Source organism: Bermanella marisrubri (genome assembly GCF_012295615.1).
In the GTDB taxonomy this organism is placed as follows: Bacteria; Pseudomonadota; Gammaproteobacteria; order Pseudomonadales; family Oceanobacteraceae; genus Bermanella; species Bermanella marisrubri.
This window is the reverse complement of sequence record NZ_CP051183.1, coordinates 1,551,029-1,608,699: the sequence shown is the minus strand read 5'-3', so window position 1 is coordinate 1,608,699 and position 57,671 is coordinate 1,551,029. Positions and strand designations below refer to the sequence as shown.

Sequence of the window (57,671 nt, the reverse complement as noted above, 5' to 3'; positions counted from 1 at the left end):
AAAGCAGTGGCTACCCCAAACAATTGAACATCCATGGCCAAACCCTGTGGACCCATGCCAATGTATTTGGACGAGACAAGCTGGATTTGGGCGCAGAATTCTTCCTGCAGCATTTCAAATCAATTCAGTCTCAATGCCAAAAAGCACAACCTAAAGTCGCTGATTTATGCGCAGGATCTGGCATCCTAGGGCTTAAATTTAAAGAACTCGCGCCAGACTCTGAACTGCATTTTTACGATGAGTCCGCTATGGCCATCGAAAGCTGCCAACTCAGCTGGCAAGCAAACCAAACGGACAGCAATGTAGCGTTTCATTGGCAAGATGGCCTAGAGAATGCTGAACCTGTGTTCGATTTAATTCTTTGCAACCCGCCCTTCCACGAAAACAACACGGTCAGCGATCACATTGCTCGCCGCTTATTTAAGCAAGCCAAGCAAGCACTTGCAGAACAAGGACAGCTGTATATCGTCGCCAATCGACACCTGCCTTATCAGAGCGTCTTACAGCGCATGTTCAAACACGTAAACCAAGTGGCACAAAACAAAAAATTTGTAATATTGCATGCCCATGACTGATTACCGTATCCCCACCGATACAGCTCATACCGAGATTGAGGTGAAAAAAAGCCGCTTCATCGCCTACATAGGCCACACACCAGGCGTGGAAGAAGCGAAAGCGTTTATTCAATCGCTAAAAGAACAGTATCCAGATGCGCGCCATCATTGCTATGGATTCATTGCTGGCGCCCCCAGCGATAGTAACCAATATGGGTTTAGTGACGACAATGAACCCAGTGGCACCGCAGGCATGCCCATCTTCACCCACCTCGAACACGCCAATGTGGGTGAAACCACTATTGTCGTTGTGCGTTATTTTGGTGGAACAAAGCTGGGGACCGGTGGGCTCGCAAAAGCCTATGGCGATGCTGCCAAAGCCATCATGGAACAATGCGAATTAAAAACGAAAATTTTAATGCGCAACGCTCGTATCCAAACGCCCTTCGCGCAAGAGGCCGATGTTCGACGAGGCATTGAAAATGCTGACGGGATTATCCTCAATGCCCAATATAGCGACGAGGTAGTATTAGAGGTAGAAGTGCCTTTGCTGGCTGAGCCTGTACTGCCCTTTCAAGCTCAATGGTTAGAAGAAGACTCAACAACGTAGCGCGCGATGTGCTTGTAGCCGTCTTGCATCATATCTTTAAACACGAGATTAACTTCATAACAGGTTTGAGAGCGACGACAGATGCTATGAACATCAGCCTTCGTCTCTAACTGGACAGACTCAGAACCAAAATTCAAATTGAGGTTAAGCATAACCGAGCGGTATTTGGTTTGTTGCTCACGATCCACACCATAATTGAAAGTATCAATCTGTTTAGGCGTACAGTGCAAGGTTACACCGCGGGGGCTAAGAGACGCTCCGTCGAGACCGTTAAGCTCGATTCCATCATCTGTGTATACATCTGTCTTAAAAGAACTCTCAGATGGTGATGCTGTCAGTGCTGCTTTCATATATCAGATTAAATATTAATCAAATTATCAATATGTATAGTAATAAACCATCCATGCCAGATTTCAATGCTAAATCACAATTATTATCAATTTTGTAACAGAGTTGGCATACAATTTACGCAGGCATACAGAGAAGCGAAGCGATTCTTGCCTGATTTACACAATCAGCCTCATGCACCATTGATTGTTGCAATCAACCTTCTTGCACCACCATGATAGCGACACTCCGCAAGATAGATCCCCTGCCAAGTACCTAGCGCCAACTGACCATTACTAATGGGGATAGAAATTGAGTGACCTAGTAAACTACTTTTGATGTGCGCCGGCATGTCATCTGGCCCTTCTAAGGTGTGATCAAAATACTCCAACCCTTCCGGCACCAGCCTTTGCATAAAAACCTCAAAATCCGACCGAACAGTAGGATCCGCGTTTTCATTAATTAAAAGACCCGCTGAAGTGTGCTGGATAAAGAGATGGAGAACGCCCACCCTCAAAGACGCGATTTCGGGCAGCTGCTCAACGATCTCTCGGGTGACGAGATGCATGCCCTGGGGTTTGGGTTGTAATTGAATGGTTGTTTGATGCCACATGGTATTCAACAAGATTTAAAATTTAGAACTAATTAAACACCAGAATAGATTGTGAAAAAAGCCGAGGATACTATCCCCCTTCCTAAGAGCTATTCGCTATTTTTGGAGAGTGGCTCGCCTTCTTTTTCTGCTTCTTCAGCTTCGATTTTTCGTTTTACATCAACAAATGCAAACATCATCAAAGCCGCTAAAAAGAGCCTTAAATACTCTTCATTTATCAGAGCGCTAATTGTAACGGATACGGCACCTATAGGTAGGAGGATTAGAAGTGCTTTTAACATGGGTAAAGTCCATTTATTTTGTGTATACCATTTATGGTTTACAGCTTAGAGTTATTCATGGTGAATAAAATTAGACTTGTAAAGCCTCAAAACCAAGGAGATTTTTAAGCTTTGTAATCTATCAAACACCAAAAAATATTAATCTAAGTACTTACCAAAGCGCTCTCTAAACCTTCTTTGCCTGTTTTCTTTCATTTCCTGAAACACTGCATCATTTTCAGCCGAGTCAGGCAGGGTATGATCAGTTTGAACGTACTCTAGGTGCTCTGATTTTTCAATCCCACGAACCGACTTCACTTTTGTATCATAGAGCTTAAGGTTAGTTAGGTTAGGAAAATTTTCAAAGCCAGTGAGCTTTTTGATATTTGTTTTGGATAAGTCTAACTCTTTCAAACTTGGCAAAACCCCTGTTTCATAATATTCGAGGGGCTGATCAGCCAAATACAACTCTTTGAGCTTTGGAAGATTCTTTAGATTGACTATACGCTTTGTGTTATTTCGCGTTAGTACAAGTCTAGTTAACTCTGGTAAATCGTGGATCTTATCTATATTACGAATATTAGTTCCAGCAATCGAAAGCGACTCTAATGCTCTCAAATGCGATATTTGAGGGATTGATTTTAAAGGGCTATTTCCTAGTCTTAATTCCTTAAGGTTTGTAAGATTAGGCCCTATATCTAATGATTCGATATTAGTATCCCACAGCATTAAAGAGTTAAGGTTTTTCATATTATTTATAGCGGAAGCATCTTTGAGGTTATCCGACCTTATCTTGATTTCTTCCATTTTTTTAGCGTCCTTCAACGGATCTAAGGTACTTCCGAGCATACCAATCTTAAGTATCTTAAGGTTTTTTGCTGACTCAAGAAATGAAATATCAGGTATAACACATGTTTCACAGTAGAACTCCTCCAATGATGGCAGGTTCTTAACTCCTCCTACAATTTTAACCTCACTCTGACTATTTCCTGATCCTCTGAAGAACTTCAAATTAGATAAATTATTAATACCATTGAAGTCGATTAACTTATCATTTACAGCAACACGTAGATACATTAACTCATTCAAACTAGATATATCTGGGATTTTCTCAAGACTTGAAAAACGAATTATTAGCATACGTAATTTTTTAAATTTTAGTATCTGCTCAAAATCCGGGTATTTAACATAATCGTATTCAAGCCTGACTACATGACCATCTGGGTTAGTTGAGACATACAAAGCAGGCTGGCCGCTCGATACATCATCATAAAAATACCGAGTTCCTGTCAAAAAATACTCATCAAACTCATGAATCTGTCTTTCACTACCACCGCTACTAACAAGGCTCTCATCAATACCCGCACCTTGAATCAAGGCGTCCATTGCCGCTTGTTCACTTGGGTGAACCTTTAGGCGTTCAGCATAAGCTGAGGTCAGAGCCAAACTCAGACTAAAAAATACCAATACTAAACGAGTGATCATATACCTATATCCATTAATTGCTCGAATTATTCCTAAAGTGCTCGTGATCCCAAATAACATGCCGAGTTTAAGTATAATGTACCGATAATCCACCGGAACTACTGGGAGTTCACTTCACCATGGCACTCAGGTGTTTAATTGCTCCCATAAGGCCAAAATTTGTTTTTTTTTGATACAGGTATATTATCAAGACAGGAAGGCGATTACTCATTTTCGGAGCAATGGGAAGCTAGATTACCGAGAAAGCTCATATGAACTTCCCGCGCCAGTGAATTCTCTCTACAAACAATCGTACTTTTTATATTCTTCTTCGGTAATAGGCTCAGACTGTTTTAATTTCATGTCTATTTCTTTGATAGGAATGTAGCGATAAAAATAACGGTCATTCGACCGTTTATATTCAAGCTGGCTTGGATCGATGATTATTTTCCCGAGGCGATCAAGGTTTTGCCAACCATCAAGCTTGGTTATGTTTGTTCGATCCAGGCCTAATTCACGCAATATAGGCAAATGATCTAGGTTCTCTAGCTTTTTAACCGGGTTAGAATTGAGCCAGAGTTTTTCTAAACACTGGTTATGCTCTAAGCCTTCAATCTTTTCGATATGGTTTCGAGAGACATCCAATGTGTTGAGCTTTTTCAGCTTATTTAAACCAGCAAGCTTTTTAATATTATGATTGTTAAAATAGAGGGTTTTGAGCTCAGGATTCCCTTGCAGCCCTGCGATCTCTTCCAACTTTCCACTATAGAGCTTCAGTTCCTCAAGATTTGGGGCTTCATGCAAGCCCTCAAGGCTTGTAATAGGTGCATGATAGGTTGTGATACTTTTAAGCTTTGGCATATCCTTTAGAAATGCAAAATCTTTTACAGCGAAGGCAGTCACTTCTAACTCTTCAAGATTCTTAAGCTTATTTAAAGGTGACAAATCCTTGAGTTTTTTATTATTATTCCAAAACTCAAATCGCTTAAGTTTGGATAAGTGAGCAATACCAGATATGTCCGTCGTATAGCCTGAAGAAAGCTTAAGCTTTTCTAACCCATGATCTTTTGGAAGGCTATCAAGGGTTTTTAGATTATGACCGTTGAATCCGCCACCGACACTGATGCTCATCTCTTTTAAGTTAGGCATATTTTCTAGGCCTTTGAAACTCCCGATATCCGCTGATGTGAGCTCGACTTTGTACAATGATTCAAGACCAGACGCCTTTTCAAAATCAGCTACCGAAAGGTCAAACACATTCAAATATGCCAGTTTTTTAAGGTTACTCAACTCTGATACCGTAGTAACCGTACCGTCACCATGATACACATTGAGGCTTCGTAATTCAGGAAGGTTACTTAAACGTATATCCGATACTTTATTTTTAAAAAGATGAACCGCAATCAGATGCTTAAAACCATTCAATAGCTCTGTTTGACTAAAACTTGATTTTATCACATCAAGAGCTACAACATTGCCCTTATCATCAGTAATATAACTATTACCTAGGTGTGCAAGCCCAGCATCCTGAAAACTATCATCTCCGTCAATGATTCCATTTTCTTCTTTATCCCAATAAATAAGGCCATTATCATCGACAATATATTGATCTCTATCCAAGTAATGCCGAAATTCTTCTACAGGTAACTGTGCATTTTCAGCCACTTTTTTCAGCACTTCGTAGTCATGTTGATTAATAGGCGCCTGATCTTTACCAATGATGAAATCTAGCGACCAGCTTGGCACTGAAAACAAAACCAATAAATGTAAAAACAGTATTCGCATTAAAATCATTTTATAAACATTTATCCTAAGTTAAATAATTATTTGGGAATTTTTCAAAGCTACGTTGTTCAAATTCTTCCCAATCAACACCCAGAGGAGAATCGGGTTGTCTATAATACATATGATCAAAAATAAGCTTTTTATCGTTATATGAATCATTCATCTAAAATATAACCAATACCGATAATAAAAGCCCTTTCGTAAACGCAACACTGTAGTTCGATTAAGTTGGCAAGTAAGCACTCAGATAAAACCAGGATCAAGGTAGGGATATAGAAAAATGATACACACTCAAGCTTGTTTAAACTAGAGTGTGCGCCACCTATCAACTATTCGCTTAGGACGTCTAATTAAATTCGTCTACGACTTCTTGCTGACTGGCTAAAACAGCATGCTCAGACATTGGTAAGAAACGATTGGTATTGTCCTTCAGCCAGCTTTCAACAAAGTCCTTACGCTTACCAGTCCAAAACTGTGGGCTTTCTCGATTCATCAACTGCCAAGGCACCATAGGTGAAATCGGCTCCAATGGATCATAAGCCTCTGTATCCGAAAACGCTTGATTGTTCTCCGCGATGACTTTATTAACTTCAATTATCTTATCAGCTTTCTCAATAGCTTCTTCAAAGTCCCGTCTATGCGCTATGGGCTTATACCAGTGTGCCTCTGGATCTTCGAATCCCGTTGGATATGGAAGGCTGTACTGGCCTGTCACATCAGTATCATTGAATCCTGAATTACCTTTAGTTGTTAGTTTTACGCCAAGATCCCAACCGCGAGCCCTTAACTGAAGTGAAGGGTTTGTTATAACAGAAAACGGACGAATACCTTCATGCATAAACCCTGTGGCTGTTTGATAATCCAATTTAACCGTAGCTGCATATACATATTTACTACTACTAGGCAACCAACTTTCAATTAAATCCTCCAACAGGTTATCATCTGCATCAAACCCCGAAAGAAGCTTAAGTCTTCTCAAAGAATCTTTATCAGTGTTCGTATCATCTTGGTCTCGTGTCAACAAGCGTTGAATTCTCTGAATTTTCTCTGGAAGCTTTTCAGACTCATCATCCCAAACCAATCTAACGTCACTTTCTGACTCTTTAATTTCGCCGATGTACTTGAGACTGGTATTGAATGATGGCCCATCTATCCAGTTTAAACTACCCGCTACCTTATGCAGGCGAATACTCGCAGGAACTGACCGCCAATTAAGGTTTTGATTTTCGTAGTTATCTTTCTCGATATCATCGCAAACGACGATAATGGCTAGTTCTACAGGTCGATTCCATCTGAAATTATCAAGCTGAGCAACATTTTTTCGAGGAAAGCCGTTTCGATCTTTTTTTAGAGAAATCCCCTTACTCCATAGCCTGTGTGGGAATATATACCGTCCGCCTTCAACACCCATGGCCCTCATAAGACAAAAACTTTTAGCCCCTTTGAATAGAGTTGGATATGTTTGTGCTTCTTTACCAATCGCTAAAAACTCACTGTTAATCAAGTGCTTTTCAGGCACCTCCTGTGAAAACCCCTTGGCATTCGTGAGTGTATGGATTCTCTGACCATTTAAGGTAAGGGTAAATTCATCTAACCCACCATCAAAGGTGACTAATTTTTTAGTATTAGCTTGATTTGCGACAACGACTTGGAAGCCGTAATCCATTTCCCAAGTCTTATCCCAGTTCCATAAGCCTTCGATCTCATCGCCACTGGTATTCAGCCAACTACTAAATGCACCGGCCATAGGTTTTGTGCCAAATATTTGGTTGGTACCAAACATATAAAACGGAATGATAATGGCGCCATAAGCATCTTTAATATCTATACCGTGCTTTTCTAATAAGTCCTTATCCTGACCTATCAAGTCATCCTCTGATAGCTTTTTAACATAAGCTTTTGTCGCAGGGCCTTCCATATTCCATCCGTCCAATCGAATAGGTGATACCTGAATTGGAAGAAAACAAATAGAACGATCATTTGAATCGATCATTTCCTTTATTGATTCATTATTTTTTGTGTCTAAAATGACGGTAATACGGACCTGATCGAAAGGGGTAAGCTCACTGCGCTCGGTCATTTTGGACCAACCGCCCTTACCTTTTGCCCCAATACTTCGATGACATATATTCATGTCTAAATAGATACTGCTATCCAGCTCTTTAAACGTGGGCTTTAACGTACTAGCGAGACTGGAGAAGTCTTGCGATGCGGTATAATGAATCGGCATGTACTTTTGAAACTTGGCGGTAATGGTATGGTCTCTATAACCGCTGACGACATTTTTAGTGTTCTGCCAAATATAGTTAGCACCTAAAATAGGGTTAGCAGCAAGTCCTTGAAGGACTTGTTTTTTTAATTTCCTTGCATCTTCAGAAATTAGAAATACAGGGAAAAGTAAATCTGATGGATTGAATGATGTAGCCAAATGCTGCCTCAATTCAGCGATTTTTCTATCAATCTCGTTTGCATCAGGTTTTTCAGGAAGGTTGTCTACTTGTCCAGTTTCAACCAATTGTATCCACTGCTCATCAAGTGCAACAGGGAAAATTGGTCCCATTTCCAGCTCCCAGCCATCACTCAATAAATAGCGATCAATGTAGTCCTCAACACGGTAATGAGCTAGGTTTGATTGAAAATCAAAAGCCTCTCGATCATCGGCATAATCAATAAAATCGCCTCCAGAACGAATCCGATCTAACCAATCACCGTTTTCAATAGCGCAACGCATTAACAAGCGTTGTAAACCAGATAAGGCCTCTGCCCTTAGTCTAAATTGTTCATTCAGAACATCATCCGCATTGCGGCCATCTTTGTGCTCTTGACCAGCAACTAATAATGTCTGGTTAGCGGCTGAAAGAAGCCCTTGCTGGTCTAGTTTATTCAACTCACCCAGAGAGTGCTCACCAAAAATGAGCTTGTCGGCATATTGACCCGCATCCATAAGAAGGCCACCCACATACCACAGAAGCGCTGCCGCAGCATGTAGTGGATGCACTGTCGGAGCACCCATCACCAAATCAATAGCAGCGATAGCTGCTTTTTTCGCTGCTGCATCCTGTTGTGAGAAATTAAGAGTATAAATAGAGCGTGCCCTTTCAAGCACATCGAGGCCCTCACGAGAAGGAAAATAGGATTTGTCTAGATTTAGACTTATTTGCGCTACAACGCGTCGATTTTTCTGACGCCCCGCTTCAGTACTATTATCATAGGCAGGGTCTGTCATGCCACGGCCTTCTACAAAAACACGCTCACTATCTTTGTCGCTGAAGCCTAAGGCTTTTCTAACAGACTCGGCTCTGCGTAAAGATAAACCTAAATTGTATTCAGCAGTACCTATGGAACAAGTATGCCCTATTAGCGTGAGTTTTGTAGAGGACGGTAACGAATTAAATAATTCTTTAAAATCTTCGAAACTATTATCGGGCTTAAACTGACTCCTATCGAATGCAAACGTTACAAACAGGTTATAGACATCACCATCAGGTTTCTTTTCAACATAAACATGCTGGTTTTTAAACTCTATGATTTTTTCTTTCGCTTTCTGCTTTTCGCTATCACTAACTTCTGTGCGGACCACCATTTGGACTTGTTTAGCATAGTCCAACATTAGCGACTTATAGCGAGCGCTACTTTTCTCCTCATCCTCATAGACATCAACAATCTCTTTGATTGAATTTACTAGAGACAGTGCATCAATTGGAGTACCTACTATGTCATCCGCCTTCTTAAAATAGCCATTTGTCTTTTTGAGAATACTCTTAAAATTATCATCAATTTTAACAACATTGCTCAAGTCAATAGATTCATGAGCGCCAGCAATTTTTGCTGATACATTTCTCACTGCATCCAGTGCTTTTGTATTTTGTATACTGCTAGTAATCCCTTTAATATAAGCAGGGACATTAGGGATACTCGACTTATCCTTAGGAATGTCTTTGACAAGCTTCGCTATTCCCCCAGCGGAGTCATAAACATTAAAAGCAAGACTAATTGAATCTTGTAAGCTAACGTTTCCCGTCTTGATACTAGAAAGGATCTGTGTTTGGCTCGCCAACAAAGCACCAACATTTTTTGCAGCCAAAATCCCATGTTCTGCACCAAGAATACCCGCCGCCGTTTTTGTCCCTGATAAAGTACCATGCAAGCCATGAATATAGCTTGAAAAACCTTGATTATTCTCTTTTATATTTTGAGCGACTTCGGCTGGGTCCTCGCTGCTGTTAATCTTATCTATGATGTGCTTATAGGATGCAGGAAACTGTTTGATCATCGCTTCCTCTAGGCTAATAGCATCACCATTTAAAATTTCAAATTCGCCTGCTATATTGGTAATAGGAAAACGTAGACGTTCCACCAAGCTATATTGATTATTCTGTATCCCAAGCCCTACGCCATATTGTTCATCAAGAGAAACCTCTATACGATATACTTGATCTTCTTGGTCTAGGTCTTCACTAAACTCATTCAATGGATCATAAAATAGAGCAGCACATACACTCATGTTGGTATCTTTAAGCTTTTCTACCAGTCCATATCGAGTATCTGATGTAACACTATGGGGGCTGGATGAAAATACTGGCTTACCCTGACGGTTGAATACTCTAACTGTTGAATTTTCATATTTCTCACTTGAAAATATGATGGCTAAGACCCGAGTCTGAGGCACAACAATGGCATCAATTGTTTCAATACCGCTATTAGCAAGCTCTGTCAGCCATTGATTGTATGCTCTATCATCATTACTCTTCGGATCCTCAATAACTTTCTCTAAGTGTTTTTCAACGCTAAGCACCCTTCTATCATCATCAATGGATAGCCCAGAACCACTCATACCAGCAATCTGATCTATATTTTTTCGAACTTCGTCAATCCAGTTCTCGTAGCCTTTAGCCACAAGGTTGTACATAATTAACTGCTGAGGCGGAAAATAAACAGTGGTCTGCTTGGGAATAGCAGTTAATTCATTGCCAAGCGTAAAGGGGGTAATATCTTGGACGGCTTGATTATTGGTTTTGCCACTTTCAAAGTTAGAAATTGCACCAAATTGATTGGTTAAAAATAATTGACTAGCGCCCTTTACTTGATTGACGTTAATAGGGTTTCCTGTTTCATCTAGCTCGGTATAACTTGCCAATACCCATTCGTCACTTTTCAAGGCTAAAAACGTATTGGCAATAGGTCTAGCGGAATTTTCTACGATGCCACCGTTTTGGTCCTGTTTAACTCCGAGCAAATAAACATTTTTAACTTTACGTATATCTTTTTCTTGCTGCCCCATTTTAACCTCCCTGTATTAACTCTAAACTTACTCACTCTCCGGTAGGGAGTAACCTGATTCTAAAAATGGTCTAGTATTATATAAAGCCGTATTTCCTATATCCCCGTCACCGGGAAGTGTATAAGCGCGATATTTATCATCTTTATGGCTTGCAACTCGAACACCGCCACTGATAATGATGCCATCTGCCGAAATACCTTGAAGCGATGTACGAACCATGCCTTTTGGGTACTGATACGCCACTGTATCCGGCTCATAAACCGGTGTCGCATAGATTTCAAAGGGTTCGCCCTCTTTAATCCAATGCTTTCCATCTAAGGTTAAAACACCATGTGTATTTGGTATTTCTTTAAGCACTTTGCCTGTATCAAAATCGTAAAATGTGGCAACGCCATCCTGAATATCGACCATTTGATTATCATTATCATAAGCAAACGCGCGGTGGATATAGTTCTTTCCAAAACGATCGGCGATGTACTTTGTTTCTTGTGATTCCATATCGTACTGAACAAGGCTGCCAGTGCCTGAAAAGGTAAGATAGCGGCCTCCTTTGAACCACATAAAATTGGGTGGCCCTCCACGCCTATCCATGACAATCACTTCTTTGGTTTTTAAATCTAATAATCGTCTTTCATAATAAATACCATGGGCCATGGCATAGGCAACGTAACGGTTATCAGGCGAGCGTACAAAAGGAACTACTCCTCGATAGAAAGACTGCTCAAGGTGAGAAGGCATTAGCTCTTCTGGCGTCGCCACAAGACGCAAATCCGTTCCATCGGGTTTGATACTCCATAAACTGAGATTCGAAATGTTGTCTTCCAGATGTGGTTCAACCCATGTGAATTGAATACGGGGAGTACTCATAATCTCAGGATCATCCCATTTTTCTTTTTTTATATTATCTGGGTCGTAGTGAACCAAGTACTCACGATAGGTATTGCCTTCACCAATTAGTTTTGGAGGCACGACTCTGTCGCAGGCTGATAAGAAAGCAGCGAATAGTAATAGACAAAACCACTTAACGAGTTTTAACGACAAACGATTAACCATTTACTTTCAATCCAAAAATACTCTGATATACGATTTCATCATCACTGCATTATCTATGCACTTATTCACTCTCGGGCAGGGAGTAACCTGATTCTAAAAATGGTCTAGTATTATATAAAGCCGTGTTAGCAATATAACCATCACCCGGCAGCCTAAATACCATTATTTTGTCGTGCTTATGTGTAACGACTCGAACACCACCGCTAACAATGATTCCGTCTGCTGATATGGCTTGCAGAGATGACCTCACCATCCCCGTGGGGTATTCATACGCCACCTTATCGGGTTCTAAAACTGATGTCGCATATGTATCAAAACCCTTGCCTTCTTTAATCCAATGCTTTCCATCTAAGGTTAAAACACCATGTGTATTTGGTATTTCTTTAAGCACTTTGCCTGTATCAAAATCGTAAAATGTGGCAACGCCATCCTGAATATCGACCATTTGATTACCATTATCATAAGCAAACGCGCGGTGGATATAGTTCTTTCCAAAACGATCGGCGATGTACTTTGTTTCTTGTGATTCCATATCGTACTGAACAAGGCTGCCAGTGCCTGAAAAGGTAAGATAGCGGCCTCCTTTGAACCACATAAAATTGGGTGGCCCTCCACGCCTATCCATGACAATCACTTCTTTGGTTTTTAAATCCAATAATCGTCTTTCATAATAAATACCATGGGCCATAGCATAGGCAACGTAACGGTTATCAGGTGAGCGCACAAAAGGAACTTCTCCTCGATAGCGAGATTGTTCAAGGTGTGCAGGCATTAGCTCTTCTGGCGTGGCCACAAGACGCAAATCCGTTCCATCGGGTTTGATACTCCATAAACTGAGATTCGAAATGTTGTCTTCCAGATGTGGTTCAACCCATGTGAATTGAATACGGGGAGTACTCATAATCTCAGGGTCGTCCCATTGTTCTTTTTTTATATTATCTGGGTCATAGTGAACTAAGTACTTGCGATAAGTTTCTGCCTCCATCGTTAAGGTTGGAGGCACAACTCGATCACAAGCAGATACAATTGTCGTTAAAACAAATATTACGACAAACCTAATCATAAACCTTTAACCCCAACTTGACTCCAACCAGCTATCCCAATCGTTAGAAATGGTTTCACTTGCTGTTTTATCTTCATTTTCTATTTTATTTCCAACTGACCATTCCTTGGGTTTAACGTCTTTTGTTATATCCTTATATGATGAACCACTAAATATAGTGATTGGACTTGCATGCTTGTTTTGATGCTGTTTGATCAATGTAAACTTACCCTTTTCTGGCAAGCCTTGGAATTCGATTATATTCGTTAAACCGTCCTTTACTAAGACCTGTTTCCTGTCTTTAGCGAGATAAACAACTTGAGTCCAATCACTATCATCATGTAAAAGTATATATACATCCGAAGCAGATATTTCATTTTCGTTAGAATACCAAGCTTCTAACTTTAAATTGAGTGGTACCGGTACTTCATATTTAAAATGATGAAGAATGGAGCCGTCGGTATCGGTCTCTTGTCCGGTTTCGGACAGGGCTGAGATTAAGCCTTCGGATTCGGATTGGCTTACGTTGCCGTTGATTTTTAAGTCGTCTACTACGGGTTGTAGTGCACTTGGGATGACATAGACTTTGAAGGCATCGCCTTTTTCTGTGATGAAGCGTTTACTGAATGGATTATGGATGACATCATTTAGTTGTTTACACGCGCGTTTGCTTTGGGTGGTGTTTTCAACAAAGATGGTGACGTTGTGCTTGTCAGGTAATGGGCGGCCGTTTTGCCCTTTTAAGTCCAATAGAATTCGGTGCTTTTCACGTTCGGGCGGTTGGTTATCGTTGTTTTGCTGATTACCTTGTGATGGTGCTTGTCGATGAACGCCCATGGGCTTGGGTTTTTCGACGCGATCTATCACGGTGCGAAGTGTATTGCGCAGCATGTCATTCACATGACTGCGTAATGTCCATTCTACCTCTTGCCCACCTTCTTTGAGTTCCAGTGTTCTTAGAATCGGCGATTGGGTTTGACGATTCACTAGAAACGCATTGCCGTTCTCTAAACTACGTTGAATGGTGTTGTAACCGTTATGAACTTTATGAGTACCGAACTTAGGCAATGAATGACGGTGAGCATTGCGGATGAATTCTAACGTGAACTTGCTACCATGAACGCGCTCGATGGTACGAAGCGCATCACGGGGCGTTTCTAGATATTTGAGATCTCCCCAGGTTAATTCGTGGGAGTATTTAAGCTCGAGCATATTCGTCCTTGAATCAATACCAAATGAAGCTATTCATTAATTTTAAGGGGTTTGAATCTCTTTAACGAGAAGTGCAAATACCGGAACGATGGATAGATCTGCGGCATTACTATAGGTAGTATTATTAACATCATACTCACAATAACCATGTTCAGTGGTACCGAATACATGCCCTAAACACAAAGCGAGCATTCCTGATTTATTGTCATGACCTTCGAACCATCCTCCTTTTACACCAGGTTCAAACAAAGCAACTTTACCATCTGAGATTCTAATGCCCATAACCAGCGATAATGTATTTCCTGGATCACCATCAACATCAGCATAACTGGAGGATATCAAATAACCATCTTTGAGCTCTGACGAACCATCTGTTAGCTTTACATCCTGCTTCAAACAACTATTAGAACCGTTAGAAGATAACTCGCATTTTTTATTTAACCAGTACGCAATTAACCTATCGGTAAATGCTCCACTAAGATCTGGGTCTGAGCCTAATTCTGAATCCCTAGTATTCTTATCAAATTCAACCAGGCGAATAAGTTCTTTAATGGTTGGCAGACGAAAGCCTGTATCACTCAAGGTTAACTCAGGATTCCAGTCGATTTGCGGTTGCATTTTACCATCTGCAAGAGCTGGCGCCCAAACCAAGCCATAGCGATGACAATAGGGATCTTCGATTACAAAACCGTTACCATCGTATTCATAACCAGCATCGCAGCGAGGAATCGCACTTTCATTACCTCCAATAACAATATCCAAATGACTCCTATCCAAAGGATCACCTGAGTTGTCGTTTTCGAAATCCATAGCCGTTGGCCAAGCATATGCATAAATCGAAAAAACAACACAAAATAAAGCTAATACAACTCTGCAGGTATGGCTCATGGATTCACCTCACCAACTTTACTCTGACTATAACCTCCTAATACTAGGTAAAAGTGAGTCTTACGCTCAGAAAGATCCTGACCGTCATATTCTTTTACACGTATGTCATCGTCTACAACAAACTCTGGTACACCGTCTTGATTATAGTCACCTACGGTAACGATATTCCCCCCTAGACCGGAGAGCCACAAATGTTCAATGTACTCGACATCTTTAGGGTCATTATCAATTTTTAAAGTAATATCACTCCAATCCTTTCGACCATCAAATCGGTAAACTCGAGAGAGAAAGTCCTCCAAATCTGAATCTTCTTTTCGATAAGCTGATGCTAATAGCTCATCCATACCATCACCGTTTGTATCCGGTAGAACCGCCATGGCATATCCTAGTAATGCCCTATGATCCGTCTTAATCATTCCGCCTTGATCTGTTAATAATTCTGAGGCGATGACTTGATTTGGCCACGCTTGACGGCCGCCATATACAATATAAATACGATCATTATCGGTAATCCCGTAGCCACTCATCATCAGATCTTTATGGCCATTGCCATTAATATCCCCTACCGCAAGATTTTTTCCTAGCCCGGGGTTTTCGTCACTCTCAGAGGATACTGGAACAATACTGAGGCCATCGTTAATATCCATATTGTTTAAGTCAATGGCTTGTGTCCAGTTTTGCCGCCCCCAAATGACTGACACCATGCCGCGTTTGCCATTGCTTAATAACTCAGGTCTAGCAATGGCAATATCATCGTAGCCATCATCATTAAAGTCACTTATCCCCACGACTCGAGCATTGCGATCTTTCAACGAAAGAGGGGTGTTATGGATAAAGGCAGATTGCGTTGTATCTAAACTATCTGGATCAATACTAATAGGGTTACTGTTTGAGGGTGGTTGTAAATGCTCTCCGCCAAAGATAACAATGGAACGACCCTCATCTCCACCTGGTGTTAGATCATACTGTAACTCGCCCATGATGAAATCTGGATAGGTATCGCCATTCACATCACCCAGGGATGCAACTACATTTCCCAAACCACCGAATTGTTCTTCACCATAATAGGTAATGGCGTAATCCTGCTTAATTTCATTAATGGTCATATCTGTTTTAGGGAAGCTCTCGCGCCCAAATATAAGATACACTTCGCCTGCTGACATCTCTTCCCCATAGTCTTTGAAACTACTCCCTACAAAAAAGTCATCAAACCCGTCTTTATTGACATCCCCTACACCAGTAACATCAATCCCTAAGCCATTTCCAAAATTTGGCTCACCGGGCATAGAGTGTATAAATAGGTATTCAAGATCGGTAGAGTCCAGATTGCCCATATCAATGGTATTGGGCCAGCCTTGCTCTCTGCCGAATAAAAGTATCACCAAACCGCCATAATAAATATCGCCGTCCTGATAGGCTGCGAACCCAATTAACAGATCATCTAGATCATCACCATTCACATCCCCTGCTGACGATACGCGTGCGCCAAAGAAATCACCAAAGCGATCACTTTCTGGGCCCGGTGCGATAAAACGAATGGCTTTACCAGTCTCCCATAGGCGGGTTAGTTGATAAGCGTTTTGTGAGGTATTATTGAGGTGCAGGTCAGCATTATCGCCTACACCGTCTTCGTCGACATCGGCCCATTCTTCAGAGTTTAACGGGAAAGGATCATCGATATCGGCAACACCATCGCCATCGTCATCAGTATCCGCATTATTGCCGATGCCATCATTATCTGTGTCTAATGTTTCTGAGGGGTCATTTTTGAAAGCGTCGCAAGCATCGCCTGCCGTATCATTGTCAGCGTTTTCTTGCTCTGGATTTGCTATGGCTGGGCAATTGTCTCCATTGTCGCCAATGCCATCACCGTCAGTATCGATCGTTTCAGAACTATCACGAGGGAAGAGATCGCTATCATTTGCTACACCATCTCCGTCTATATCACTATCACACACATCACCTTGACCATTACCATCTAAGTCGGCTTGATCGGGGTTTGCGATATTCAAACAGTTATCGGTTTGATCGGGAATGCCATCAGCATCAATATCTGGCGCCTTAGTATCGGAACCACAAGCGGTTAATAACGAAAAAAATAACGCATTAAGAATCAATTTATATTTCATAACTTATCCTTACTAGGCTTTATTGTGGCCTATGCACGAGAACTTTAAAATTCAACTCTGTTGCTGACTCACATCGCGTTACGCCCGTGAAAAAATCAACTGTCCAAAAGCCACTCACATTATCAACTTGACAAGCATCACTTGACCAATATGCGGATTTAAACACCCTGGTAAATTCACTGGTCTTGCCATCGCTATATACTTTTCTAATCACTTCGTCGCTCTGATAAGCAGTTGACTTTCGCATTGTCTGGCGTGGTATACCTTCTTTTAGCGTTAGGTGATGCATCGACATAACAGAATATAATTCTTGTACGGACGGCACAGCCCACTCAGCCTTATCAATACCGCAATATTGGTCCGTCACAAGTCCAAGAGGGTCTGACGCGTAATCATATTTAATCGCATCATTTTCCGAATATTGAGTTTTCATCCAAATACGGCCTGTATTATTGTCTTGAAAGCATAGCTCTGGATTTTCTTCTGGCTCACCATAGACAATATCGACAGCACCAAAATAGGAATCTCGCTTCATTCTTGCTAGTGCAGGATCACCGTTGGCGTCGATACCGGTGTAAGACAGTTTTGGATAGGTCTCTGTTGCTCTAGCATCTTGTCTTTTTCGATAATCATTGCTTGGCCCCATATTTCCCGGATAGCAACTAACAACGTCTCGGGTCCCATCCAGACAGCTTTTTAATCCAGTATCTGTTATCAATGGGTAATCGGTGTTAGCGATAGCCATTTGTTGATCCGTTATTGATATACCACGTTCATCGCCTGCACTTAATTCGTACTGAATGTGCTTGGTAGGTTGCGTTTCATTAAACGCGTTTGCAATAAATAGAGTTTTTACGGCACATCCACTAGCATCAAAATCGCTTGGAGCTATCGATATTGGTTTACTTAGCTGACCGGCTGAAGGACATGTAATGTTCGGTACAGAGTAATCAATCGAACATTCTGCGTTTTTATAAGAGTTGTCGTAACCGGCTTTATCAATCAAAGGAACTGATAAAGAAAAAGCACTACTACCATCCAATTCATCCTGTCTACTATCCAAGTCAGCGGCATCATTTTTCACTTCTAGGGTATAATTAATAATACTTTCTAATGCATGGTCCGAAGAGGGCATGCAAAAGTTAGCTGTAATATCTTTACTTGATGAATTTGGCATATCCCAAACGCCTTGTACTTCAACATTGATGTCATCATCATCATTTATAGCGAAGTTATAAATCTCTTTATTGTTATCAAATACCACAAATTCGCTGAAAGATATCGTACCTGAATCACTTAAAGATAAAGTAACCTCATGGTTTTCATCTAGCTCTATTATTGAATCATCCTTAACTGAAAAACCGACTTGTGACCCAGAATAACTACCTTGCCCATCTATATTAGCGGGAATAGTTACATTGCCATCAACATCTTCAAAATCTTCACTAGATGCGAATGCAATGACAACGGGCAACACCACTTCTCCAGTTAAAACGTCGCCTTGGTCATAGTTCCATTCCAGATTTACGGCGTTCGCCTCGTTTAAGATATCTGAGCCATCTTGAGATAGAGATGTGGAAAGCGTAATAAAATCGTTATTTATAACTTCAACATATTCCACAAGGTCGTTCGAATTTTCAATATAGCCTGCGGAATCTGAGGCAGCGCCAAATGATACTCTTGTATTTTGACTCTCTTCGATGACGTTATTATCTTTTGCGGTCAGGCTTAATACATAGTCCTCTTGCTGAGGTCGTAAATTAAAAGAGCCATCTGGTTCTTCAAACATATCACTGCCCAATTGATAATCAATTGTTACGCTTGGTCCATTGCTGGCTGGCATTTTATCGACTGAGAACTCAATTCTAATTGACTCACCTTCCCTCAAAGATTCTGCATTAGTATCCGACAAAGTAAGAGTGGCCGTATCATCGTTTTCTATCGTGTACGCTTCGTTTATTGATGAATTGGCAGAACTGCCATTCAAATTAACTAGGTTTGAAGATTCTGAAAACTGAATATCAACGCGCTCTGGAAACTCAATATCATTATCTTCTTCTATCTCCAACGGGTACCACTTATAAGAACCTAGATCATAGCTATTACTCACAAGAATACCGGAAATATCTAACCTATTACTTAAATCAAAGTCATCTGCCTGAGCACATGTATGCCTACTGGGGTCACATACAGAGGTAGCTGACAATAAAAGCGAACCAGCGTTTGATGCAATCTTGGTTGGACCAGCAAACGTCACCTCAACAGGGAAGCGCCTAATATGTGTGTCAGCAAGATCACTTGTAGGCTCTTTCCCTTGGCGCTGCCCACCGAATAGAATATTCAATACATCGTTTACCTGAATCGTGCTGCTTACATTACACGACTGATCAAAGGCACACGATACTTGTTTTATGTAGCTAGAGTTATCGGCAAACGTTAAGCTTAGTGTTTCTTCCGGCTCTACGTAGCCATCACCAAGCACATTGATAGAAAAGTCAAATCCATATTTATTTTGAGCAATCAAGCCACCTAAAACTTTTAAATCTAAGGTATTTTTACCCGCTAAAACACTAGAGCCTGATACTTGATAATCTTGTGGACTGACCGTAACTAAGCTACCGTCTATGTTCGACACTTCATTTTGGTTAATCACTGAATTATTATCTGGACCAGTATTAACGACATCAAGCAGTATTTTCCCACTAGTTACATCGCTGGCTATCTGTTCTGACCAGCTTACTGAATACTCCTTGCAACTACCCTCACCTATAATTCCAGAACAACTAGATGAGCTCATTTTTTCAACAATCGATAAAGTGAGTTCATCATCATTTTGAATAATGGCTGAGACTGTTTGCGTCTGGGATGGAAGCTCGTTCTCAGTAAAATCGACAAGATAGCTAGATCCAGTTACTAACGTGTGACTAGAATCCTTACTCACAACTATATTTAGAGTCTCATCTTCTTCTACCAATGCATCTTTGACATAAGTTATTTTTATAGAATGGCTTTCGGCAGGTGTATATTCTCCTTGGCTTTGATCGTGAACCAGCAGGTAATCACCGGTCGTATTATCGTAATCATTAGTTTCCGCACAATTGACAGTATTAGGACTTGTACATCCCCCTATATTAACAGCCAGTTGAATATCTGGAACTTCGGGCGCAACAACCTTTGACAACTCATACGAGAACGGTTTTGCCACACCCTGCTCTGGTAGCGTGCCTTCAAATAATTCGGTTGCAGTAAACTCGATCGACAGAAAATCATCATTTTTGAATGTGAAAGACTCACTTGTAATACCCGTCAAACTCACGCTTGAGGATATTGAATCTACTGCTTTACGAAATGAGATGGTTGCGTCTTCATCTACTTCTACCACGTCGTCATCAACAAACTCAAAAATAAGAACCTTATCTGTGACTGTACCAGATGTAACTACCGCCAGTTCTTCATTATTCGACGAAAAGGACAGCAATGATGTGTTATCACAAGTGGTTTCATTCTTAGCAGCAAGGCAAACTGATACATCTCCATAATCAGTATCAGAATTAGATTGTTTTACTGACGCACTACCGCCGAAATCAACCACAACGCCGATATTAATATTGCTGGCTATATCCTTGTCTACCCCCTTTCGAAAACTGTAAATTTGCTTACAGTCACGCTCAATATCACGTTGATCCGATGGGACAGTTTCATCTTCAAAACACTCATTAAGCTCTCTAATGATTTCTATTTCTGGACCGTCATTATCAATAATATTTAATGAGATTTGTCGGGTGAAAAGTAGCTCATCTTGAGCATTCTTTTTGATATATTTAGCGCTGTCCTGTCTATTAGCATCTAGTGAAATATTGAAGAAAGCAGCCTCCATCAGTTCGAAAACGCTATCATTCTCTATGGCTAAGTCTTGCACTATACCTCTATAAAATCCATCATCAGACTCTTGTACGGCAAAGTGCGTGTGTGTAAACGTTGCGTTTATTGTACTGTTTTCAAAATCACCATCTGCTGCGCACGCTGAAATGCCTGAAGCTGTGTCGTCGCAAGCGCTAGCGTCAAGGGTGAGGTCCAAACCGATTAAATCCCTAGCATTTTCAGCTATTGGTTTATCCCATTTCACTTCAATGAAGTTATTTGATTGAGTACCTTCAACGTCTATGCCGTCTTCTGGAAAAGTACTTCCTGCTTCAATTTCGTCACTGTCCAATGCGGCGATTTCAAAGGTTAGAAAGTCATCATTTTTAATAGTCCCGATTGCTTGAGCACTAGTAAACGGCTCATCATTACTATCAAGGATTTCGCCATTTGCATTTGCAAATGCGTACTTAAATCTGGGCTCTCCTTGGATTCCCGCTATATCAACAGTAAAAGCGCAATCTTCATCAGGCTCGACCAAGTCATCGCTTGCCATCCCTACTGATATTTCGGTTGTTAGTCCATCTGCACTTACGCTCGAAGCGAAACCATCATTAGGCTCATTTATATCAAGCCTTGAGCATGCGTGAACACCATAATCTGGTGTTAGATTAAAATCAGCTACAACTGGGTGACTTCCAATTATTTTTACGTTAGCGGTACCAGCATCTTCATCAACTGAAAAACCCTGAACTTCAAACTTGGCACCATCTTTATTGGGTATAGCCAACGCTAGGGTTTCACTGGCAGAGGAGGCCTCTGATTGGGGCGAGCCCTCAGGTGTGATTTTGATATTAAAGCGCTCAATACATTCAATATCAGTATCATCATGAATCTTGATCGAGAAACTTGCCTTGTCTGTATCTTGCAAAATAGTGATGGATTCTACGTTCTCTTTTTCGCCAACGATAAGCGTGAAGTCTTCATTACTTGCATTTGCTAGAGTGTTTGGACCGATCAAGTCGAGTGGCTGGCAAGCCGTTTCTTCGGTTTCGTTAATAACTGAAGTAACTTCTTCAATTTCATATACTAAATCGTTATAAGCGAGAACCGCGCCGACCAATGTTAGTTCAAAATCATAGACTTGATCTTCGACAAGGAAGCCGTCAGTACCATAGGTGGTGTTCGGCTGCTCTGAAACTATAAATATCCCTTCCTTGTCTTTAGACACATCAATAGACTTGATTTGGACTTTGGGTCGATCAATATCTAACACACGTATATCTATAGGGCTGATACCTTGTTCATAAAATCGAATTACAAGATCTTTATCACCGTCATACAAACCGTCGGCATATAATTTAAAAGATATATAATCCTTATTTTTGGTACTACTAAAAGAAATCGAGCCCCTTTTGCTTTCGAAATCGGCCCCACCTGCAAAACCGACAGAAGCGACCTCATAGCCCAATTCGTAATCACCAGAAATATCTTCAGACAAAGACACTTCGAAAGAATGCTCTACTAAACCTTCCTCTGAAGTTGGTTCTGTCAACACTAGAGCTTCGTTAAAATCTTTAAGACTCACTATTTCATTTGTGTCTGGTCGCTTTATAAGAAGCTCTTCTTGGTCATCATTCACAATGCTGACAAGTACATCTGTAAACACAACGCCTTGATCGTTCTCGACCGATAGAGACATTTGTTCAAGGCTTTCTCTTAACTTATCTTGCTGAATAAAGATATCGAAGCTGATAGTCTCATCACCAACATTAAGTTCTTTCCATGTTTGCATCTTGCACTCTGTTGTCTCTGACGGTTTTGTATCTGGCTCTTCCATACAAACATCAATACCGCCAACTACTTGATTGACGTAATTAACCGTCGACTGCGAGCTGCTTTCGAGATACTCGGACTTAGATTTTAACCGCAATGAGATATTTTGAGTTTGATGTATCTCTGAATTATTTTCGATCTTAAAATTCAAGCGGTGACGCTTCCATGTATCAAGATTTTCCTCTTGATTCGGGCCTTCCTGGATCGACAATGCACTCGCATCATCGCTACTTTCAATATCAAATCCATTCCTTGACGGTGTTTCATCCGATCTGATAGTTCCTTCGACGAATACGCCCTCTCCCAGTACGTTTATATCGTCAACATCTGTCAATCGTAAAAGGACTAATTCGTTTTCTTCAATAATATTTTCTGACAGTACTTCAACCTCGACAGTTTTCTTGATATCACCACGACTAAAGACAATCGTGTCAGTTGCCAAGCGATAATCTACTTCTGGCATGGCAATATACTTATAAGCAAGTAAATCAGCTTGTGATAGTTGATCAACACTCACCGTAGAAAGAAAAAGTGAATAGTCATCTACTACTGAATCTTCTAGGGTAAAATCAAATACAAGGCGCGTCGTACCAACGTCGGACTCGGACACCTCTGGTTTGTTGACTGTCACCCTAGGTATATCATCGTTCAATATTTGGATTCTTTTTTCTTCGATAATCTCATTGTTTGAGGTTTTAAATCGAACACCAAAAGACTCACTGCCTTCTATTTCTTCGTCGGCAAAAATCTCAAAATCAAGTGTATAGGTTTTCCCCGACAGCACTTCTATTGTGTCTGATATTGCTTGGTAGTCACTTTTTTCTGCAGCGCTAATATTAAAGGTTTCGTAGGTAATAACCTGACTTTCATTTGCGGTGAAGCTTAAGCTGACAGGAGTCACACCAGAATCCCCTTCAAGTTCGGAGGCGGCGTATTCGTTATTTTTAGATCGCGATTGAGGTTGCCCTGAAGAACCCGTGTCTGAACAGGCGGTCAAAAACAGGCTAATAGTAAGAATGGCAATCCATTGAATATTGATGAGATATTTCATCGAGTACTTCCATTACCCAAAAACTAAACGAAGCGGAGTCTACACATATTTTAATGCTTTTCTACTTAAAGAATTTAATTACATGACGTCGTTCAAATTGCCTCAGAGTAACGTCTTAGAAATTAAGATCAAAGATTAATCGCTACTCATACCTTTCACTTATTTTTAGAACTTTTACTCCAACTTTTATGTAGCAAAAGGCTTACAAAAAGCAAAACCAATGTACTAGCTAAGCCAAATCATATGTGACCCAGTTCAAAATATAGAAACCAAACTCACCCGCATCACAGGATTTCTAATCCTTTATTACTACTTTGGTGGCCTTTTAATCGCGTTTTCTTGTTGGTTGACACCGTTAGGATTTAATTATCAAATGCGCGCACTTCGTAGTTTTTGGTAATACCTCGGCCTGGTATTACTTACCGTTTAGGAAGACGTTTACATGGAAGTAAATCAATCAATTATTGATCTTGCCAAATCAGCGATCAGTGCAGACTCCCCCTGCGGCATTAATGCCAAGTACGAGGCGGACTTTGAATTACTGGAAGCTGAAGTCGCTAAAGCCCAATCTTTAACGAATGAAACCACTGATTGGGATCAGGTTTTAAAGCTATCGCAATCTATTCTTTCTGGCTTAAGTAAAGACTTTACCGCTGCTTGCTACTTTGCCAATGCTTCCATTCAAGTGAATGGTTATTCCGGCATGCTAGATGGGTTTGCACTACTGGATAGCTTGTGTGAGGAATACTGGCAAGATATGTTTCCGCCCGTTAAACGCTTACGTGGTCGACAAGCCTCCTGCCAGTGGCTGATTGAACAGACTGCTCTGTTTCTAGAGCAAAATGACCCTAAACCAGAAGATTTTGAATTTGTCTCCAGCATCGCTTCAACCGTAAAGAATCTTGATTTCTTTTTAGCTGAAAAGATGGATGATAAAGCGCCTAACTTTGCCGATATCAACCGCCCACTAAAGCGGCTAAAAGAACTGGCAAAATCTCAAGTCGCGAACCAGCCTAAGACAGCGGAGACGAAACAAGCAGCACCTATCGCTGAACCAGCTGCTAGTCAGGCTGCACCTCAGCAGCCTGTTGAGGCTGGTGCGAGCGAAAGCACAGAACCTGAAGCTCAAGCTCAAACAATTCCTGCACAGCCTACTCCCCAAGTTTCGGCACCTTCAGCTCCAGCACCGGTTGCTAAAAAACCAGAAAAGAAAGCGGCTTCTCAGGCTTCATTCGAGCCTGTCGGTGATATTCAATCAGACCAAGACGCGAAAAAAGCGTTTAAGCAAGTGCAAGACATTCTGCGCTCTCTTTCTAGTTATCACAGTCAGGTTAAAGCCAGTGATCCTAAGCGTTATCGCTATAGCCGCTATGCGTTATGGGCATCGTTAGATAAGTTACCGCCAGCGAAAGATGGCAAGACTCAACTACCCAGCCCGCCAGCGGACAAGCTAAAGAAAGTGGTTGAGCTATATGAGTCCGGCGAGTATTTAGAAGCCATTGAGCTGGCTGAAAAAAGCGCCGAGAAAATGCCTTATTGGTTCGATGGCAATCGCTACATTGTTCTGTCCATGGATGCTTTGGGCGCTGAATTTGAAAAAGCAAAAGACGCTTTAATTGAACAGCTAACCGCCTTTATTCACCGAGTACCTAAGATTTTAGATCTTCAATATAGCAATGGCGATGCCTTTGCCAGTGACCAATGTAAGACCTGGATACAGTCACTGATGGAAACGGCTTCTGATAGTGGTAACAGCGAAACCGACGAAATATCGGAAGTCGCAAATGAAGCAAAAAAATTGGCTATGGCCGGCAAGCTAAATGATGCGTTTGAGCTATTGCATGATGTACCCGCAAAAACGAAACGCCAGAAATTTAAAGTTAAGCTTCTGTGCGCTGAATTAGCCTGCGCAAATGGCCAGGTGAAAGTGGGTATCCCTATGCTAGAGCGCTTACTAGAGGAAGTGCGAAGTTTGACGGTTGCTGACTGGGAAAGTGACTTTTTATCAAAAGCACTCGCACTACTCGTCAATGCTTACAACAAGTTAGACGAAGAAGAAATTACCCATAAGCAGCAGAAAGTGGATGCCGCTTATGAACAGCTTTGCTGGTATAACCCAGCACTCATCACTCAGTAAATGAAAGGAGACGGTTATGTCAGACGGCAGCGTAGCCCCGAAAGAACGGATTAATATCGCCTATAAATCAGATACTGGCGGCGCCACAGAAAGTGTCGAATTGCCGTTGAAGTTATTGGTACTGGATGACTATACCGGCAAGGAAAGCGACGAGGTTATTGAGGATCGTGACCCTATCAACATTAACAAAGATAACTTTAACGATGTTGTTAAAAGCCACAACCTTTCAATGTCGTTCAGTGTTCCAAACAAATTGGAAGAAAACTCTGAAGATGACATCAATGTTGATCTGAAAATTTCTAGCATGAAAGACTTCGATCCAGCGAAAGTGGCTGAGCAAATTCCAGAATTGGCAAGTCTGCTAGAACTGCGTCGTGCTTTACAAGCGCTTCGAGGCCCGTTGGGTAATGTCCCAGCATTTAGAAAAACCATTCAAGCCATTCTTGAGAACGATGAAACACGCGCCCAAGTCATGGCTGAACTGGGCTTAGAGGAATAAGGAGAGCATCATGTCACATGAAACTGAAGAAGCAGTATTGGATGCGCCAGCAACCGAAAGCCTATTAGATCAGGTTATGGCTGAAACACGCATGTCGCCAGAAGACGATGGCTTTGATACGGCCCGCCGTGGCGTAGAAGCATTCATCGGCGATTTGCTAAAGCCTTCGCGCAATTTCGACAAGATCGAAAAGAAACTGGCAGACGATATGATTGCTGCGATTGATGAAAAAATCAGTCAGCAATTAGATGAAGTGATTCATGCAGCCGAATTTAAAAAGATTGAATCTTCTTGGCGTGGTCTTAAGTTCTTGGTTGATCGCACTGACTTCAGCCAAAACATTGCTATCGAAATGATCAGCACTACAAAAGACGAGTTGATTGAAGACTTTGAAGATGCACCAGATGTTACGCGCTCTGGCCTATACCGTCATGTCTATTCAGCAGAATACGGCCAATTTGGTGGTAAGCCTTATGGTGCGATTATTGGTGGTTACAGTGTTAACCCTACTGCACAAGATATGCGTTTATTACAAGATATGGCATCTGTTTCTGCTATGTCTCATGCTCCATTCATCGCCTCTGCTGGTCCTAAATTCTTCGGACTGGATTCCTTCCAAGGTATGCCGGCACTTAAAGATTTAGAATCTATCTTTGAAGGCCCACAGTATGTGAAGTGGAATGGCTTCCGTGATACAGATGACTCTCGTAACGTTGCTCTTACCGTTCCGCGCTTTATGTTGCGTGCGCCATATGGTGAAGATAACCAAGTTAAAGAATTCAACTATCAAGAAGGCATCCAAACCGAGTTTGAAAAGCTTTGCTGGGGTAATGCGGCTTATGCATTTGCTGCAAACATGTCTCGTAGCTTTGCAAAATATCGCTGGTGCCCAAATGTTATCGGTCCGCAGAGTGGTGGTGAAGTTTTAGATCTGCCTGTTTACAAGTATCAAGAAAACGGCGAAACCAAAGTCTATAGCCCAACAGAAGTGATGCTATCGGATCGTCAAGAGTTTGAACTGGCTGAACAAGGTTTCGTTGGATTGATTGCTCGTAAAGGAACCGACAACGCTACGTTCTTCTCTGCTAATACCTGTCAAAAGCCAAAATTCTTCGGTAACTCTCCAGAAGGAAAACAAGCAGAGACAAACTTTAAACTAGGTACTCAATTACCATACTTATTCATGATTGATCGCCTAGCTCATTATATTAAAGTGCTTCAACGCGAGCACATTGGTAGCTGGAAAACAAAGAACGATTTAGATCGTGAATTGAATAACTGGGTTCGCCAATATGTGGCTGACCAAGATAATCCGCCACCAGAGGTTCGTAGCCGTAAACCACTTCGCGAAGCGCGCATTGTGGTCAGCGACGACGAAGGAAATCCGGGCTTCTATCGAGTGGAAATGCATGTTCGTCCCCATTTTAAATACATGGGTTCGAGCTTCACATTATCACTTGCTGGCAAGTTGGATAAAGAGTAGTTCAAATAACTTGAATACTTTATAAGACCTTAAATTAAAAGGAGATTTAAATGGCAATTCCAGCCTATATGACGATCGAAGGTGAAAACCAGGGTGAGATCAGTGCAGGAGCACTATCGGAGGACTCTGTTGGTACTGCTACTCAAGAAGGCCATGAAGATGAAATCATGATTCAGGCATTCACTCATAACGTACCTCGTGGTACTAACGAGCAGAGTGGCCAAATCACTAGTATGCCAGCAATGAAGCCAATGAAGATCACCAAGCTGATCGACAAAGCTTCTCCTCTACTACACAACGCACTTACTTCTGGCGAGCAGCTTACCCTTACCATTAACTGGTATCGTATTTCTGCTAGCGGTGAAGAAGAGTTGTACTATGTAATGGAACTAGAAAACTCTGTACTAGTTGATATTGAAACTCAACTTCCAAGCGTTGGTGATCCTTCTCAGTCTCACCTTGCACACATGGAAGTATTGCACATCAACCCAGGTGCAATTACTTGGACTCACGAAGCAGCAGGAACCGAAGGTTCTTACCGCTTTGGTTCAAGCCAAGCTTAATTGCTTGTTTAAGGCGACACTTTTGTGTCGCCTTTTTAGAGGTTTCAGGATGAGACAAGTTTATTTAACAATTATCGCTACCCTAATCGTTACCCTTACAGGCTGCGCGAGTAAAACTAGTTTAGTGGTCGCCCCTGAAGATTGGGTGTTTGAAGATCGAGCGGTACATATCCATTTGCAAAGCCCAGCAGACCTGAACGCGATAAGTGGACGACCACATAGCGTTGCCGTTGGCGTATTCCAATTGAATGATCCCAATACCTTTCTTGGTTTAGCCGAAACCAAACAAGGTGCGTTGCAACTATTAAATGCTGGGCGTATCGATGACACCGTTGCTCAATTTACTCGCATCATTTTGCAACCCGGGGAAGAAAAAATTGCCACCCTGCCTCGCGCCCAAGGTGCTAAATATATTGCCCTTATCTCTGGTTATTACGGGCTAAATACAGAATTGGACATTAAAGTTTTTGATATCCCCATTAAAGAAGCGAAGCGTGGTTTCGTGGATTTGGCACTTTCAAGTCTTGGTTTGATCGCTGATGAAGCTAAAGCCGTACCCGATGATATATTTATTGATGTTTCCATGGGTAGAAAGAGTACTAAACAGTTCAAATTGTTTAGAGAAGAAGAAATTAATATTTTGAGTTCGAGCGGGTTTTAATCCGACTAGTTTGTTTTAAGGAAGAAATCGTGAGTCAAACACAACCCATATTCTGGCATCAAGGCATGTTCTTGCAGCCACAACACTTTCAGCAAAGTGAAAAGCATATTACCCATCAAATCGATACGCTGAAGCAGAATATGGCTCCTTGGATGTGGGGCTTTATACAACTAGATCTATCGAGTGAAGCAATTCAATCAAAACGCATCAAGTTGCATGAAGCCCAGTTGTTTCTCGAGGACGGGACTTATATTGAACTCGATAAAAACGCCTATGTTGCCGAGCGTAGCATTGAAGGTGCAGAGATTGACCCTGAACGTCCAAACACCGTTTATCTAGCGCTCAAACAGGAATCAAATTTCTCTTCAAATGTGACTAAGATTGGCGACATATCTGAAGCACATAGTGTAAAGACTCGTTTCTTTACTTTTGTTAATCCAACGCAAAGCCAAGATCGTTACGTTCAAGGGGATGTAGCAGAGACTCATGAGCTTATCCTAAAACTTGATATCGTATTAGAATCAGAAAAAGAGCAATACTCTGAGTATTCTTTGATCCCCTTCTGCCAGGTGGGACTAGACGGCGAAAATTATAAGTTAGTACAAGACTACATCCCGCCCTGCTTGAATATTCATGCCAATACTCGTCTTACTAAACAAATAAGCGAACTAAAAGACGAGCTAGCTGGCCGCGCCATCCAATTAAAAACCGGACAGGCGATGCTCGGTAGCCAAATTGATAATAATGCTCTGCGCTATCGATTCAGTTTACAGGCTTTATCGCGCTATGTGCCTCGCCTAAATCACGAAGTGTCTACTCCAAATATTCAGCCTTGGTCAATTTATGGCGGTTTAAAGGAGCTTATCGGTGAAATCAGTACCTTTACACCCGACATTAACCTTCTGGGTGAAACTCAAGACGGTGAAAGTCTTTTACCTGATTACAGCCACAACAATGCTGGCGAGTGTTTTGATAAAGCGCGTTTATTGATCAATCGCTTGCTCAATGAAATTTCCGTAGGTCCACAATTCCTAGTTGAATTGAAGCGTGATGAGCAGGCCTTTAGCTGCGACATTCCGAAAGACTTCTTTGAAGACAAAGCGGATTTCTATCTGATTATTAATAGCACTGAGAATTGGGATGACTTTAGTCACTCATTCTTTACTACTGCAAAACTAGCATCACAAAATACTATTGATATCTTGGTTGAACGCTCACTTCCCGGTATTGGGCTCATTCATTCGCCCACCGCGCCTGCCGGTTTACCGAAAAAAGATGGTGCTCAGTATGTACGCATTGATATACATGATGATGAATGGTCTTCGGTAGTTCGTCAGCAAAACCTTGTACTACATTGGGACAGCGCTCCGTCTGACCTAATGATTGAACTGGTTATCTTAAAGCGTTAGTGGAATAGAATTATGAGATTAGTTGACTACTTCATTGACCCTTTATTGATGGCAAACCGACTCAAGTCGGATGCGTCCGAACTTGATGAAAGCTGGAAATCGGTTCGAGAAAGCTTAAACCAATTGCTATTGGACTCGAAGTTGGCAGCGGTTCGTGCTGGCTACCCAGAGACAGTATGCGATCAAGCACTCTTCCCTATTGTTGCATTTATTGACGAAGCTGTACTCACATCACAATGGGCTCAGAAATCGCTTTGGCAAATGCAATCATTGCAACGAGAGTTCTATGAGACGTCTAATGCAGGTCATGAATTTTATGAGCGTTTGAATCTTCTAAATCGTCAAGGCGACGACCGATCAGTGCGCGAAATTTATTTGCTTTGCCTAAGCTTGGGATTCAAAGGCAAGTTTTATCAGCCCCAAGATCGCCCTAAAATTGAAGAGATTAAACTTTTCAACCTCAATTTATTGCTCCCAAAAGACGCCAATAACGTATTTGAAAAATCTACGTTATTTACCGACGCCTATCACGAGCGTGATCAAATTAATACTCAGCAAAAGTCTCGAATCAACCTGATTCCTTTCTTTGCGACAGCACCATTTGTGATCGTTGGCGGCGCTCTATTATTTTATTCATTGGAAATCAGTCAAAGCATCAGCAGCATCATGGACGTGGTAAAGTAGTATGAAGACTTTCTTGAGAATTCTTGTATGGATATTAGTTGCACTCCTGGTCAGTGCTGTTGTTCTCAGTATTAACTACCTGTTAGAGCAACCCTTAGAAACCGGACTTACGGCGTTGGCTGTGATTTTTGGTTTGTATTTCGCCTTCATCATTATTCGCAAAATATTCGTCCGTTTACGAGCCAAGGCTCAGGTTAAAGGCCTACTAAATATAGGCGCCGGTGACGAATTTGATGATGACTTGGGCATGAGCACCTCTGAGTTAAACCGTTCCCTAAAGCAACGCTGGAACGGCACGATTAAGGCATTAAAAAAATCTCAATTAAAATACCAAGGAGACCCACTTTATGCCTTGCCTTGGTATATGGTATTTGGTCGCCCTACTTCTGGGAAATCCACCAGTTTAAGAAACGCTAAACTTCTATTGCCTTCAATTGACCTTTCTGAACATAAGGATGGCTCAACGCTCAACCTTGAATGGTGGTTATACGAAGAAGGTATCGTGATTGATACTGCGGGCCGCTACGCCGTTCCAGACAAAATGGAACGTGACCGCAAAGAGTGGAACACTTTATTGGGTATGCTATCCAAGCATCGACAAAAAGAACCACTTAATGGTCTCGTATTAGCGGTGGCGGCCAATCGCCTATTAGATTGCTCAGAAGAAGAGATTCTAGAAGAAGGCCGACAAGTACGTAATAGCATCAATCATTTGATGGATAAGTTAGAAGTTAAAGTGCCTGTCTACCTCATGGTAACAAAGGCCGATTTAATTCCTGGCTTTGAAGAATGGGCCAGTTACTTACCGGATGCCTTAAAGACCCAGGCCATGGGTTACCTTAATGATGCGACGACAAGTGACGTAGATGCCATCATTGATACTGCCCTCGACAATGTTTTAGATCGCTTGAAGGAAATCCGCTTGCTAATGATGGAGCAAACGGACAATCCAGATGAAAGCCTGCTTACCCTACCCAAATCTATGGAAGCGGTAAGAGATGGTCTTCATACCTTTATTCGTACTGCCTTAAAGGGTAATGCCTACCAAGAAGCACCTCACTTCCGAGGCTTATATTTTAGCTCAAGTGTTCAAGAACAAGATGGTGAAAAAGTTAAAAACGGTTTATTCCTACATGACTTCTTTACCAAGATTCTTCCGTCTGATCGTGGGTCTTTGGTTAGTCTTCCGTCTGCCCTGCGTATCAAGAGCGCCATGCGTAAATATGCACTGGGCATCAGTGGTGCGCTGACCTTTAGTGCCATGGTGGGGTTATCCGCACTATATGATTCTGATCAATCCGTGTTAAAGGAGATTCAAACGAACTATGGCGATAGCCAAATTTCGTTATCTGATGAACAACCTGAAAACGATAAGCTGTTAAACGCTTATCGTCTGAAAAACTTAATCGACGCAATGACCGCCTATAAAGACCAAGAGTCTTTGCCATGGGGATTGGTACAGGGCCAAGCTAATCAGGTGGCTAAGCTTAAAAGCCAATACTTAGAGTTTGTGCGCAATGAATTGATCAAGCCTTTTGATGGCAGCTTAAAAACCACTATTGATAACCTTAAAACGGGCGAAACCAGTGCATTGGCAGGCGGCCTCGTGCGTCGTATCAATGTCATCCAAACCCGCTTGCTACCTAATGAAGATATTCCAGTCCGTCCAATTGGCAGTGACTACTTAACGGTACAGAGTGAAAACGTTGATCCTGAGTCATCTGACTTATACAGCGAAATTTATCTTGCCTATGTGAATTGGAGCCAGTCTTTGGTTGAGCTCACTGAAGAGAAGAAAGCGCTTCAGTCTGCTTTACTTTACCTAGTTAAACAAAATCACGGTGATTACAACTGGATTGTTGAATGGGCAAACTCTCAGGACTTTGACGGCTTCCGCTTAAAAGACTTCTGGGGCGGTAGTTACAAGGTCGTCAACCCACCGAGCGTTGATGCCGCTTTCACGCTTGAAGGTCACGCATTCATTGATGATTTCATGAACGAATTTGAACGCGCCAATAGTGAAGATAAAAAACTATCAGAAATTCGCGTTGATTTTGCTCAATATTACGAGCGCCAGTATATCGAAGCCTGGATGAACTTTGCCCAACGTTTTGATGAAGGCAAGATTCAGCAGCGTGATCGTAAAGAATGGCAACAGCTGTTAGACCGCATGGCAACCCCTGATAACCCATACTTTACGCTCTTAGGTACGTTGAAAGATCAGCTAGCGCCATTCGCTGACGCAGACTTCAACTCTAAACAACAGATTAGTTTTTTTGCGGAGGTTCAAGGTTATTCCATTACTGATGGCCGCAAAGGTAAAGGGAATTCAAAACTCATTAAGAAAGCGTTAGGCAAGTTCGGTAAAGTGGGTAAAGCTGCTAAGAAAGCCATGAAGATCCACAAAAAAGCTACCAAAGGTCGTGGCGGCGAACAGCTAGACTCAGCTCTAGAAGACGCTGTTGTAGCAGTGGATGCCTACAAGCAAGCACTGGCTGAAATCGCTTTCAAATCCGATTCGCGTACTCAATCATTGAGCTCAGTCACTACCCTATTCCAGTCACCAGATGCACCGGAAAGCGGTAATGGTTCCGTAGCCAACGCATGGATCGCGATCAAAGAACTACAGGCTTTAATTGGTAAACCGGTATCGACATCTAAAGTATTCTGGCATCTATTCACTGGCCCAATGTCTGCAATCTATGACTACATGCAGAACGAGAGCTCCTGTGAACTGCAAGATCGCTGGGAAAACGATGTCCTTGCGACATTAGAAGGTGTAAGCAGCAACCAAATGGGTACGCTTCTAGTCGGTGAAGGTGGTGTACTTTGGAACTACTTGGATACGCAAATTTCGCCTTTCATTGAGAAGAAATACAAGCGTGGTATCGTGCGTGCCAACGTTAAGCAACGAAGCATTGGCTTAACTGAAAATCTAATGAATGTGCTGAATCAAGCTGAGGCAGGCAAGTTTATTGTCGGCAATAGTTTTGATGTCAAAGTCAATGCACTTCCTACAGGTGCGAACCCTGGTGCACGCATTCAACCATATGCCACATTCTTGGATCTTTATTGCAGTGATGGCACACAGACTCTGGCAAACTATAACTATCCGACCCAGCATACATTTAAATGGTCTTTGGAGAATTGCGGTGATACCACGCTACGAATTGAAATCGGGCAATTGACGCTTCTTAAGAATTATACAGGTGTCAAAGGGTTCAGTAAGTTCTTGCAAGAGTTCCAAGATGGTCGACATATTTTCGCGGCTAAAGACTTCCCGAATCAAACGGCTCAATTGGAAAACTCTGGCGTTAACTACATTGATGTTAATTTTGAGATTCGTGGACAGCGCCCTGTAGTACAAATGCTAGATAGCGTTCCTCTACAATTGCCTGAAGTGGCGGCCCATTGTTGGTAAGGAATTAAAATGATGGGAAATGTAACAGATAGAATCAATCTCGTTTATGAGAACCATGATAATCAAATGGTTGAATTACCATTTAAAATCATGGTGCTATCGGATTTCACTCACGATACTCGAAGTGAAGAAATCCATGACGGCTCTATTCATAAACTTGAGGGCGATGTGGACCAGCTTCTAGCTGGCTTCCATATTAACCTTCAATTCAATATCAAAAACTTCTTACTAGGTACTGAAGGTGCAGCAGATATCGCTATTGATCTGCCGATATCCAGCCTTGAAGATTTTGCACCCGAGAATATTTTACTATCGATTCCTGAACTGAATCAGGCCTATCAGCTATATCGTCAATTGGGTGAACCCTCTATTTCGCTCGATAAATTAGCTTCAAGTGAAGATAACTCAGTATTGCATGTTGATCCAACTTGGGATTTCACTGATCGACTCATAGCACAAGAAGCCTTGTGGGATCGCATCAATAAACAATTAAACGCCATCATTCATGCTGATTCTTTTAATCAAGTGGAAACCAGCTGGCGTAGTCTAGGGTATATCGCTGATCACATTGATAGTCGAGAAAATATCGAACTGGTTGTATGTAACATCTCCAAACAAGCATTAATGGAAGACTTCGAAGACAGCCCAGATGTCACCCAGTCTAGCCTCTATAGCAAAGTCTATACGGATGAGTTTGGCCAGTTTGGTGGTCGCCCCTATTCTATGATCGTGGCCGACTATGAATTTGGTCCGCGTCAGCAGGACATCGCCCTGCTTTCGAGTCTGGCTCAGTTGGCTGAAATTAGTCATGCCCCTTTGCTTAGTGCCGCATCCAGTCAGCTTTTCGGCATTTCAAATTACCATGAATTCTCAAATATTCGTGATGTAGCAGCGCACTTTGATCAGCCTCAATATACAAAATGGAATAGCTTCCGCGATAAAAGCTTCAGCCGATATGTGTGTTTGACACTACCAAAGTTTCAGGTCAGACCGCCCCATCATATTGTTGATGCTGGGTTTGAGTTTGTTGAAGACGGAAAAGAGCAATCTGGTATCTGGGCAAACGCGGCCTATGGGCTTGCCACTCGATTTATCAACAGCTTTAAAGAGTACCGTTGGTTTATCAACGTGAGCGGCGAGGAGTACGGCCTACTCGACAATATCAATATGCATGAGTCGAAAAATCAGTTGGGCCAACTGATTCCGACTGAGGTTCTCGTATCTGATCGTATCGGCAATCAACTTATCAATAACGGTTTTACTCCACTATCGATTTTCCGGAAATCTGGGCAAGCAGGATTTATTGCCGTTCCTTCTTGTCATCGTTTGGATCTTGATGATAGCGATAGTCAAAGCCTACTCAATCAAACCTTGGAGACGCAAATCCCATATATGTTGATTTGTAGTCGCTTCTCTCAATACATCAAAGTCATGCAGAGAGAAAACATCGGTTCTTGGTTGACGCGTAGCCAAATAAACCAGTCTGTTAATCAATGGTTAAAACAATACGTATCAGATATGGATAACCCAGCTCCCGCAGTAAGAGCTCGTCGTCCTCTGCGAAATGCAAGCGTACAGGTACGCGACGTAGAAGGAAAATCCGGATGGTTCATGTCAACCATCTCTATCACTCCACATTTTAAATACATGGGTAAGTCGTTCACGCTCATGGAACGTGGTCGTTTGGAAAAAGCGTAATAAAAGGAAGAAATCATGGCATTACCAGGTTACATGAAAGTGACAGGCGAAAACCAAGGCTTTATGGAAAGCGAGTGTGATTTAGACGGACGCGCTGGTTATATTGTTGTTCAAGGTGTTCAGCATAGTGTAAAGCTTCCGACCGATCAGCGCGGTCTTCCCAATGGTCGTCGTGTTCATATGCCAATCACAATCATCAAAGAAGTGGATCGCACTAGCCCAATGCTTTATCAAGCACTTGCAGATGGTGAACTACTAAAGGATGTAGTCATTGATTGGTATCAGTTGGATGGTGCCGGCATGGAAGAAATTTATTATCGCCAAAGCCTAAAGAATGCACAAATTACCGCTATTGATTTTGATGTTGAACACCAAACTGAAGTTGCGAAGGCTCGTGTCGGTCACTTAGAACGCGTATCACTAATCTATGACAGCATCACTTGGACTCACGAGTTAGACGGCATCGAATACGAAGACAATTTTGGAGCTCAACCATAATGAGCCAAGTTCGTCTTCTTAAACGTCTAGCGCTATGGCAAGAATCTGGTAAACAGCAGTTCTCTCAATCTAATTGGGAAGTTCAGCTATTAAAAGACATTGAAGACCTACTAAACACTCAAGAAGGTAATGCGCTGATTGACGCTCAAATGGGACTGAGTGATTTAAAAGGTCAATTTCAGAATCATGGTGCACCAGACATTCAGGGCTTAGAGCAGCAATTGTTGCAGCAAATTCAAACGTTTGAAAAACGTATTACTCGTTTGAATTTAAGTTTTATTGAAGACAATAGAGATTTCACCTGTTTTGCTTGGAAGCTAAACGCAACTCTTGTTGGTGAGTTAGGTGGTTTCCCTATTTCAGGGACTATTAAGCTACATGCTAATGGTCAGGTAATAGTCGAATCGGTTGTATAAGATGAAATTAGAGAGCTATCAAACAGAACTACAAGCACTCAAGGAAGGTGCACGGGATTTCGCAAAGAAATACCCTGCTCTCGCTCCTCATTTGGCTGGAACCAGTAATGATCCTGACGTTGAAAGGATTTTACAGGGTACGGCATATTTAAGTGCTGGTATTCAAGAACGACTGGATGAAGATTTCCCTGAGTTTGCTCAGTCAATACTACGTTTGGTTGCACCAGACTACTTAAAAGAGATTCCATCGACGTCCATTATTGAGTTTAAGCCACGCAATATCCTCAATAATGCGGTGACTATTAAATCCGCCTCTAAACTGGATTCCCAGAAGGTATTAGGATCTAGCTGTCGTTTCCAGACCTGTATCCCTGTTACTGTTTATCCTCTGGCCGTTAATGCGGTCGAGCTGATAGCCAATGGCCAACAAACTGATTTAGATGTAGTGATTCATAATACAAGTATCTCTAATGCGGACGTCACGTTAAGCGAATTACCTATTCACTTATCAGGCGACTATGCCACCGCGAGCCAGTTGTACTACCTATTAAGTAAAAAACTGGTCAGTGTTTCGATCGTACAGGGTTCAAATATTACTCATTTACCGGATGCCAAGCTTGAGTCGCTTGGTTGGAAAGACGATTTCTCCATGCTTGAATCAGGTAAGACTCAACTTAATAGTTATCGAAAAATTCAGGAATACTTTATCAACAAGTATAAATTCTTATTCCTGAATGTTACCGGCTTGGACAAGGACGTCCCTCTACCTAAAGCCTTCAAATTACGATTCAAATTAAATAGTAAGGTTGAAGGGTTAAAGGTCGACAACTCCAATATAAAACTATTTTGCGCGCCAGCTATTAACCTTTTTGATACCACGGCTGAACCCGTGCCTTTAGATCACAGACAAAGTGATTTAAAGCTCAAGCCGATTCGAAATACTAACAATCAATTCAGTATTTACTCAGTATTGGATGTTTTGGGTCAGAATCGACGTTCGAACGAAAAAACTCAATACCTCGATTTTTCCCTAATGGCAAAGCAGCAAAGCCAACAGCCTGTCTATGAACTTGTGCAGAAGGCAGGAGATCAGGGTGAAACAGATTCATTACTGCGTGTGAACTTTCCAGAAGGAAAAGAGTTACCCACTCGCGAAGTGATTACCGCCAACATTCGCTGCTCCAACGGTCCACTACCTCAAAGACTGAAAGTTGGTGATATCAATGTCAACACACCAGATGTAGCTGACCTCGTCAGCTTTGCCAATATTTCCTCTGTCACTGAGTACATTCCACCACAAACCGATGGCCGTGTTCTATGGAATTTGCTTGCTCACTTAACCGTTAACTATTTACCGTTGGCAGACTTAAACAACCTGAAAGTATTGCTCAACTTATACAACCCAACAAATCAAGCGGACGCCAAAGAAAAGGCCGCCAATGCCAAGCGCATTGAATCGCTTACACAATTAGTTGTGGAGCCTGCGGACCGTTTATTACGGGGGCAACTAGTACGTGGGCGTAAAGTACTAGTGACAATGGACGGAACCGGTTTCTCTAGTCAGGGAGACCTGTTTGTATTTGGTGAACTACTGAACAATTTATATACCCAGTTCACGGATCTAAACAGTTTCATTGAATTGTGCATCGTTAATGAAAATACTGGCGAGGAGATGACATGGCAACCAAGTCAATTCGTCGCGTAAAGAATCAACCGAATGCAACGCTATTAGAGTTAGAAAAAGACATCATTGAACATGCTAGTGAGTATGATTTCTTTCAGGCCTACCGTTTATTAGAAAGTGTTAATGATGCTTACCCGGTTTCTCCGCGTCGTCCAAAGCGTAAGATTCAAGTACGCCCTAGCCTGTCTCTTGCCTATAACAATAACGATGTGCATAGCGTACAGCAGCTAGACAAACACCAAGGCTATGAAATCGTCACGCAAATATCCGGTTTATATGGGGTATCGTCTCCTCTACCGGATTCATACAACGAAGAGCTATTAGACAACGAGTGGGATGAGCTGAATGCGCCTAGAGAATTCTTGGATATTATTCACCGTCAGCTTTTCCCTAAACTATACAGTGCGTGGCGCCTTTATCGAGTCAACCTGAATACCATTGAGCGCAATCAATCTAGCTATTGGAGCATTTTATACAATTTACTTGGCTTACCTGATGACTCTGAAACCCTAAATAGTGCTCATGGAGATGCCTACGAACGCGTCAAGCAATTGAAGATTCGCTATTTTTCATTGTTCTCTAATCAGGAGCGTTCAGCCTCTGGCCTAAAACTGATTCTGTCTGATTATATTGATGAGTCAGATATATCGGTTACTGAATTCGATCACGAAAGTGTGACCATCTCTCCACAGCTGAGATGTCGTCTTGGCGTAGCCAACTCGCAACTAGGTCAGGCTCACATCGGTTCAAAAATTCAGTCACAACTACATAGAATTACCATTACTGTCGCGAATATAGAAGAAGATAAGTACAACGCGCTTTTTTCAGACCCGTTCTGGGTAGATTGTTTAAAACTGCTAGTAGCACATTACATTTCCCGTCCGCTCAAGGTGGACTTAAAACTACAAGTACTTTCCTCTGACTACCGGACTCAACTAGGCGGACAATGGAATCAACTGGGTAAAACCAGTGTATTGGGTAAAACCAACGACCTACATCATTCAATCAGCATGAATCTATTGGAGTAACGAGAAGTGAATGTTATTCAACCTTTAGATTTAGAATCCGGCTATCGCGTATTTCAATTTCGTGGGCAGAATTATCTGGTCATCACCAGTAAGCTTTACTTTCCGCTATTGGGTGGCGACCCTCTTTTATTCAGCGAAGCCTACCAAGCATTAGCGGATCTGCCAGAACCTTTTATTGATGAAGGTTTGCCTAAAACACATGCTGAGTTTTTTATCTATGGTAATGCGCAATCCTTAAACTCGGAACCTGTGGCTGCGCTCGATGTTACAGCCAAAATTGCTGATGTCACAAAAACGATCCGTGTTATTGGTGATCGCTATTGGACTGGAGGCCTTACTGGCACGACCTCGCCTACTCCTTTTACTGAGATGCCATTGGTTTGGCAAAACGCCTTTGGTGGCAAAGGTAATGATGCTAATCCTGATGGCAAAGGTACAACTCCGGTTAAGACAGACTGGGGTGAAGAACTGATTGCAATGCCCAATCTGGAATTGCCTAAACAACTTTTAACGTCACCAAAGCAAAACCCAACACCGGCTGGTTTTGGCAGCATCATGCCTAATCATCCTTTGCGCATGCGCTATATGGGAACCTATGATGAAAAATGGATCGCAGAGGATTTCCCTGGTTATCCTAAGGATTTTGATTTTCGCGCATTTAATCACAGTATGCCCGACCAGCATTTCACGGATTTTCTTGAAGGTGGCGAACCCATTGAACTAACAGGCGTTCATGCCGAGCACAGTGAGATTCACAGTGTTATTCCTCGATTTAATGTTAAAACACACTTAGTGAAAACCGGACTTGAATGGCAAGATATTAGCGAATCCGATTTAGTCCATATTGATAATCGAATCGATACTATTGCCCTTTTCCCGAATCAACTCATGGGCATGATGATTTATCGGGGTGTGATTAAGATAGATACAAATGATGGCAGCGAATTTCAGTATCTACTCAATGCATACGAAGACAATGCTACAAATAGAACGCGCAAAGATTATTGCAACAGCTTAGTTGGCCGTATTCATCCCGATCTAAGCATGCGTTATTCACTCACTACGCGAGATTTAATACCTGATTCCATCCCTTGTGGCATGGCTCGACTGACTAACCAAGAAACCGAGCCCCGCATTATTATGGCTGAGCATATTGAAGAGCAGCTAAAGGAAACGAAAGAGGAAAAGGTTTCCGAAGTTAAGCTGCAACTACAAGAAGCCATTGAACAACAAAAAGCTCAAGGTTTAGATACCTCTATGCTGGAGCAGCAACTCCAAGATATAGATGTACCCAAGAAGGATGAATGGCAGATCAAGTTCGAAAAGATTGCCGATCGTCTATCTCCCATGGATAAAGAGACGGGTAAACTGGATCTATTAAAGCTGGATTTCACTGCATTTGATGATCTAAGTAAGATAAGCGAAGAATATGCACAGTTTCAGAAAGATCAGGCTCAAAAACGTCTAGAAGATCAAATTGAAGAAGCCATTCAACAAGACCAGTCCGAGGTTGCCAATGCGTTGTCAGACGCGCTGGATCGTTTACATCAACCACCTCAACTTCCAAGGCCCTCAGACTATCAAAAGACTCTAGAGGAGCTAACACGAATAAAACAAGCTGGCCATGGACAAGATCTAGACTTAGTTGAGTTGGAAACCAAACTAAAAGCAGGACATGAGGCTCAAATTGAAGGATACCGTTTGGGTGCTCATATGATGGAACACGGTACCCTACCTCATAAGGATGATTTGAACGAACTGCAGGATTGGGTAAACGAACAAATTGAAAAAGGCGCTAGCCTTAGTCACTGCGATCTTGCTGGCCTTGATTTTTCAGACAAGGACCTTCGCGGCATCGATTTATCGCACGCCTACCTTGAACAATGCAATTTCAAAAACTCAGATTTAACAAACTCGAATTTACAAGGTGCCATTGCCGTACGCTGCGATTTCTCTCATGCCAAGCTGATTGATTGCAACCTAGATCAGGCAAATATTGGCGGCTCAATGTTTGCTTATTGTGAACTACGTACAAACCACTCAAAAGAGATTGAAATCGCCAAGTCTGACTTCTCAAATTCAGTATTGGGCCCCATCGACTTTTCCAATATTACCAACCTATTGGAAACACGCTTTGAAAAATGCCAACTGAATTCCGTTAACTTTTCGGATGCGACCTTTTTGGAAAGCAGTTTCGCTCACAGTGAATTCAAGAGCTGTCAGCTTTCCTCTGCTACATTTCAGGAATGTAATTTACAGAGCATAAGCGTTTTTGATTCTGACTTTAGTGGCGCCAATTTCATCGAGTGTATTATTTCTAGCAGCGACTGGCGAAAATCAGATTTAACCAATACTCGAATCCTAAGCAATAGCACACTCAGCAATAGTCTTTTTTATGACTGTATATTGGCTGATGCCACGTTGAGAAAAATCGATTTAAACCACACACGCTACAATAACTGCACAATGAATCGCTGTGATATGAGCGAATCCAATTTTCAATATGGTGAGCTCTGTGGTTCAACGGTAAAAGACGCCTTGTTCATGAATACCGACTGCAATGGTGCCAACTTAAGCAATACCAACTTAATGGCCAGTAATTTCATGCAAGCGGATCTGTCTAACGCCAATCTATCACGTTCTAATTTCTATGGCTGTGAATTCTTATCGGCCCGCGTTCATCATACAGATTTTTCTCGCTCTATTTTGGACAGTACCAAGCTTGAAGATTGGAGGCCGAACAAATGGCAATGAATGCTCAGGATTTAATCAATCAAATCAAGCTGGGCCGTCCCATCGAGGATTTAACCATTAAAGGTGTTAATTTTTCTAATGACGCTTTTGAAGGCGCCGTCTTCATGCGCTGTCAGTTTGAAGCCTGTTCTTTTGAGAAAGCGCATTTAAATCAGTTGAACTTCATCGAATGCCTTATGCAAACAAGTAGCTTTCGAGAATCAAAGCTAGAGGATTGTCAGTTTATTGATTGCAAGCTCGATCAGTGCGACCTTACTCATTGTCTATTGGCTGGCACAAACTGGGTAAACCCCATATTCCAGCATTTGGATTTTTCCAATAGCAATGTAGATGAAAATCAGTTTATCGAGGGCAATCTAAACAGTGTTCGCTTTGCAAACGCGAGTCTCATTTTTAGTAGCTTTATGAACTGCCAACTAAATGATATTGATTTCAATAACAGCAACTTGCATCGAGCTAACTACATCGAATGTGATTTTCAGTCCTGCGATTTCAAGCAAAGCTACATGAATACTGTGATTTTTGAGCAAGCGACTTTCTCAGGGCAAAATTTCAGTCAATTGGATTTAAGCCAAACGCAGTTCCGCACTAGTCATTTAACAGAATGTGATTTCAGTGACTCAAACTTAACGCAAACCTGCTTCGTTGAGGCAAAGATAGAGAGTTGTAACTTCTCTCACGTTTCTGGCGCCATGGCTTTATTCACTGGTTCTAGTATTCGCACAAGTCGATTTATCAAAAGCCAACTAGATCAGAGTAACTTTCAACAGGCCCATCTGTTAGGATGTGACCTATCAAACTGCTCTATGATACAAGCTCAGTTTGCAGAAATGACTTGCCAAGGCTCTGTTTTTTCAAGCACTGATTTATCGTATGCGGATCTATCAAATAGCCAGTGTGAGAACGTAGACTTTTCCAGCGTACATTTATTTCGCTGCAATCTTCATGCGTTATTTGATAGTGGCTGCAATTGGTCCTCTGCTCAAAAGTATTTGGCTCTAGCCACTGATGAAAAGCGGGAACGCGCTGATTTATGGCGACCCAAGCCCGTTAAACTGAACAACGACATGGTTCAAGGATAGATATGACAACTCAACAAATCGCGCATCAGTTTTTGAACGATCAGTTTAAAGGTAACACACCTCAGGCAACCCGTGACGTGGCCACTGTTCTCGAACAGGACAACACGTCCTTTGCTCTGCAACTGGACTCTGGGCAAATTGTTTCGGCAAAAGCTGCGACCAGCTGTCTTTACCAACCTGAGGAACGAGATTTAGTAGAGCTATTTTTTCACCCTGCTCATGGCTATTTCATTGTTTCTATTCTGAGTAGAGAAGCTCATGTAACGGGGAAGATACAGCATGCTCACGGCATTGAAATAGAAAGCCCTACTTTAGCGTTAAAGAACAATCATACTCGGTTACAAAGCCAGACTGTAGATTTGCAAACTCAAGACTACCATCAGCAGAGCAAAGAAATGCGAGTCGAAACCGATACCGCCCATTATGTTGGTGAAACCACTCATGTTTCTACGGGCACGCTGATGCAAAAAATCAAGGACAGCTTTAAGTTTATTGAGCGCCTAGAGCAAGTAAAAGCGCAAGACGTGATTCACACCATCAAAAATGCGTTTATTCAACGCTCTAAGCAAGTTGATATCACGGCCAAGTCGGACGTTAAAATCAATGGCGATCGCATCCACATGGGCTAAGGAGAGATTATGTTTGCCAATTGTCAAATGGGCGGCACCAACATGGGTATGCCCGACGTATGTAAAACCCCGGTGGGTCCAGCCATCGTACCGATTCCCTACCCTAATATATCTATGGGGGCGACCGCCATGCCAGCGACGGCAGCCATGAAAGTACTCATTTCCGGTGGCTTTGGCCACACTGTGGGCACGCAAATTCCCATGAGTAACGGTGATCAACCTGGCGTAGCGGGCGGACTTATTTCGGGTATGATTATGGGCCCGACAAAATTCCTGATGGGCAGCACCGCAACATTCTTTGGTGGTAAGCCTGCGGCGCGTTTGACTTCCATGACCGGACAGAACGGTAGTAGCATGAACGTACCAGGTGTCACCATGGCGCCAGCACAAGCAAAAGTATTAGTGCTTAAGTAGGGTTTTATAGGGCCGGAAATTCTAACCAGTACGCATTTCCAATACCCTATTTTACAATTCGTAGACAATTTGAAATCATCTTTCCTATAATGCGCTATCGCAATGGAGTGATGTGTAATAAGGATCGTTAAATGGCTCAACCTGTTTTTAAAATTGCCTCTGCCAGTTTCCCTAGCGAACTCGAAATCACCGCTATGGAAGGCACTGAATCCATCTCGCACTTCTTTGAATTGAATATTCACTTCAAAGTTGCAAAAGATACCGCGAGTACCATGGATCACTCTATCCTAACGCAAGAAGACATTACTCTGACTATCGACTCTAATGATAATGAGGAAAAAGATCCTTACCAAATTATAGGTGTGTTCAGCTCAGTGGAAGAAGTATTTGAGCAATCCAATACCCACAAGTTTTATATCGCTAAAATGGTTCCAGCCCTATGGCGTCAGCGTAACAACCAGTCTTACGATATATACACTGATCAAACCGCTAAAGACATTTTAACCGACGAGCTTAGTAACGATCTTATGCTAGATCACCACTTCGCATTGACCGGCAACTACCCGAAAAAAGAATTCATTTGCCAATACAGTGAATCAAATTTTAACTTCGTATCACGCCTTGCTGAACACTGGGGCATTTATTATTACTTCGATCATTATCAAGGCGGCCGTCTCGTTTTCGCCGACGATACCAATTACGAAGACTTACCCGTTTCACCAGTAAAGCTAGATGAAACCAATAACCCAACAAACAGCTTTGATACCGTGCGCACATTGCGACGCGTTTACAATGCAGTACCTGACAGCGTCATCATCACGGAAACCAACCCAGACCAAGCCATGGAGCTATTCCAAGGGATTGCTGGAGACGTTCAAGATGGCAAAACCAACGTCAACATGGCCGACGAAGGCGCCGACAATAAAGATGAGGCAGAATTTCTTGCCAAAATTCGCTTAGAAGAAATGCAAGCCTATAAAACCGTGTTTAGCGGAACCACAGGTTTGCCATGCATCACGCCGGGTTTTGTATTATCCGTAGAAACACCTAGCGGGGACATACACGATATTTTGATCACGGAGGTTCAACACTCGGGTAGCAATCTAGATCAAGGGGCCAAATCCGCTTCAGCTGGCACCTCCCCTTATTACGAGTGTTCATTCAAAGGCATTCCCAAAGATACCCAATATCGCCCTGAACGCAGAACGGATATACCGTCAGTAATCTCAACCACTGGCCGAGTTTATAGCGCAGCAAACGACCAAACCTTGGCTCAGCGCAACGAAGTAGGTAAATACCAAGTGACCTTTGACTTCATGCGTGGCCAAGAAGAAAAGATATCGAATTGGATTCGTCACGCTAGCCATTCAGCACGAAGCAATCACCTAGATATACCGCTAACTCCAGGTACAGAAGTTCAAATCGGTTTTATCGCGGGCAACCCTAACCGCCCCTATATCATGAACGCACTTGAGAACTCGCAATCCGTTCTGCATCCAGTGACGCATGAAAACCCTCACCATGCAGCCCTCATCACTGACGGCATGCTCTATACCGGCGCACTTAAATCACGCCAGTCATTGCACATGACGGCGAATTTAGATCCAGCCAATGTCAAAGAGCACATCAAACAACATGAATTGAAAGAACTTGATTCCTTGGGTGCAGATCAAGGCAGCCCTGTTGATACCATCAAAGGCGACGCTCACATAGAGCGCACTTACGGTAATCGCTATCAATGGCGTGAAGGCGTCGACTTTAATTACGGTCTTAATGCTACTTATAATTTTGGTCAGCAATATGTCGAAAATCATGCTTATCAGGATAATAGTAAGGGTGAAGAGTTTGATGTCAGTGACAAGTTAGATTCATTTGATCAAAGTGTTGCATCAATCGTAAGAAGCGATCTTCAGAAAGGGTTAAGCGACGAACGCGAAGTTGGCTTTATTAAAAAAGACTTTGGCAATAAGTATAACTACCATCAAGGTGTAGAACGAAATTGGGGCAAAGGGATTGACGGTAACGGTCAGCATGTCACTATAAACTTCGGTGGTCGTTACATAGAAAATCAACTAAAGACTGACTCTGGCATGCCAGATACTTCTGGTATAAATGGAAAAGTAAGTGATAAGACCTTAGCAATCAAAACCGTTGGCGATGAAGCCAGATACAATGAAGGCGTCATTGACGTTCACCACAAAGGTGAAATGAAGCATGTTCAAACGGGTAATCATACGAGTGAGATAACTGGTGATGTTTCTGAGAAGATAACAGGTAACTTTAGCCAAGAGATAATGGGCGATTTAAGCATAAAATGTATTGCAGAAAAGAAAGAAACAAATAATACAATCTCGGGTGATGAGACAGAGACCAATATAGTGGCTGGAAAAGTTTCTAAACAGACACAAGCAGCTACCGAGATTAGCTCTATTGAGATGACACCATCTAAGAAAGCAACTATTTCCGGCAATGAGGATTGGTTTAACTTAGCAATGAAGTCGCAAATGGTTGCCGGTTTGATAAATGAAAACTTTGTCGGTGGAAAATTAACCACTACAGCTGCTCTACTTACGGATATATTACTTGCTGGCAAGATTACGAACAATAAAGTGTATGAAATCGAAAATGGCAAGCTAAAAACGGATAAAAAGCAAACCGTAATCAACCAATACAAAGTTACCAATATCACCAAAACTAATATTAATGTCGTAAATGCAAAAATAACTATGGTGGGTTAAATGAAGATATATGGTCTAATAGCACTATTCCTTGGCATCACCGCTATATGCATGGCGATTTATCAAAAAAATCCTTCATGGGTTATAGGAGGCCTTGCATCACTTTATCTAGCTTGGACGTTTCTGTACCCCCTGTATTCACAAACTAAATGCGATTCTGCCACTTCTGGACGTGTGTTAGAAATTAAAGCTAATGGAAAACTATTGGGTGGGCCACATCAACCCCTATACGATGCCGAGATTGCATATCTAGATATCGTAAAGGTATTCAAAGACTTACCACCTAACTTCATACATGACGTATCGCCAGGTGATGTAATACCTATTAAATATAACAGTAAAAACCCTAATACAGCCTTTGTAGACTTTGAATAGACATGGAGTGTAAATCAATGTCTGCACCCAAAATTAGCCGAAGAAATATCATAATAAGCCTATTAGTATCGATAACTTGGATTGCAACAGCTTTATATTTCGACATTTTCAGGGGAATGAAAGACGCCATTGGTGGAATCATCGGGCTAGCAATTGGAATATTTTTGGTGCTAAACCTACTTATCCTTCCTAAGGCTACATCAATCATTTCATACCTATTTAAAGCACAAAGAAACGTCAGCTTAACCTCAGAAGCACAAACAACTAGCGGCCTTATCACAAACTACAAGAAAACAGCAAATCAAACTATCTTCTCTGTAAATTATTTAGACTACCAAAGGGATTTCCAAGTCGACTCTAGGGTTCTTGTACGACCTTTCGAAATAGGTGAAAAGATTACCGTACACTTTGATCCAGAAAACCCTATAAATGCATATTTGGACTTGAATGTGCAAGACTTCAATACATTCAATAATGATGAATACGACTCTGTGTTCAAACTATTAGAAATCAATCCAAAAAGTAACCACGACTATGAATTAGTGGGCGAAATTTCTGGTGAACAATTACACGGTAAAAAGGTAGCTATCACTCAAACGATTCAGCATGACAACCTTTCATATTACGTTCCTGGTAAAATATTCCCTTGTAGAGTGAATAGTTATGACGAGCAGGCTTCAATCGACATTAAGATATCATAGCAAGTATGAAGTTCTTTGTGAGTAGTAAATATGCTTTTCTAAATAACGCGAGTGAGGACTAAAGTTTGGATGTTAAGACTAAAAAGAACATGCTTTATGTTTTCACACTGGTTTTCATATTCTTAATTGGTAGTGAAATTTACAAATTCATGACAACTCCATACCCCATCAGCGCTGTAATAGTATTCACTGTTACTGGTTTGCTAGGTTATGGTATTACCTACCTTGTACTATCACATGATATAAAAAAGTTTGAACGATGGAGGCAGACTTTGTTATCGAAGACGGGGGCATCGTTAGTCATTTATCCCTATCAAGCACCCGTGAAAATGGTCGAAACACAGTGATAATGTCAGTTAGATATGCAGGGCATGAAATAACGTTTTCGGGTATTCATCCTAGCTATCAATTCAAATATAGTACTGGAGACGAAATAAAGTTAAAAGTTCATCCAGAAGATAATCAGAGATTTGTATTGAAGGACTTAGGATCGTAGGAGATATAAGCATCAAGACCCTACGGCTAAAATAGCTTTATCTGCTATCACATCGCAGTTCAACTGTTTCGTAATAAGGTCAATTTGCTCAATTAGCTTGCGTGACTCACCATGATTAAGGAGATTTAATCGCTTACCATCTGTCAGAACCAGATTACACTCGTAAACTACATACAGCTCCCCACCAGCTTCGTTATAAGTCTGATTCTTAGTTAGGATTTGTAGCGCATGAACATCATCAAAATCGAATATTAGCTTACCATATACAATCTTTTTACTACCTATGTCGATGACAGGACCTGCTGATATCATTGCTTTGAAGATAAGTTCAAGGGTAGCCCCTAACAAAAGGACCCAGATACCATTATTAAGAAGTGCTAAGGTACCCCTATCAGAATAGGTAGATAATGAAAAAACGAGCCATACAAGCAATCCCACAAGCATTATAGGACGAGTCAGCATTTTGTAGCGTACTGTCTTTGTTAGACGATACTGCTCATCACTTAAACGCACCCACTCGACATTGTTTTTTGGTTTACCTGTAATCGCAATAGGGGATGAATCTATGCTGTCTGGTATCGCGTTACAATCTAAAGTAGTAAAGTCCCCAGATAACTCCTCTTCCAGCTTGGTACTCCTCCATAAAAAAATCAAAATTACACCCGGTAAAAATGGAAGCGCATATTCCAATACCTTTTTAGCGATTAAATCAATTTGAATGCTGGATTCCTGTAGCAGCCCTATCAGTCCCCCACCACTGTCGGACCAAATATCTTTAACAATAAGAACCACAGGCAGCCAAAAAGGGAACCCAATGACTATAAATAAAATCAAACTTCCAACAATATCGTTCAGAAGTGTATCTTTTTTACTCTCAATCATTTACTTTACTACTCTACGCAACCGTCGCTATGAAGGACTCACTTTCAATTTTGAGGTCGATTGATTCTATCGACTGCCCTTTTGCCAGCGCCTCTAAACAAGCATTCGAAATTGCAGGCAAGATGGATTTATTAATCACATTCTCTACGTTGCGAGCCCCGGTGTCTGGGTCCTTACATTTGGATAAAAGATGCTCTAGGATCGATGCGTCGTATTTCAAGGATGCATTGTATTGCTCGTTTAAGCGTTTCTTAATTTTATTGAAGTTAATCTCAATGATTTTCTGCAATACGTCTTCACTTAGTGGGAAGTAAGGGACAATAGTACAACGACCTAAGAAAGCTGGACGAAAGTCTTCCAGCAACTCTGGTCGGATATCCTCAAGCAACGCTTCTTCATTGATATCGGTCTCACCAAAGTACTTAGAGATACCATGGGTGGCCGCATTCGTGGTCATTATGATGAGGGTATTCTTAAAATCAATGTCATTCCCCTCCCCATCTTTAATCGTGCCTTTATCAAACAAGTTGTAAAACACATCCTGAATACCTGGGTGCGCCTTTTCCATCTCATCTAACAGCACAACACTATAAGGCTTTTTGCGCACCGCTTCGGTTAATACACCACCCTGACCGTAACCAACGTAACCGGCTGACGCACCTAGTAGCATAGAGACTTTATGCTCTTCTTTGAATTCAGACATATTGATTGTGATGAGGTTATCCTCCCCACCATATAAATGCTCTGCTAATGCTAGCGCGGTTTCAGTCTTACCTGTACCAGAGGTACCCGCCATCATGAAAACACCTACAGGCTTACGCGGATCGGTTAACCCCGACCTTGAAATACGTACAGCTTGAGCAATCTTTTGCATTGCATGATCTTGTCCAACGACACGTTTTTTCAACTCGTCTTCAAGCGATAGAAGCCCATTGATTTCATCTTGCATCATGTTTCCAACCGGTATACCCGTCCAGCTCTCTATAATTGCCGCTACCGCTTGTTTGTCTACGTCTAGGAACACGAGAGGACTCTCACCCTGTATCGCCTTCAACTGATCAGCCAATTCATCTTGGCTTTCACCCTTTTCTCGGGCTTCTTTGATCTGTCCTATAATCGCCTGTTCTTTTTCCAGCTGATCTTCCAATGCGACCAATTCACTCTCTGCTTCTCTGATCTGTTTTTCATAGAATTCAATTTTTTCATCGAGTTGACTATTAATATGGCTTTCTTTCTGCAGTAAGCGCAAGTTCGTTTGGCTTTGTTCAATGCGGCGCTGTTCTATTTCAATAGCTGAAGGTGTAGCGCCCTGACTCAGTGCTACGCGGGCACACGCGGTATCAAGTAAACTGACTGATTTATCAGGTAACTGCCGTGCGGGAATATAACGTGCGGCGAGCTTAACGCTTGCTTCAATAGCCTCATCTAGGATTGTGACGTTGTGATGCTGCTCGAGAGTAGAAGCTAAGCTACGCATCATATCGATAGCACTTTCAATACTGGGTTCTTCAACCTTGACGACTTGAAAGCGTCTGGTTAAGGCAGGATCTTTTTCAAAATATTTTTTGTATTCAGACCAGGTGGTGGCTGCGATTGTTCTAAACTCACCTCGCGCCAAGGCTGGTTTGAGCAGATTTGCCGCATCGCCGGTACCCTCAGCCCCACCAGCACCAATAATAGTATGAGCTTCGTCGATAAAAACGATAATAGGTACAGTGGCGGTTTTAACTTCTTCTATAACGGCTTTTAGGCGTTTCTCAAATTCACCTTTCACGCTAGCACCAGCCTGAAGTGACGCCATGTCTAGTGAGAGCAATCGAATTCCCTGTAAGGGCTGGGGTACGTCATTGGCAACAATACGATTGGCTAAGCCCTCTACAACGGCGGTCTTACCAACGCCTGGTTCGCCTGTGAGAATCGGATTGTTTTGGCGACGACGCAATAGCACATCTACCAATTGTCTCACTTCGTCATCCCTACCGATCACAGGGTCTATTTCACCCGCTTCAGCCTTAGCGGTTAGATCAACCGCATACTTACTAAGATAATTAGCCTGAGTGTTACCTTGCTTTGACTGTGTACTCTCGCTGGATTGCGGGCTTTCTATGGCACTTTCACTGGTCTTACCAATAATGGTGTGAGATAAGGCCTCCAAATCAGCAACATTCACACCATCTAAACTCGGTACTATCGATCTAATTTGATGTGCAATGCCGCTATTTTTCATCGCAGCAATAAAGATATGAGCTGAAGTTATTTGCTCTTTATCTTGATCGACAGACGCCAAAAGCCAAGCTTCATTCAAACATTCCATTAAATGGCGCGAAAATGCAGGTGCACGAGTATTCCCAGATTCAAAATATTGAAGCGATGCCGCTAGATCTTCCCTTAAATTATCAAGCTCAATAACCTGACATTTTTTGATCAATTCTAAGAAATCAGTATGAGGGTGATTTAGCATGGATATGAACCAGTGCTCAATTTCGACATTGAAATTTCCGTGAGTCATTGCCAACTGAGCAGCCTCTTCAAGACTCATTTTTAACGTTGGCGTCAGCTTTTCAATCAGCTTATCCATTGCAATGTTAAACATGTCATACTCCCTGTAAATCTAATTGAAAAGCCACATTCCTAGCTATATACTGCGACGGTTTTTAAATAACAGTATTGTTTTCAGCCTTAGCGCTGGCGCGCTATTGATAGCAAATTCAAGACTGATCAGCAAGGAATACTGAATAGTAGCTGAAATAATCCAAGGAATATGGATTCATTCTTTCTCACTTCAAGCTTCCCTCAGTTTCCTGCTGTCTATAAATATTAAGTAGGATTTCAATTGTGAAATATTGGTATCAAAGCAAATCGTTTTATTTGCTTGTTATTCCGTTTGTCGCTTTATTTTCATCGACAAGTTATAGCGATTCTATTGATCACTATTTCCAGAGTAATGACTCTACTCTATTCGAGAAAAAGGATATTCAAAGCTCCAATAGGCAAGGTGACAATCCTATCGTCACTATCCAAAATTTTTCAATTGATAAACTCCTGGAGCAAAAACCCGATTCCATTGACGCTGACTTCATTCTAGAAATTATTGAAAAGCATCAAAAAGACAATAATAAGCGCTATACCATTGATCGACTAACTTTGCTTAGTGACGATATTACAAACTATTATCGTAGCAAGGGATTTATACTCGCCAAAGTCTTCTTTCCCAAGCAAGCCATTAAGGACAATACATTAAGTTTTGATATTGTTTATGGACGATTGGAGAAAGTCTCTACCTTTAATCAAGAGCACTATTCTGATACTCGTCTCGCCCGACCATTCAAAGAAATCCTTGGACAACCTATTACTGTGGCTTCTCTCGAATCATCACTTATCGAGCTCAACCAATATCCAGGTGTCAGCGTTAAGTCTCGCTTCAGAGAAGGCAATGAAATTGGCAATACGCAAATCGATATCTTTGTACAAGAAGAAAAGATCTCAGATTTTAACTTTCGCTTTGACAATTACGGAAGTGATTACACAGGGTCTATGCGCGCAACTTTCACCGGAGAACTCTATAATTTAGCCGACCAAGCAGACCGCTTGATGCTCAATCTATTGGCCACCATAGATCCGACCAATAGTGTTTACTGGGGCTTATCCTATCGCCTTCGATGGTCACCCTACTTTGACACACCATGGTTAAAGAGTTTCTTCAGACATGGATTTTTTACAGAAGTCGGCTATCAAGAATCACAATATGATGTGGGTGGCGACTTCGAAAAGGCTAACATTCGCGGCGAAGCTGAATCGACTTATTTTCGAATCACTAAACCCATCTATCTTCACAATGACTTTCAGCTAAAGACAGGTCTCACCCTCAGCAAAAAGGTAGCAACAAGCTATCAAAACGAAAGACCGCAGATAGAGGACAAGCTATCCATCATTACTTGGAGCTTAAATACTCAATGGAATGATTATTGGTCCTCCCCTGCCGTTAATGGTATCCAATTTGAATACCATCAAGGACTCCCTGGCGTAGCAGGCGCTTATGAAAACGATGATTCCAATATAAGTCGTCGTGGAATTAACAATAGATTTGCCCCAATGGATTTCACCAAGCTCAATGCTCTATTCCTCAGAAACCAACAAATAGGTCCATACCAGTTGTTAGGCAAAGTTCGCTGGCAGTATACCGATGACCTTTTAATTTCATCGGAATTATCAAACGTCGGTGGTGCCCATGCGGTACGGGGATACAAAAGCTCAGATTTCAGCGGAGACCAGTCCCTTATCTATACGCTCGAAGTTTCAGGAAAAGCAAATGCGACCAAGTTCTCGCTACCCATTAGTAATTTAAAACTCGCTGCGTTTATCGATCATGGCAAAGGCGTACGCTTAGAGCCTAACTTAGATACAGAATCAGAGGTTGAAATGACATCTATTGGTGGTTATGCGCAGTTCCTAAAAGAAGGTAAATTCAGTAGCAAGATCGAAGTGGCTATACCGCTAAAAGACGCAGGTGAATCGAGCTCCAACGAATTTGAAATTCTATTTAATTTTGATCGAGGTTTTTAACATGACTTATAAATTGCAACCTCAGTTTCGATTAGCGCCACTTTCTTTTGTTATTGCAGCAGCTTTAAGTAGTTCACACACGGTATTTGCAGAACCCAGTTTTAAGTCCGGTAACGCAGATGTGACTGCTGTTGGAAAGGATACAATCGTTAATGTGACAGCAAGTGAGTATGAGACCTTACAATGGGATAGTTTCAATCTCGATAGGGACGAGTCTGTCACTTTTAATCAGCTCAGCACCAATTCCGTAGTGGTAAACCAAATAGCTCAAACAAGTGCTTCAAAAGTGTTCGGAACCATCAATGCCAATGGCCACGTCTACCTTGTTAATACAAATGGGTTTGTTTTCAATAATAGTACGAACATCAATACGGCTGGGTTCTTAGCATCGACCTTTACAACTACTCTTAATGGAAGCGACGACCAGCTGACCATTTCTGGGGATAGTACCGGCAATATTGACATTCAAGGCTTTAATACTGGTGAGTCGAATCAGTACATAGCATTTTATAGTCCTAATATGACTTTCGATACTGATACGGAAGATTCTGAAATCAACTTGGGGCAAGGAAATGCCTACTTCCATACCGCTAGTGGATTGCAAAGCGGGACTATCCAGATTGCTGGATTGCCTACTGGCTTTGCAATAGATAGTAGCGCATTAACTAATACACAAGAAAATATAACCATAAACAATGGTACCAAAGTCGAATTAACAGGTGAGAACAGCAAGATTATTATCAATCAAAACAGCCTGAATACTATCCTCAGTAGTGCAGTTCGTATACCAGAGACGTTTAAAGCATCTGATATCATTCTAGCTTCAAATGAGGATATCAGACTGGAGACAAGCCAAAACTTCAATGGATCAACAATAAGTCGTTTCGAGTTACAAACCGCTGGAAATATAGTCATTGAAAACAATATTTTTGGTAGTGATCTAAGTCTTATATTATCAAGTGGCGTCGGAGCCACAAACAACATAAGTGAAGTTTCAGTTTCTTACGATGATCAAGCGAACTATATACCTAGCCGCCTTGGAGGCAGTGGAGGCTTGGATAAGTTAGTCATAAATACGAATACTCTTACTGACTCTAAAAGTATCAACACAAATGAGCTTTATATAAATGGTAACCTAAACATCAACACTTCTGACGGTCAGTTCTCAATAAATGCTTTGGACCAACTTACCATCGAAGGCAATATTGGATTCTCAGGGCTAAGCACTCCTGACAACGTAACACTGAGATCACAAAACATGACTCTGCATGGTATCAGTACAGGTAGCGAGGCAATTGATTATTTAACTATCTTTACAGATAATCTGAATATATCTGGAAACTATGGAACGATTACTAATTTCAATCTAACTAAAAATACTTTAAACGGAGAAAACGAAATAGGTGTAACTCTCGGTGGCGATCTCACTATCCTTGGTGACAACATTAATTTAAACAACAGCCATTTTTCCTCAGAAAACAATAGCTCATATAACCTTATATTTGGAAATACTGACAATACTTATAAGAGTCTATCATTAAATAAGGTATCTTCTGAGACTGGCTTTAAATTTAAAAGCCTTGTGTTCTATCTAGATGATCAAAGCTCCGGGCTTAATATTGGTGGTTCACTCTCATCTTCTAATTTTAACGTTAACGTTAACTCAGCAGGTATTGCTAAGATAACCCTTGGTTCAGATTTCGAGCTTTCAGGCATTAAGCAATTTTCAACTAAGAATACTTCTATTAGTTCGGAATTCTATGGCTTGTCCTTATTTGCGCAATCGGGTTTATCATCGACTGCAGAAATCTATAATATAGATACAAATAGCCTTACCACAACAGGTTTTACATCTACGTACTTATTCGGTACTGATTACATAATGGAATCTGGAAGCTTTTCGATCGATTCGGATTCAATCGAATACCAAAGTGATAGTGCTATTAATATTACTACAACATCAGGCTCTGTTTATCTATCATCGCTTTTCGATGCGGCCAATCAAGATGTGAATATCAATACAACATCAGGATCAATATCTCTAAACGGTATTGACTCCGCAAAAAACATACTCATCAATAGCGGCAATATAAATGGAAATGGCTCACATCAGCTTGAGGGTGAATACATTGCGCCTTCTTCAATCAGAATATCAAGACTAGAGAACATTACAAATATTGGCGGAATTACATTTGAATCCCCTTCCCTAGATATCCAATCTTCAGGTTTAAAATCAGAGGGAACCATAGATATCAATGCAGATACGAGTGAGATTGGTGAGCTAAACGGAAAAAATATATTCATGGATCACTATTCTGATGGTTCAAGTACGACAAGCAACCTGCATGGAAACATAACAGCAAGTGAAGATTTAGACTTCAACATTGATTCTATTTACGTCGTGGATGATATATCTCTTAGTGGAAATATAAATTTATTTGATCGAAAAGCTTATGACGGTGCTACATTAAAATACCAAAATCAAGATGATAGCTTTGGTTCAAGTGTCAGTCAGTTTAATGGTACTGAAAATGTAACATTTAAGCTCAGTAACCCGAGCATATACTTATACGACATGGGTAGCCTAGAAGCTCTTGCTTCACTAACAATTTCTAGTCCAAGCGATGATCACAATGGCACTTTGAACTTTATAATTGACGCCGAAGATAACATGGTAGTGCCCAATATAGCTGGTACCCAAGGTCTATCCATTCTTGGAGACTGGACTTGGACAATGCCAAGCGGGGTTACCTATAACACCGATAACTATAACTTAGATTTATCTGGTGTAACCATTAAAACAGATGGCACAGCAGCATTTGACACAGGTTCAGGGGATTTAAGTTTAGGTGAGATTAACGCTAGCGATTTAATCATTGGTGATACCAAT

Annotated in this window: 38 protein-coding genes (2 of these 38 running past the window's edge); 24 read left to right on the top strand and 14 right to left on the bottom strand. The window is 41.6% G+C overall.

Annotated elements, in window-relative coordinates; translation table 11 throughout:
- Positions 1-575: the 3' portion of a class I SAM-dependent methyltransferase gene (locus HF888_RS07320; RefSeq protein ID WP_007017671.1), read on the top strand. It extends 526 nt beyond the left edge of the window; only the last 575 of its 1,101 coding nucleotides appear in the window; its start codon lies off the left edge, out of view; the stop codon is at positions 573-575.
- Positions 568-1,164, top strand: a complete 597-nt coding sequence (locus HF888_RS07315) for a YigZ family protein (RefSeq protein WP_007017670.1) — start codon at positions 568-570, stop codon at positions 1,162-1,164. Before HF888_RS07320 ends, HF888_RS07315 begins: the two co-directional genes overlap by 8 nt.
- Here the strand turns inward: HF888_RS07315 and HF888_RS07310 are convergent.
- The 12 genes from HF888_RS07310 to HF888_RS07255 form a co-directional block, all read right to left on the bottom strand.
- A complete protein-coding gene (locus HF888_RS07310) occupies positions 1,134-1,514 on the bottom strand; it encodes a hypothetical protein (protein ID WP_007017669.1) in 381 nt (126 codons plus the stop codon). The genes HF888_RS07315 and HF888_RS07310 overlap by 31 nt on opposite strands.
- Positions 1,515-1,684: 170 nt before the next feature.
- Positions 1,685-2,104: a secondary thiamine-phosphate synthase enzyme YjbQ gene (locus HF888_RS07305; protein WP_007017668.1), complete on the bottom strand. Its 420-nt coding sequence runs from the start codon at positions 2,102-2,104 to the stop codon at positions 1,685-1,687.
- A gap of 89 nt (positions 2,105-2,193) precedes the next feature.
- A complete protein-coding gene (locus HF888_RS07300) occupies positions 2,194-2,385 on the bottom strand; it encodes a hypothetical protein (RefSeq protein WP_007017667.1) in 192 nt (63 codons plus the stop codon).
- Positions 2,386-2,523: 138 nt separating this feature from the next.
- The gene (locus HF888_RS07295) at positions 2,524-3,849 is read right to left on the bottom strand and encodes a leucine-rich repeat domain-containing protein (RefSeq protein WP_007017666.1); all 1,326 of its coding nucleotides are present in this window, start codon (positions 3,847-3,849) and stop codon (positions 2,524-2,526) included.
- Positions 3,850-4,128: 279 nt separating this feature from the next.
- A complete protein-coding gene (locus tag HF888_RS07290; RefSeq protein ID WP_165837031.1) occupies positions 4,129-5,613 on the bottom strand; it encodes a leucine-rich repeat domain-containing protein in 1,485 nt (494 codons plus the stop codon).
- 346 nt (positions 5,614-5,959) lie between these two features.
- A complete protein-coding gene (locus tag HF888_RS07285; protein WP_007017663.1) occupies positions 5,960-10,894 on the bottom strand; it encodes an OmpA family protein in 4,935 nt (1,644 codons plus the stop codon).
- Positions 10,895-10,921: 27 nt separating this feature from the next.
- Entirely contained in the window at positions 10,922-11,863 is a 942-nt protein-coding gene (locus HF888_RS07280; RefSeq protein WP_243469378.1) for a hypothetical protein, read from the bottom strand.
- 145 nt (positions 11,864-12,008) lie between these two features.
- Positions 12,009-13,010 (bottom strand): hypothetical protein, encoded by a 1,002-nt coding sequence (locus tag HF888_RS07275; protein WP_007017661.1) that lies wholly within the window; start codon positions 13,008-13,010, stop codon positions 12,009-12,011.
- A 6-nt stretch (positions 13,011-13,016) separates the two neighbouring features.
- Positions 13,017-14,201, bottom strand: a complete 1,185-nt coding sequence (locus HF888_RS07270) for a hypothetical protein (RefSeq protein WP_007017660.1) — start codon at positions 14,199-14,201, stop codon at positions 13,017-13,019.
- Positions 14,202-14,243: 42 nt separating this feature from the next.
- Entirely contained in the window at positions 14,244-15,089 is an 846-nt protein-coding gene (locus HF888_RS07265) for a hypothetical protein (protein ID WP_007017659.1), read from the bottom strand.
- Entirely contained in the window at positions 15,086-17,218 is a 2,133-nt protein-coding gene (locus HF888_RS07260; protein WP_007017658.1) for a thrombospondin type 3 repeat-containing protein, read from the bottom strand. Before HF888_RS07260 ends, HF888_RS07265 begins: the two co-directional genes overlap by 4 nt.
- Before the next feature lie 19 nt (positions 17,219-17,237).
- Complete coding sequence (locus HF888_RS07255; protein WP_007017657.1) at positions 17,238-23,966, bottom strand: Calx-beta domain-containing protein; 6,729 nt, start codon at positions 23,964-23,966, stop codon at positions 17,238-17,240.
- Positions 23,967-24,408: 442 nt separating this feature from the next.
- On the opposite strand from HF888_RS07255, the gene tssA reads away from it, so the two are divergent.
- The 20 genes from tssA to HF888_RS07155 all read left to right on the top strand — a co-directional run bounded on the left by tssA (position 24,409) and on the right by HF888_RS07155 (position 48,840).
- Positions 24,409-26,103 (top strand): type VI secretion system protein TssA, encoded by a 1,695-nt coding sequence (gene tssA / locus HF888_RS07250; RefSeq protein ID WP_007017656.1) that lies wholly within the window; start codon positions 24,409-24,411, stop codon positions 26,101-26,103.
- Positions 26,104-26,119: 16 nt separating this feature from the next.
- On the top strand, positions 26,120-26,602 hold the full coding sequence (gene tssB / locus HF888_RS07245) for a type VI secretion system contractile sheath small subunit (protein WP_007017655.1): 483 nt from the start codon (positions 26,120-26,122) through the stop codon (positions 26,600-26,602).
- Between the two features lie 10 nt (positions 26,603-26,612).
- Complete coding sequence (gene tssC, locus HF888_RS07240) at positions 26,613-28,085, top strand: type VI secretion system contractile sheath large subunit (protein WP_007017654.1); 1,473 nt, start codon at positions 26,613-26,615, stop codon at positions 28,083-28,085.
- Positions 28,086-28,135: 50 nt separating this feature from the next.
- Positions 28,136-28,648 (top strand): Hcp family type VI secretion system effector, encoded by a 513-nt coding sequence (locus tag HF888_RS07235; RefSeq protein WP_007017653.1) that lies wholly within the window; start codon positions 28,136-28,138, stop codon positions 28,646-28,648.
- Between the two features lie 49 nt (positions 28,649-28,697).
- Positions 28,698-29,309, top strand: coding sequence for a type VI secretion system lipoprotein TssJ (gene tssJ, locus HF888_RS07230; RefSeq protein WP_007017652.1), 612 nt, complete (start codon positions 28,698-28,700; stop codon positions 29,307-29,309).
- A gap of 29 nt (positions 29,310-29,338) precedes the next feature.
- Positions 29,339-30,718, top strand: coding sequence for a type VI secretion system baseplate subunit TssK (tssK, locus tag HF888_RS07225; RefSeq protein WP_007017651.1), 1,380 nt, complete (start codon positions 29,339-29,341; stop codon positions 30,716-30,718).
- Between the two features lie 12 nt (positions 30,719-30,730).
- Entirely contained in the window at positions 30,731-31,402 is a 672-nt protein-coding gene (locus HF888_RS07220; RefSeq protein WP_007017650.1) for a DotU family type IV/VI secretion system protein, read from the top strand.
- Position 31,403: 1 nt separating this feature from the next.
- Positions 31,404-34,823, top strand: coding sequence for a type VI secretion protein IcmF/TssM N-terminal domain-containing protein (locus HF888_RS07215; RefSeq protein ID WP_007017649.1), 3,420 nt, complete (start codon positions 31,404-31,406; stop codon positions 34,821-34,823).
- 9 nt (positions 34,824-34,832) lie between these two features.
- Positions 34,833-36,521, top strand: a complete 1,689-nt coding sequence (gene tssC, locus HF888_RS07210; RefSeq protein ID WP_050758012.1) for a type VI secretion system contractile sheath large subunit — start codon at positions 34,833-34,835, stop codon at positions 36,519-36,521.
- 15 nt (positions 36,522-36,536) lie between these two features.
- Complete coding sequence (gene tssD, locus HF888_RS07205) at positions 36,537-37,019, top strand: type VI secretion system tube protein TssD (protein WP_007017647.1); 483 nt, start codon at positions 36,537-36,539, stop codon at positions 37,017-37,019.
- Entirely contained in the window at positions 37,019-37,435 is a 417-nt protein-coding gene (locus HF888_RS07200) for a GPW/gp25 family protein (RefSeq protein WP_007017646.1), read from the top strand. Before tssD ends, HF888_RS07200 begins: the two co-directional genes overlap by 1 nt.
- 1 nt (position 37,436) lies before the next feature.
- Positions 37,437-39,140 carry a type VI secretion system baseplate subunit TssF gene (tssF, locus tag HF888_RS07195; RefSeq protein ID WP_007017645.1) on the top strand — a complete coding sequence of 568 codons (1,704 nt, stop codon included), beginning with the start codon at positions 37,437-37,439 and terminating at the stop codon, positions 39,138-39,140.
- Positions 39,113-40,147: a type VI secretion system baseplate subunit TssG gene (gene tssG, locus HF888_RS07190; RefSeq protein ID WP_007017644.1), complete on the top strand. Its 1,035-nt coding sequence runs from the start codon at positions 39,113-39,115 to the stop codon at positions 40,145-40,147. Before tssF ends, tssG begins: the two co-directional genes overlap by 28 nt.
- A gap of 6 nt (positions 40,148-40,153) precedes the next feature.
- A complete protein-coding gene (locus tag HF888_RS07185) occupies positions 40,154-42,901 on the top strand; it encodes a DUF2169 family type VI secretion system accessory protein (protein ID WP_007017643.1) in 2,748 nt (915 codons plus the stop codon).
- Complete coding sequence (locus HF888_RS07180) at positions 42,892-43,983, top strand: pentapeptide repeat-containing protein (protein WP_007017642.1); 1,092 nt, start codon at positions 42,892-42,894, stop codon at positions 43,981-43,983. Before HF888_RS07185 ends, HF888_RS07180 begins: the two co-directional genes overlap by 10 nt.
- A gap of 2 nt (positions 43,984-43,985) precedes the next feature.
- Positions 43,986-44,612, top strand: coding sequence for a DUF3540 domain-containing protein (locus tag HF888_RS07175; protein ID WP_007017641.1), 627 nt, complete (start codon positions 43,986-43,988; stop codon positions 44,610-44,612).
- 9 nt (positions 44,613-44,621) lie between these two features.
- A complete protein-coding gene (locus HF888_RS07170; protein ID WP_007017640.1) occupies positions 44,622-45,026 on the top strand; it encodes a DUF4150 domain-containing protein in 405 nt (134 codons plus the stop codon).
- Positions 45,027-45,157: 131 nt separating this feature from the next.
- Positions 45,158-47,764, top strand: coding sequence for a type VI secretion system Vgr family protein (locus tag HF888_RS07165; RefSeq protein ID WP_007017639.1), 2,607 nt, complete (start codon positions 45,158-45,160; stop codon positions 47,762-47,764).
- A complete protein-coding gene (locus HF888_RS07160; protein WP_007017638.1) occupies positions 47,765-48,139 on the top strand; it encodes a hypothetical protein in 375 nt (124 codons plus the stop codon). It abuts the gene before it with no gap.
- 17 nt (positions 48,140-48,156) lie between these two features.
- Positions 48,157-48,840, top strand: coding sequence for a hypothetical protein (locus HF888_RS07155; RefSeq protein WP_007017637.1), 684 nt, complete (start codon positions 48,157-48,159; stop codon positions 48,838-48,840).
- A 508-nt stretch (positions 48,841-49,348) separates the two neighbouring features.
- Here the strand turns inward: HF888_RS07155 and HF888_RS07150 are convergent.
- Together HF888_RS07150 and tssH are read right to left on the bottom strand one after the other, a co-directional pair.
- Positions 49,349-50,218, bottom strand: coding sequence for a hypothetical protein (locus tag HF888_RS07150; protein WP_007017635.1), 870 nt, complete (start codon positions 50,216-50,218; stop codon positions 49,349-49,351).
- Between the two features lie 13 nt (positions 50,219-50,231).
- Positions 50,232-52,811, bottom strand: a complete 2,580-nt coding sequence (tssH, locus tag HF888_RS07145; protein ID WP_007017634.1) for a type VI secretion system ATPase TssH — start codon at positions 52,809-52,811, stop codon at positions 50,232-50,234.
- 242 nt (positions 52,812-53,053) lie between these two features.
- On the opposite strand from tssH, the gene HF888_RS07140 reads away from it, so the two are divergent.
- The gene (locus HF888_RS07140; RefSeq protein ID WP_007017633.1) at positions 53,054-54,781 is read left to right on the top strand and encodes a ShlB/FhaC/HecB family hemolysin secretion/activation protein; all 1,728 of its coding nucleotides are present in this window, start codon (positions 53,054-53,056) and stop codon (positions 54,779-54,781) included.
- Position 54,782: 1 nt separating this feature from the next.
- On the top strand, positions 54,783-57,671 hold the 5' portion of the coding sequence (locus HF888_RS07135) for a beta strand repeat-containing protein (protein ID WP_007017632.1). It continues 954 nt past the right edge of the window; the window shows 2,889 of its 3,843 coding nt (coding positions 1-2,889); it begins with the start codon at positions 54,783-54,785; the stop codon falls past the right edge of the window.

Coding starts and splice junctions, on each gene's coding strand:
- HF888_RS07150 (WP_007017635.1), bottom strand. CDS start 50,218: ATGATTGAGAGTAAAAAAGATACACTTCTGAACGATATTGTTGGAAGT.
- HF888_RS07305 (WP_007017668.1), bottom strand. CDS start 2,104: ATGTGGCATCAAACAACCATTCAATTACAACCCAAACCCCAGGGCATG.
- tssB (WP_007017655.1), top strand. CDS start 26,120: ATGTCAGACGGCAGCGTAGCCCCGAAAGAACGGATTAATATCGCCTAT.
- tssF (WP_007017645.1), top strand. CDS start 37,437: ATGAAATTAGAGAGCTATCAAACAGAACTACAAGCACTCAAGGAAGGT.
- HF888_RS07310 (WP_007017669.1), bottom strand. CDS start 1,514: ATGAAAGCAGCACTGACAGCATCACCATCTGAGAGTTCTTTTAAGACA.
- HF888_RS07160 (WP_007017638.1), top strand. CDS start 47,765: ATGAAGATATATGGTCTAATAGCACTATTCCTTGGCATCACCGCTATA.
- HF888_RS07255 (WP_007017657.1), bottom strand. CDS start 23,966: ATGAAATATCTCATCAATATTCAATGGATTGCCATTCTTACTATTAGC.
- tssD (WP_007017647.1), top strand. CDS start 36,537: ATGGCATTACCAGGTTACATGAAAGTGACAGGCGAAAACCAAGGCTTT.
- HF888_RS07220 (WP_007017650.1), top strand. CDS start 30,731: ATGAGATTAGTTGACTACTTCATTGACCCTTTATTGATGGCAAACCGA.
- HF888_RS07315 (WP_007017670.1), top strand. CDS start 568: ATGACTGATTACCGTATCCCCACCGATACAGCTCATACCGAGATTGAG.
- HF888_RS07200 (WP_007017646.1), top strand. CDS start 37,019: ATGAGCCAAGTTCGTCTTCTTAAACGTCTAGCGCTATGGCAAGAATCT.
- tssC (WP_007017654.1), top strand. CDS start 26,613: ATGTCACATGAAACTGAAGAAGCAGTATTGGATGCGCCAGCAACCGAA.
- HF888_RS07180 (WP_007017642.1), top strand. CDS start 42,892: ATGGCAATGAATGCTCAGGATTTAATCAATCAAATCAAGCTGGGCCGT.
- HF888_RS07235 (WP_007017653.1), top strand. CDS start 28,136: ATGGCAATTCCAGCCTATATGACGATCGAAGGTGAAAACCAGGGTGAG.
- tssC (WP_050758012.1), top strand. CDS start 34,833: ATGATGGGAAATGTAACAGATAGAATCAATCTCGTTTATGAGAACCAT.
- HF888_RS07270 (WP_007017660.1), bottom strand. CDS start 14,201: ATGCTCGAGCTTAAATACTCCCACGAATTAACCTGGGGAGATCTCAAA.
- HF888_RS07295 (WP_007017666.1), bottom strand. CDS start 3,849: ATGATCACTCGTTTAGTATTGGTATTTTTTAGTCTGAGTTTGGCTCTG.
- HF888_RS07275 (WP_007017661.1), bottom strand. CDS start 13,010: ATGATTAGGTTTGTCGTAATATTTGTTTTAACGACAATTGTATCTGCT.
- HF888_RS07155 (WP_007017637.1), top strand. CDS start 48,157: ATGTCTGCACCCAAAATTAGCCGAAGAAATATCATAATAAGCCTATTA.
- tssJ (WP_007017652.1), top strand. CDS start 28,698: ATGAGACAAGTTTATTTAACAATTATCGCTACCCTAATCGTTACCCTT.
- tssH (WP_007017634.1), bottom strand. CDS start 52,811: ATGTTTAACATTGCAATGGATAAGCTGATTGAAAAGCTGACGCCAACG.
- HF888_RS07165 (WP_007017639.1), top strand. CDS start 45,158: ATGGCTCAACCTGTTTTTAAAATTGCCTCTGCCAGTTTCCCTAGCGAA.
- tssA (WP_007017656.1), top strand. CDS start 24,409: ATGGAAGTAAATCAATCAATTATTGATCTTGCCAAATCAGCGATCAGT.
- HF888_RS07300 (WP_007017667.1), bottom strand. CDS start 2,385: ATGTTAAAAGCACTTCTAATCCTCCTACCTATAGGTGCCGTATCCGTT.
- HF888_RS07285 (WP_007017663.1), bottom strand. CDS start 10,894: ATGGGGCAGCAAGAAAAAGATATACGTAAAGTTAAAAATGTTTATTTG.
- HF888_RS07170 (WP_007017640.1), top strand. CDS start 44,622: ATGTTTGCCAATTGTCAAATGGGCGGCACCAACATGGGTATGCCCGAC.
- HF888_RS07175 (WP_007017641.1), top strand. CDS start 43,986: ATGACAACTCAACAAATCGCGCATCAGTTTTTGAACGATCAGTTTAAA.
- tssG (WP_007017644.1), top strand. CDS start 39,113: ATGGCAACCAAGTCAATTCGTCGCGTAAAGAATCAACCGAATGCAACG.
- HF888_RS07265 (WP_007017659.1), bottom strand. CDS start 15,089: ATGAGCCATACCTGCAGAGTTGTATTAGCTTTATTTTGTGTTGTTTTT.
- HF888_RS07260 (WP_007017658.1), bottom strand. CDS start 17,218: ATGAAATATAAATTGATTCTTAATGCGTTATTTTTTTCGTTATTAACC.
- HF888_RS07290 (WP_165837031.1), bottom strand. CDS start 5,613: ATGCGAATACTGTTTTTACATTTATTGGTTTTGTTTTCAGTGCCAAGC.
- HF888_RS07215 (WP_007017649.1), top strand. CDS start 31,404: ATGAAGACTTTCTTGAGAATTCTTGTATGGATATTAGTTGCACTCCTG.